Origin of the sequence: Methylobacterium terricola (genome assembly GCF_006151805.1) — a bacterium.
Taxonomy (GTDB): Bacteria; Pseudomonadota; Alphaproteobacteria; order Rhizobiales; family Beijerinckiaceae; genus Methylobacterium; species Methylobacterium terricola.
Map to the genome: position 1 here is coordinate 109,645 of NZ_VDDA01000011.1, position 54,998 is coordinate 164,642.

Sequence of the window (54,998 nt, forward strand, 5' to 3'; positions counted from 1 at the left end):
CGGCGGTCACCGAAGCCCGGCGCCTTCACGGCCGCGACCTTCAGGCCGCCGCGCAGCTTGTTGACCACCAGGGTGGCCAGGGCCTCGCCCTCGATGTCCTCGGCGACGATGACCAGCGGCTTGCCGGTCTGGACGACGGCCTCGAGCACCGGCAGCATCGCCTGGAGCGACGACAGCTTCTTCTCGTGGATGAGGATGTAGGGGTCCTCAAGCTCGGCGATCATCTTCTCCGCATTCGTGATGAAGTACGGGGAGAGGTAGCCGCGGTCGAACTGCATGCCCTCGACGACGTCGAGCTCGGTCTCGGCGGTCTTCGCCTCCTCGACCGTGATCACGCCCTCGTTGCCGACCTTCTGCATGGCATGGGCGATCATCTCGCCGATGTCCTTGTCGCCGTTGGCCGAGATCGTGCCGACCTGGGCGATCTCCTCCGAGGCCGACACCTTCTTGGCGCGGCTCTGGATGTCCTTCACGGCAGCCTGAGTGGCGAGGTCGATGCCGCGCTTCAGGTCCATCGGGTTCATGCCGGCGGCGACGTACTTGGCGCCCTCGCGGACGATCGCCTGGGCCAGCACGGTGGCGGTGGTGGTGCCGTCACCCGCGATGTCGTTGGTCTTCGAGGCCACTTCGCGCACCATCTGGGCGCCCATGTTCTCGAACTTGTCGGCGAGCTCGATCTCCTTGGCGACGGTCACGCCGTCCTTGGTGATCCGCGGGGCGCCGAAGCTCTTCTCGATCACGACGTTGCGGCCCTTCGGGCCGAGCGTGACCTTCACCGCATCCGCCAGGATGTCGACGCCGCGCAGCATCTTCTCGCGGGCGTCGGAGGCGAAACGAACGTCTTTCGCTGCCATGGTGATTCCTCTTTCGTGAATCGGTGTTGCGGGGCAAACCCTCCGGCGTCAGCTCCCGGTATGGGGCGCCGCCGTCAGGCTTCAGGACTGATCAGGGGGTGACGATTTACGCCAGCACGCCCATGATGTCGGACTCCTTCATGATGAGGAGGTCCTTGCCGTCGATCTTGACCTCGGTGCCCGACCACTTGCCGAACAGGACGCGGTCGCCGGCCTTGACGTCGAGGGGGTTCAGCTTGCCGGACTCGTCGCGGGCGCCGGGGCCGACGGCGACGATCTCGCCCTCTTGCGGCTTCTCCTTGGCGGTGTCCGGGATGATGATGCCGCCCTTGGTCTTCTCCTCGCTCTCGATGCGACGGACGACGACACGGTCGTGCAGCGGACGGAATTGCATGTGCTGCCCTCTTGCTTCGCAGAACGCATTGCGGTTGGTGCTGGCGCCGAAGCCGCCTTCCAACCCGGGCATTAGCACTCTCGTGAGGTGAGTGCTAAGGCTGGCGAGGAGATAATCGGGCCGCGCGGACGAGTCAAGGCGCTGGCCTGTGGCAAACGGGAAACAATCCAGGCCGAGCCGGCAGAGGCTCGAGGGGGCCTCACGGTCATGATCACACTGCACGGCGCCGAGGGCGTCGTCGCCGAGGGGCAGGCCTGCGCGGCGCTCCCGGCCCACGGCACCTGGCTCGACCTCGACGATCCGAGCGAGGCCGAGACGGCGCTCGCCGAGGCGGTCACCGGCCTCGCCGTCCCGTCGCGAGCGGCCCTGAGCGAGGTGCAGAATTCCCGCCGGCTCAACCGGCGCCGGGACGCGTTCTACCTCAGCACCCCGATGGTGGCGTTCCGCGACGACGACCTGACGTTGCGCCCGCTCGGCTTCGTGCTGACGCCGGAGCGTCTCCTGACCATCCGGTTCCAGCCCCTCGCCGCCTTCGACACCGTCAAGGCGCGGCAGGCCGAACGCGACGGGCCGGCCTCCAGCGTCGAGACCTTCCTGGCGCTCATCGAGGAGCTGGTCGACCGCATGGCCGACACCCTGGAGACGACGAGCGACGAGCTCGATTCGCTCTCGACCCGGATCTTCACCTTCGACACCAGCGCCAACGGCAAGGCGCGCCGCGACGCCGCCGCCCCCAAGCGCCGCGACCTCGCCTTGCGGCGCCTGCTGCGCGCCATCGGCCGGCGCGGCAAGGCCCTGGCGAAGCTGCGCGCCTCGCTGCTCGGCCTCGGCCGCATCCTGCCCTACGTCGCCGGCGAGGCCGAGGGCTGGCTGAAGCCCGAGGAGAAGGCCCGCTTCGAGAGCCTGCGCCTCGACGTCTCCTCCCTCGACGAGTTCGAGACCCGGCTCTCCGAGACCGTGCAGTTCCTCCTCGACGCCACCCTCGGCCTGATCAACATGGAGCAGAACAACACCTTCCGGGTCCTCACCGTGGTCTCGGTGGTCGGCATCCCGCCGACCCTGATGGCGTCGGTCTACGGCATGAACTTCAAGCACATGCCGGAGCTGGACTGGGCCTGGGGGTATCCCTACGGCCTGGCGGTGATCGTCGCGAGCGCGCTGGTGCCGGCGGTGTACTTCAAGCTGAAGGGGTGGTTCTAAGGATTTTTCTAGTCGGCGGTCGTCAGCCGGTCAGCATCCATCTCGATATGTTCAGGGTCGTCCCGGGGCCGCGAAGCGGAGCGCGGGATCCAGAGCCGTCGGTCATTCGGCGAGAGGCAAACAGCGTTCCGCTTCGTCCTGCATCATCTGCGCGTCGGAATTCCGGGCGCCGCTCAGCGGCCCGGGAATGACCAAGAGGGTCGTCGTTTCTTTGGTTGGCCTCAATGCCCCGAGCCTCACCGCCGCGCCGCCAGCGCCGACCCGGCGAGGATCAGCCCCGCGCCGGCCAGCGTCGCCACCCCCGGCACCTCCCCGAAAGCGACGTAGCCGAGGCCGATCGCCCACAGGAGCGCGGTGTATTCCATCGCAGCCAGCCGCGACGCCTCGGCCTTCGCATAGGCGCGGCTGAGCACCAGGTGGCCGGCGACCCCGAGCACGCCGACGAGGACGAGGAGCGCCCAGTCCGGCGCCGCGACCGGGGTCCAGGTCCAGGCCGCGGGGGCGGCCAGCATCGCGGCGGGTCCGGCATTCTGGATCGCCACGATGGTGACCACCGGGTCGTGGCGGGCGCGGGCGCGCAGCAGCACCATCGACAGGGCGTAGGTCAGCGCCGAGGCCAGGATGGCGGCGATGCCCCAGGCCGAGCCTGCCGCCCGCGGCGCCTCGGTTCCGACCTGCCCCGCGACCACGATCCCGACGCCGAGGAAGCCGACCGCCAGCCCGGCCCAGACCGGCGGGCGCACCCGCTCGCGCAGGAGCAGGGCGGCGAACAGCGCGATGAAGATCGGGCTCAGGAACGAGAGCGCCAGCGCCTCGGCGAGCGGCAGCACCGACAGGCCGTGGAAGAAGCAGAGCGCGGTTCCCACCACCAGCACCGCCCTGAGGCCGTTCGTGCGCCAGGTCTCGGCGGAGGGCCAGCCGGGACGCAAGGCCCCGAGCACGGCCAGCATCACGACCGTGCCGACGAGGTAGCGCGCGAAGGCGATGCCGGTGACGCCGTAGCGGTCGGACAGGCCCTTGATGGTGGCGTCCATCAGGGAGAGGAGCCCGATGCCGAGGGCGGCAAGCAGGATCGCGGAGGCGGGGGAGGTGGGGCGGGGGTGCATGGGGCGGGGGTGCATGGGGCAGGCGGATGGCCCGCCCGCGCCCGTGGCGCAAGGCCCGATGCACCATGCCGCTTAGGCGTTTCCTAAGGGGTCGGACCCATCCTGGCGCCCGATCCGCGAGAGGCGGCCAGGGAGTCGGTCATGAAGGTCATCCTCGTCGCCGACCACGCCTACATCAATGGCGGGCAGGCCAAGGTTTCGCTGGAGAGCGCGATCGGGCTCGCCCGCCGCGGCCACGAGGTCGTGCTGTTCGCCGCCGTCGGGCCGGCCGATCCGCGCCTGGCGGAAGCCGGCGTGCGGGTCGTGCTCCTCGGCCAGACCGACGTGACGCAGGCGCGCTCTCTCGCCCGGTTCGGGGTGCAGTGGCTGTGGAACGCCGCCGCCGCCGCGCAGCTGCGCGACCTCATCGCCGCCTCCGACCCGCGCGACACGGTGGTGCACGTCCATGCCTGGGCGAAGGCCCTGTCGCCCTCGATCGGGCCGGTCCTGCGGGGGAGCGCCGCGCCGGTGGTCTATACCGCGCACGAATACTATCTCGCCTGCCCGAATGGCGGCTTCTACGATTACCCCGTCGCCGCGGCCTGCCACCGGGTCCCGAACGGGCCGGCCTGCCTGACCCACAATTGCGATTCGCGCACCTATCCGCGCAAGCTGATGCGGGTCGCCCGCCACGCCCTGATGCGCCGCACCGGCCTCGTCGAGGGCATCGACGCGATGATCACCATCAGCCGGCTCCAGCGCGATGCCCTCGCACCCTATCTGCCGGCGAGGATGCGCTTCTACGACGTGCCGAACCCGGTCGATGCCGCGCCGCTCGGCCACAGGGCGGGGGCGCCCGGCGACTTCGTCTTCGTCGGCCGCCTCTCGCCCGAGAAGGGACCGGGTTTGTTCGGCGACGCGGCGCGGCTCGCCGGGGCGCGGGCGGTCTTCGCCGGCGACGGGCCGATGCGGGCGGAGCTGGAGGCGCGCTTCCCCGAGGCCTCCTTCCTCGGCTGGCAGAGCCCGGATCAGGTCAAGGCGGTGCTGCGCGCCGCCCGCGCCCTGGTCTTCCCGTCGGTCTGGTACGAGGGCCAGCCCCTGACGGTGCTCGAATCGCTGGCCCTCGGGACGCCGGTCCTCGTCAGCGACGTCTGCGCCGGCCGCGAGGCGGTGCGTCACGGCGAGAGCGGCTTGTGGTTCCGCTCCAACGACCCCCGGTCGCTGGCCGACGCCATGGCGCATCTCGCCAACGACGCGACGGCGATGCGGATGGGGCGGGCCGCCTACGACCTGTTCTGGGCCGACCCCCTGACCATGGATCGGCACCTCGACGGGCTGGAGCGGGTATACCGGGACGTCTCGGGGCAGGGGGAGCAGGCGCGGCCGCTGGCGCGGGTCGGCTGATTCCCTCGTCCGCCGCCGCGTCATCGTCACGACGGCGGTCTTGCACGCGCGTGAACCACCCCGGACACGACGGGTCCGGCTCTTCGCTTCGAACGGGCACCCCCTGAAATGGCGGTCATCGCGGCCTTCGTGGTCAATGCGGCCCTCAACCTCGCCCTCGGCCTGCTCATCGCCCAGGTCCTGGGTCCGGCGGATTTCGGCCGCTTCGCCCTCGGCACCGCCGGGGCGGTGGCGCTCAACACCCTGGTGTTCGAGTGGCTGCGCCTCTCCGCCACCCGGTTCTATTCCGAGCGCGTCCGGCACGCGGAGCCGTGGATCCGCGGGATGCTCGACCGCGCCTACCTCGCGACCGCCCTGGGGCTCGTCGGCGCCGCCATCCTGGCCTTGGCCGGCCGGTCGCGTCTCGGCGACCCGGCCCTCCTCGCCGCGGCGGCCGCGGCGGCGGCGATCGGCCTCGGCCTGTTCGACTACGCGGCGGCGCTCGCCCGGGCGCGCTTCGATGGCGGGCTCTACCTGCGCCTCGTCCTGATCAAGAACGGCCTGACCCTGCCGCTGATGGTCGGCACCGCCCTGGCGACGAAGGACGCCGCCGCCGTCATGCTGGCCGGCGGCCTGAGCCAGTTCCTCGCCGCGGCCCTCGTCCGGCGCGCCTTCGCGGATCCGCCGATCGCGCACGACACCGCCCGCCGCCGCGACTCCCTGCGATTGTTCATGGGCTACGGCCTGCCGATCGTCGCCGCCAACCTCGTCTACCAGCTGATGCCCTTCGCCAACCGCTGGGCGATCGCCGCCGGGGCGGGCTTCGCCGAGGCCGGCTACTTCTCGCTCGCCGCCGATATCGGCGGGCGGATCTTCAGCACGCTGGGCGCCGCCCTCGATCTTCTGCTGTTCCAGATCGCGGTGCTGGCCGCCGAGACCCACGGCCACGAGGCCGGGGAGGAGCAGGTCGCCCGCAACGGTGCGGTGGTGCTGGCCCTGATCCTGCCGAGCGCCGCCGGATTCTGGGCCGTGGCTCCGGCGCTCGAGGCGATCGCGGTGCCGGAGGCCTATCGCGGCCATTTCGTGCACTACACGCTGCTGCTGCTGCCGGGCCTCGTCGCCCTGGCGCTGATGAACTTCGCCCTCAACCCGATCTTCCAGATCCGCCGCCGCACCTCCCCGCTGATCGCCGCCGGGGTGATCGGGGCGCTCGTCAACCTCGTCGCGGCGCTGGCCCTCGCCGGCTCCTTCGGTCCCTCGGGCATCGCGGCGGCGCAGTCGCTGGGCTTCCTCGCCGCCCTGCTGTTCCTCGCCTGGCGCGCGCTCACCGGGCCGCAGCGCCTGCGGCTGCCGTGGCGCGACCTGACCGCCGTGGCGCTCGCCACGGCGGTGATGACCGCGGCGGTCCTGCCCCTGCGCGGGCTCGACCCCTGGCTCGCGCTGCCGGCCTGCATGGCGGCCGGCGGACTCGTCTACGGCGCGCTGGTCTGGTGGTTCGATATCGCGGGCTTGCGGAGCGCGGTGATGGCGCGGTTCGGGCGGGGCGTTCCGGCGGCGCAGGGACGTGCGGCATCACCCTGACCTGACGCCGCCGCTCCCGCTTGCAACCGGCCGCGGATGCCCGCAAAGATCCGCGCCCGATCCCCGCGCATCCGGCGCGGCCTTATCCCGGCGAGCGAGCCCCCGATGAGCATCTACCAGCCCCGGAGCGAGGCGGAGGCCGCCGGCCTGATCGGCGAGGCGGCGGCGCGGGGCGAACGGCTGCGGCTCGTCGGCGGCGGCACCCGGGCCGGGATCGGCCGCCCCGCGCAGGACGAGGCGACCCTGTCGGCGGCGGGGCTCACCGGCATCACCCTGTACGAGCCGGCCGAGCTCGTCATCGCGGCCCGGGCCGGCACGCCGCTCGCAGAGGTCGAGGCGCGGCTCGCCGAGGGCGGCCAGATGCTGCCCTTCGAGCCGATGGACCACCGCGCCCTCATGGGCTCCACCGGCGCGCCGACCATCGGGGCGGTCGCCGCCGGCAACGTCTCGGGGCCGCGGCGCATCGCCGGCGGGGCCGCCCGCGACAGCCTGATCGGCGTGCGCTTCGTCAACGGGCGGGGCGAGACGGTGAAGTCCGGCGGCCGGGTGATGAAGAACGTCACCGGCCTCGACCTCGTGAAGCTGATGGCCGGGTCCTGGGGCACGCTGGGCTTCCTCACCGAGGTCACCTTCAAGGTGCTGCCGGTGCCGGAGCGGACCGCGACCCTGGTGCTGGCCGGCCTCGACGAGGCCCGCGCCGTCGAGGCGATGAGCCTGGCGCTGGGCTCGCCGTTCGAGATCACCGGCGCCGCCCACCTGCCGGAGGGGATCGACGGCCCCGCCCGCACGCTCCTGCGCATCGAGGGCTTCACGGCCTCGGTCGATTACCGCCTGGGCGAGCTGACCCGGCTGCTGCGCCGCTTCGGCAAGCCCGAGATCCAGGAGGGTGAGACCGCGGGCAAGCTCTGGCTCTCGGTCCGCGACGTCCTGCCCTTCGCCGGCAGCGACGAGGCGGTGTGGCGTCTCTCGACCGCGCCGGGCCGCGGCCCGGCCGTGACCGCGGCGATCGCTGCCGCCCGGCCGGCGCGCTGGTTCTACGATTGGGGCGGCGGCCTCGTCTGGCTCGCCACCCCGGCGACCGGCGATGCGGGCGCGCAGGCCGTGCGGGCGGCCGTCGCCGGCGGCGGCCATGCCACCCTGGTGCGCGCCCCGGATTCCGTGCGGGCGGCGGTGCCGGTCTTCGAGCCCCTGTCCGAGCCGCTGATGCGGATCACCGCCGGCCTCAAGGCGGCGCACGATCCTGCCGGCCTGTTCAACCCGGGGCGGATGTACGCCGGCATCTGATCACCGCAACCGTCTGGGAGACAAGACCGTGAGCGTCATCTCGCATGTCTGCGTCGGCACGGCCGATCTCGCGCGCGCCGTCGCCTTCTACGCCCCGATCTTCGAGGAACTCGGCCTGCGGCTCCGCTTCCACGAACCGGAGAACGGCTGGGCCGGCTGGATGCCGCGGGACGCCGACCGGCCGCTGCTGATCGTCGGGCGGCCGTGGAACGGGCAGGCGCCCCACCCGGGCAACGGGCCGATGACGGCGCTGACCGCCCGGTCGCGGGCGAGCGTCGACCGCTGCCATGCGCTGGCGCTTGCGGCCGGCGGCACCTGCGAGGGTCCTCCCGGCTTACGGCCGCACTATCATCCTGACTATTACGGCGCCTATGTCCGTGATCCCGACGGCAACAAGCTCTGCGTGGTGTGTCATGAAGCCGAAGGCGATGCCTGAGAGACCGGCCGGGTTCCCGGCGTGACGCCCTCCGAGCGCTCCCCCGCGGTGTTCCGTCTCGCCCACCTCACCGATCCGCATGTCGGCCCGCTGCCGCGCCCGCGCCTGCGCCAGCTGATGAGCAAGCGCGCCACCGGCTGGGTCAACTGGAGCCGCGGCCGCAAGCTCACTCACGACATGGAGATCCTGGCCGCCCTGGTGGCCGATCTGCGCGCCGCAAGCCCCGATCACATCGCCTGCACGGGCGATCTCTGCAACATCGGCCTGCCGAGCGAGTGGGAGACCGCCCGCGTCTTCATGGAGGGACTCGGCGAGCCCGGCTTCGTCAGCTTCGTGCCCGGCAACCACGACGCCTACGTGCGCGGCTCGCTCAAAGGTCTGCTCGACGCGGTCGGCCCCTGGACCCGGGACGATGCCGGGCGCGACAAGGCGTTTCCCTACCTGCGCCGCCGGGGACCGCTCGCCCTCGTCGGGCTGTCCTCGGCGATCCCGACCGCGCCCTTCGTGGCGACGGGTCGGCTCGGCTCCGACCAGATCCGCGCCGCCGAGCAGATGCTGAAGGACCTCGCCGCCGAGCCCGAGCGGCCGTGCCGGGTGGTGATGATCCACCATCCGCCGCATGTCGGCGGCGCCAAGGCCGGGCGCCATCTCACCGACGCCCACGCCTTCGAGGCGATGATCGGCCGCGTCGGCGCCGACCTCGTGCTGCATGGCCACAACCATGTCGGCTCGGTCGCCTTCCTGATGGCGCCGGGTGGACGGCGGGTGCCGGTGATCGGCGCGCCCTCGGCCTCGGCCCGCGGCGGCGCGCTCAAGCACTGCGCCGGCTACCACCTCTACGAGATCGAACGCACCGCCACCGGCTACGCGCTCACCGCCACCCTGCGCGGCCTGCTGCCGGAGGGGGGATTGGGCGATCTCGGCACCCTGACGCTCAAGGCGTGAGATTGCCGGCGCAAGATCCCCGGCCTGGTCCCTAAGGTCTAACCCGCGCCGCAACATTTCAGGCGAGCGGACGTTCACCCGCCGACGCGCCGCCCCGCTGGGGCGCGCCGATGGTGCGGCAGGGGAGGCGGCTCGGCCGCCCGCGGCGGGGCTTCGCGTCCCCGGCCCCGAGGAGCGAGGTCACGCGGATGGCGGACGAAGCAGGCGACGTGAGGGCGCAGGTCGCGAACGCGCGCGCCGAGGATGTCGGCCGGGGCGTCGCCCGGGTCGGCGCGGCGGTTCTCCAGGGCCTCGGCCTGCAGGAGGGCCAGCCGATCGAGATCATCGGCAAGCGCCACACCACGGCGCTCGCCATCGCGCTCGGCCAGGAGGACGAGGGTCTCAGCATCATCCGCCTCGACGGTCTCCAGCGCGTCAATGCCGGCGTCGGCTCCGGCGACCACGTCGAGATCCGCAAGGCCGAGGTGCGGCCGGCGACCCGGGTGGTGCTGGCCCCGGCCCAGAAGAACCTGCGCCTGCAAGGCTCCGGCGAGGCCCTGCGCCGCACCTTCTACCGCCGGCCGCTCGTGTCGGGCGACGTGATCTCGACCTCGGTGCCCTCGCGCTTTGCCCGCGATCAGGTGCCGGAGGAGCTGCGCCAGATGTTCAGCCTGCCGGCCTACGGGTTGCAGGAAATCCGCCTCGTCGTGGTCTCGACGCAGCCGGCCCGCGGCATCGTCCAGGTCACCGCCGAGACCGAGGTCGAGCTGCGCCCGCTCTACGAGGAGCCGAAGGAGGTCCGCCGCGCCGACGTCACCTACGACGACATCGGGGGGCTGGGCACGACCGTCGACCAGGTGCGGGAGATGGTCGAGCTCCCCTTGCGCCACCCCGAGCTGTTCCAGCGCCTCGGCATCGACCCGCCGAAGGGCGTGCTGCTCTACGGGCCTCCCGGCACCGGCAAGACCCTGCTGGCCCGGGCGGTCGCCAACGAGACCGAGGCGCAGTTCTTCCACATCGCCGGCCCCGAGATCATGGGCAGCCAGTACGGCGAGTCCGAGCAGCGCCTTCGCCAGATCTTCTCCGAGGCGCAGCGCAACGCCCCGGCGATCATCTTCATCGACGAGATCGACTCGATCGCCCCGAAGCGCGAGGAGGTCCGCGGCGAGGTCGAGCGGCGCATCGTCGCGCAATTGCTGACCCTGATGGACGGGCTCGAGCCGCGCCAGAACATCGTGGTGATCGGCGCCACCAACCGGCGCGACGCGATCGACGAGGCCCTGCGCCGGCCCGGCCGCTTCGACCGCGAGATCATCATCGGCGTGCCCGACGAGCCCGGCCGGCGCGAGGTGCTGACCATCCACACCCGCGGCATGCCGCTCGGCGACAATGTCGACCTCGACGAGATCGCCCGCACCACCTACGGCTTCGTCGGCGCCGACCTCTCGGCGCTGGCCCGCGAGGCAGCGATGGACGCGCTCCGCCGCGTGCTGCCGCAGATCAACCTCAAGGAGGGGATCCCGCCCGAGATCCTGGAGGCGCTCCAGGTCTGCCGCGAGGACTTTTTGAACGCCTTGAAGCGGGTGCAGCCCTCGGCGCTGCGCGAGATCATGATCCAGGTCCCGAACGTCACCTGGGACGATATCGGGGGCCTCGGCGAGGTGCAGACCAAGCTGCGGGAGGGCGTCGAGCTGCCCTTGCGCAACCCGGAGGCGTTCCGCCGCATCGGCATCCGCCCGGCCAAGGGCTTCCTGCTGTTCGGGCCGCCCGGCACCGGCAAGACCCTGCTCGCCAAGGCGGTGGCGCGGGAGGCGCAGGCCAATTTCGTCGCCACCAAGTCCTCCGACCTGCTCTCGAAATGGTACGGCGAATCCGAGCAGCAGGTCTCGCGCCTGTTCGCCCGCGCCCGCCAGGTCGCCCCGACGGTGATCTTCATCGACGAGATCGATTCGCTCGCTCCCGTCCGCGGCGGCGGCCTCGGCGAGCCGGCCGTGACCGAGCGGGTGGTCAACACCATCCTCGCCGAGATGGACGGGCTGGAGGAGCTGCAGGGCGTGGTGGTGGTGGCCGCCACCAACCGGCCGAACCTCGTCGATCCGGCGTTGCTGCGCCCCGGCCGGTTCGACGAACTGGTCTACGTGCCGGTGCCGACCATCGCGGGGCGCCGCCACATCCTGGGCATCCACACCCGGTCGATGCCGCTTGCCGACGACGTCGACCTCGATGCGCTGGCCGAGCGCACGACCCGCTTCACCGGCGCCGATCTCGAGGATCTGACGCGTCGCGCCGGCCTGATGTCCCTGCGCGAGAACCTGGCGAGCGAGCGGGTGACGCAGGCCCATTTCGACGCGGCCCTGCACGAGACCCGGGCTTCGGTGACGCCCGAGATGGAGCAGGATTACGAGACCATGCTGCGGACCCTCAAGCAGGAGGGGCCGCAGCGCCAGCCGATCGGTTTCATGCCGCTCCGGCACGCCGCGGAATAGTCCGGTTCGTCGCCGGGCGGCCTGTGGCGCGAAAGCACCATGGGCTGCCCCGCGATTGTTTCCGCCCTGTTTTCGCCACAGCCCGGCGGCCAACCCGTTCGACGTTTCTTCGAACGGGAGGGGATGATGACCCGTCTGACCGCGCCGCGGCGCCTGCTGAAGCCGCTCCTGACGGCCGCGACCCTGCTGACCCTGGCAGCGCCGGCCCAGGCCCTCGGCCTGCTCGACCGCGGGCCGATCGCCGACTTCCTGACGGTGTTCCGCCAGCAGGGCGTGCCGCGCCAGACCATCGGCTGGAACAGCCCCTACAAGCCCGGCACGGTGGTGATCTCGACCAGCCAGCGCCGGCTCTACTACATCCTGCCGAACCAGGAGGCGGTGCAGTACGGCGTCGGCGTCGGCCGCGAGGGCTTCTCCTGGGCCGGCACCAAGACCGTGACGATGAAGAAGGAATGGCCGGCCTGGCGTCCCCCTGAGCAGATGATCAAGCGCCGCCCCGACCTGCCGCGCTACATGGCCGGCGGCAACGACAACCCCCTCGGCGCGCGCGCGCTCTATCTCGGCTCGTCGCTCTACCGCATCCACGGCTCGAACGAGCCGGAGACGATCGGCGCTGCGGTGTCCTCGGGCTGCATCCGGATGACCAACCGGGATGTGATCGATCTGTATGATCGCGTGAAGGTGGGAACGAAGGTGGTGGTACTGCCGTAGGGGTCTTCGGCAAGATCAGTTTTTACCTGAACGCGAAGCGGCTGTGTTAGCGTGTGTGCTGATATTTTGAGCCGCTTCGCAGCAATTCTTGTGCTGGATCCCGGATCTCCTTCCGCTTACGCTGCAGTCGTCCGGGAAAGGGCGGCGCGCGCATGGCAAAGGGTGGTGTCGTCTATATGCTGGCGAGCGGGCGTAACGGTACGCTCTATCTCGGATCGACGGTAGATCTGAGTCGGAGGATCTACGAGCATCAGCAGGCTCACACACCCGGTTTTACGACTCGTTATCATGTAAACCAACTGGTCTGATACGAGCGCTACGACTTGATCACCGACGCACGCCATCGCGAATATTCGCTTAAAAAGTGGCGTAGCGCTTGGAAGCTGGCGCTGGTCGAGGCCATGAACCCGGGCTGGCGTGATCTCTCAGCCGACCTCAACAATTGAAGCAAGATACTTTTTTCACCCACCCCTTTCCCGGACGACTGCAGCGAAGCGGAAGGAGATCCGGGATCCAGCACAAGACGTGCCGCGAAGCGGCTCGAACGATCAGCGCAACCGCCGACAAAGCCGCTTCGCCCCAAGTGTGAAACGCCGTGGCCTAAACCGCCACGACCTTCCCCGGATTCATGATGTTGTCCGGATCGATTGCCCGCTTGAGCACCCGCATCAGATTCAACGCCTCCGGCCCGTGCTCCATCTCCATGAAGCGCATCTTCTTCTGGCCGATGCCGTGCTCGCCGGTGCAGGTACCCTCCATGGCGATGGCGCGGGCGACCAGGCGCTCGATGAAGCCGGTGACCCGGGCGATCTCGTCGGGGTCGTCCATCATGACGAGCGGCGAGGTGTGGAAGTTGCCGTCGCCGACATGGCCCGCGATCGGGGCCGTGATGCCGCTCGCGACGATGTCGCGCTTGGTCTCGTCGACGCACTCGGCGAGCCGCGAGATCGGCACGCAGACGTCGGTGGCGATGACGCGTGCCCCCGGGCGCATGCCGACCGCCGCCCAGTAGACGTCGTGCCGCGCCTGCCAGAGCCGGGTGCGGTCCTCCGCCTTGGTCGCCCACTCGTAGGGACCGCCGTCGAACTCCGCCGCGATCTCGCCGAAGCGCTCGGCCTGCTCGCGCACGCTGGCGTCAGAACCGTGGAACTCGACCAGAAGCAGCGGTGTCTCGGGCAGGGTCAGCTTCGAATAGGCGTTGCAGGCCGCGACCTGGACCTCGTCGAGGAGCTCGATGCGCGCCACCGGCAGGCCGGACTGGATCGTCACGATGACGGCGTCGCAGGCCGCCTTGATGCTCGGGAACGGGCAGACGCCGGCCGAGATCGCCTCCGGGATGCCGGCGAGCTTGAGGGTCAGCTCGGTGATGATGCCGAAGGTGCCCTCCGAGCCGACCATCAGCCGGGTCAGGTCGTAGCCGGCCGAGGTCTTGCGGGCCCGCGGGCTGGTGCGCACGATGTCGCCGTTCGGCATCACGGCGGTGAGCGACAGGACGTTGTCCTTCATCGTGCCGTAGCGCACCGCGTTGGTGCCGGACGCCCGGGTCGCCGCCATGCCGCCGAGCGAGGCGTCGGCGCCCGGATCGATCGGGAAGAACAGGCCCTGGTCGCGCAGGTGCTCGTTCACCGCCTTGCGGGTCACGCCGGGCTGGACCACGCAGTCCAGATCCTCGGCATGGACCGCCAGGACCTTGTTCATCCCGCCCATGTCGATCGAGATGCCGCCGAACGGCGCGTTGACGTGGCCCTCGAGCGAGGTGCCGGTGCCGAAGGCGACGACCGGCATCTTGTGCGCGGCGCAGACCCGCACGATCGCCTGCACCTCCTCTGTGCTCCCGGCATAGACCACCGCGTCGGGCGGCTGGTTGGCGACCCAGGTCAGGGTGCTGCCATGCTGCTCGCGCACCGCCTGCGAGGTGACGACGCGGTTGCCGAACTGCGCCGTCAGCTCGCGGATCACCGCGTCGACGGTCTCAGGCGACGGGCGCTCGCGCGACGGGGCGGGGCTCTGGGCGTTCATGGGGATCTCGACCTCCCGGACGGTTTCTGGCGGACGGCCGATGCATGGTGTCCCGGGCCCGGCCTTTTGCCGGTCATCCTATCATCCGGCATCGCTCGGGCATATCCGGGCCGCCGGTCACGGAGAAGTGCGCTGCGGGTGGGCCACCTTGACCCAAGTGCAACGCATCCGGGGGTGCATCGCCGGGTCAGGCGTGCTACGCCGCTCGGCGCCCTTGTCATCCCGCCTGCGCCTGATCGGGAGCCTCGCAATGGCTGACGACCGTCCCGCATCGGTCTTCTTCTTCGCGCCGTTCGTCTCGTCGACGATGGTGATCGAGCCCGGCTGGATCGATTATAACGGGCACCTGAACATGGCGTATTATCACGTCCTGTTCGACCGGGCGGTGGACGAGGCGTTCGGCGTCGTCGGCCTCGGGCCCGACTACATGGAATCCGGGCGCGGAACGACCTTCGCGGCCGAGGTTCATGTGCGCTATCGCCGCGAGCTCGTGCTCGAAGACCCGGTGCGGGTGACGCTCCAGCTCATCGGGTTCGACGAGAAGCGGATCCACTTCTATTCCGAGATCCGCCACGCCACCGAGGGCTGGGTCGCCGCGACCTCCGAGAACCTTTCGCTCCACGTCGATCCGGCGACCCGTCGCGTGGCGCCGTTCCCCGACGACATCCAGGCCAATCTCGGCGTCATGCTCGGCTCGCACGCCCGGCTGCCGCGGCCCGAGGATCTCGGCCGGGTGATCGGCATCCCCGCCCGCGGCCATCCGAGACCCGACATGGCCTTCGCGGTCGCCGGCGCCCGGGTCCGCCACTAGGACCCGGGGCGCCCGCGGACGCTCAGCGCCGCGGCACGACGATCGGCGCCGAGGGCGGCGCGATGCTCTGCTGGCGCTGGATCTGGCCCTGAAGCTGATTGGTCTCGAAGCGGTTCTGCTGCTGGTAGCTGCGCGATTCGGCGCCGGCCTCGAGCGAGCGGTTAATCCCTTCGACCCGCTGCTGGGACCGGTTGACCGGCACTTGGTTCTGCGCGAGCGCCGGGAGCGGTGCCGCAGCGAGCGTCACGCTCAGGATCAGGAGGGTGTGGGCGCGCATCGGGTGTCCTTTGCCGTGTGCGAGGATCCGTTCGTGTGTGGGACGACGCCCGCGCCTCCGCAAGGTTCCGGGGCCGGACGCGCGACGCATGCGCCCGCCACCCTCGACGCCGTTCGCGTTTTGGTCCAGTGATGCGGGCATGACTCGCGAACTCCCCGCCGGGACCGCCCCCAGCTCGATCTCCGCCCGCGCCCGCGCCGCGGTCGTGCCGCAGGAGGGGTCCTACCTCGCCGGACTCAACCCCGAGCAGCGCCGCGCCGTCGAGGCGACGGACGGGCCGGTGCTGGTGCTCGCCGGGGCCGGCACCGGCAAGACCCGGGTGCTCACCACCCGCATCGCCCACCTGATCGCCACCGGCCGCGCCCGGCCCTTCGACATCCTGGCGGTGACCTTCACCAACAAGGCCGCCCGGGAGATGAAGGAGCGCATCGGGACGCTGATCGGCCCGGCCGGGGAGGGCATGCCGTGGCTCGGCACCTTCCACGCCATCGGCACCAAGATCCTGCGCCGCCACGCCGAGCTCGTCGGCCTGCGCTCCGATTTCACCATTCTCGGCACCGACGACCAGTTGCGGCTCCTCAAGCAGGTGATCGCGGCGGCCGACCTCGACGAGAAGCGCTGGCCGGCCCGCAGCCTCGCCGGCACCATCGACGGCTGGAAGAACCGCGGCCTGTCGCCCGAGCAGGTTCCGGCCGGCGAGGCCGGCGCCTTCGGCTTCGGCAAGGGTGGTACGCTCTACGCCGCCTATCAGGAGCGGCTGAAGGCGCTCAACGCCGTCGATTTCGGCGACCTGCTGCTGCTGTGCCTGAAGCTGTGGCGCGAGAACCCGGACGTGCTGACCAACTACCAGCAGCGCTTCCGCTACATCCTGGTCGACGAGTACCAGGACACCAACGTCGCCCAGTACCTCTGGCTGCGCCTGCTCGCGCAGGGCCACCGCAACGTCGCCTGTGTCGGCGACGACGACCAGTCGATCTATGGTTGGCGCGGCGCCGAGGTCGACAACATCCTGCGCTTCGAGCACGACTTCCCCGGCGCCCTGGTGGTGCGGCTCGAGAACAACTACCGCTCGACCGGCCATATCCTGGCCGCGGCCTCCGTGCTGATCGCCCATAACGAGGGCCGGCTCGGCAAGACCCTGCGCACCGACAGCCCGCAGGGCGAGAAGGTGACGGTCACCGGCGCCTGGGATTCGGAGGAGGAGGCCCGCCTCGTCTGCGAGGAGATCGAGAGCCTGCAGGCCAAGGGCCACAAGCTCTCGGAGATCGCCGTGCTGGTGCGGATCTCGGCCCAGATGCGCGAGGTCGAGGACCGCTTCGTCCAGCTCGGCCTGCCCTACCGCGTCGTCGGCGGCCCGCGCTTCTACGAGCGGGCCGAGATCCGCGACGCGCTGGCCTATCTCCGCATCGTCGCCAACGGCTCCGACGACCTCGCCTTCGAGCGGATCTTCAACACGCCGAAGCGGGGCTTGGGCGACGCGACGCTCCAGGCGCTCCACGGCCTCGCCCGCCGCGCCAAGGTGCCGCTGCTCCAAGCCGCCCGGATGATGAGCGAGACCGAGGAGCTGAAGCCCAAGCCCCGCTCGACCGTCCGCGCCCTGTGCCAGAGCTTCTCCCGCTGGGCCAAGCTCCTGGAGGACCAGCCGCATACGGAGGTGGCGCAGACGATCCTGGAGGAATCCGGCTATACCGAGATGTGGCAGAAGGAGCGCACCGCCGACGCCGCCGGCCGGCTGGAGAACCTCAAGGAGCTGGTGCGCTCGATGGAGGAGTTTCCCGATCTCGCGAGCTTCCTCGAGCACGTGTCGCTCGTCATGGATGCCAACGAGGCCGAGGGCGGCGACCGGGTCAGCCTGATGACGCTGCACGCCGCCAAGGGCCTGGAATTCGACACCGTGTTCCTGCCCGGCTGGGAGAACGGCCTGATGCCGAACCAGCGCGCCCTCGACGAGAGCGGGCGCGCCGGGCTGGAGGAGGAGCGGCGGCTGGCCCATGTCGGCCTGACCCGGGCGCGCAAGCGGGCGAAGATCTCCTTCGCGGTCAACCGCCGCATCCATGGAATGTGGTCCTCGACCGTGCCGAGCCGCTTCATCGACGAATTGCCCGAGGACAGCGTCGCGGTGCTCGACGCCCCGGCGAGCTTCTCGCAGGGCCCGTCGCGCTTCGACCGGCAGGCGCCGGCCTTCGGCTCGTCCTATGCGACCCCGGGCTGGCAGCGGGCGCAGGCCCAGACCGCAGGCCAGGACCGTTACGGGCAGGACCGCTTCGGCGGCGGGGGAGGGCGGACGAATGCGCCCGGGCGGCGCGGGCCGCAGCAGATCGAGGGCACGCTGGTGGCCAAGTCCACCGGCACGCCCTCGGCCTACGAGGCCGGCGCGCGCATCTTCCACACCAAATTCGGACCGGGCTCGGTGGCCGCGGTCGATGGCAACAAGCTCACCGTTGACTTCGACAAGGCCGGCCGGAAGATGGTCCTCGACAGCTTCGTCCAGCCGGGCTCGGGCTGAGGCCGTCCCGCGCGGGGCCCCCCGCGCCAGACCGGGAGTGCCGATCAGGTGGCGACCTCCTCCGGCAAGCGGGTCCTCGGCAAGCGGGTCCTCGCGGCTCGCGCCGGCCTGACCCCTCCCTCCTCGGTCGTAGCCCCTGCCACCTCTGTGTGGTTTTCGTCACGCTCCGTCGTGCTGTTGCGCCCCCGCCGGTTTCGGTTGGGCATGGTGCGGCGCGACAATTGCTCGTTCATCATCGGCTGCTTACCCTGCTGGGAGAAACGGGCGGACTTGTCCACCGCCTGCGTCAACCCCGACCGGAACCGTTGCAGCCCGTGAGGCTTTGAGTCGTTACAAGAACACAGGAGTTCAGGGACACCAGAGGGCACACGATAATCGGCACCGCAAGTCCAGTGGGAGTGTTGATCCGTGAAGAGACGACGCGCACGACTTGAACTGGTTGATGACCGCCCGATCCGAGTGCATCGCACGCGTTTCGAGGAAGAGCGCAACCCGCCACCGATCCAGCCGATGACGGCCCGTCAGGCCGAGTATCTGGACGCCCTCGGGTCCCACCCGCAAGTGATCGTTCTCGGCCCCGCCGGTACCGGCAAGACCTACATCGCCGGAACCCGTGCCGCCGATCTGCTCCGCCAGCGCCGTGTGGCCAAGGTGGTCATCACCCGGCCGAACGTGCCCTCCGGCCGCTCGCTCGGCTTCTTCCCCGGCAGCATCGAGGAGAAGATCGCCCCCTGGGTCGCTCCTCTCACCGAAACGATGAAGGAGCGCATGGGCGAAGGTGCTTTCGAGATCGCCGTCAAGGCCGGCGACATCGAGGTCGTGCCCTTCGAGGTGATGCGCGGTCGCACCTTCAAGAACTGTCTGGTGATCCTCGACGAGGCCCAGAACACCACCCCCGCCGAGATCAAGATGTTCCTGACCCGGATCGGCGACGATACGCAGGTCATCATCAACGGTGACGTGTCTCAGACCGACCTGCGCGAGACTTCGGGGCTGCGCACCGTGATCCATCTGGTCAAGAGCCGGATGATGCCGATCCCGATCGTCGAGTTCGGCCTGGACGACATCGTGCGCTCCGGCATCTGCGCCGAGTGGGTCCGGGCCTTCGAGGAAGCGCGGGTGTGAGAGTGACAGGCCTGCCCGGCGGGATGGCGCCGGGCAGGTCGTGAGCAACGTCACGCGGCCCGCCTTCAGAATCAGGCGCTTATCGCCTCGACGTCACCCGAGCCTCATCGGGGGCGAGACCGCGAGAAGTCGGAAAGCCGGCGCCTTCGCCTCCGCCGACTGGCCTTCCGTCTCGTTGACCATTGCGCATTTCCGGTCCCCGGGCGCCGCCGCGAAGTGCCGGAATGGCGTGCGGGAGTGATGCACCGTCGCAAGCCCAGGGCATCGTCTGAAATCTGCCGCCGCGCGAGCAACCATCCCGCCTCCCGACGTTTCCTAGGGTCTGCCGCCCCGCGCACATCCAGGACGCATCATGTCCCATCTCCTCGTCATCGGCGCCAGCCAGGGCATCGGCCTGGAGACGGTCAAGGCGGCGCTTGCCGCCGGGCACCGGGTGCGCGCCTTTGCCCGTTCGGCCGGCAGGATCGCGTTGTCCGACCCGAACCTGGAGCGCTTCCCCGGCGACGCCCTGTCGGCCCCCGACGTGGCGGGGGCACTGGAGGGGATCGACGCCGTGGTGCAGGCCCTCGGCGTGCCGTTCCGCGACCTGCTCGGGCCGGTGCGGCTGTTCTCGGATGCCACCAATGTCCTCGTCCCGGCGATGGAGCAGGCGGGGGTGCGCCGGCTGGTGGCGGTCACGGGTTTCGGCACCGGCGACAGCCGGCAGGCGATCGGCCCGTTGCAGCGGTTGCCGTTCCGCCTCGTCTTCGGCCGCGCCTACGACGACAAGGACGCGCAGGAGATGCGGATCCGCCGTTCGTCCCTCGACTGGACCTTCGTCCGCCCCGGCGTTCTCACAGGCGGACCGGCGACCGGGCGCTACCAGGTGCTCGACCGACCGTCCTCGTGGACGAACGGGCTCGTTGCCCGGGCCGACGTGGCGCAGTTCATCGTCCGGGACGTCGAATCGCGCGACCATGTCGGGCGTGCCGTCGTCCTCATCAGCCATGCTCTCCCGCTCTGATGGACAAGCTCCTTTTCTACGCCGTGACGCTCCTCGAATCGGGGCTGGGGGTGTTCGGGGTGCGCCGCTTCTACGATCAGCCGCGCTATGCGGTGGTCGAACGGCTCGACCGCGGCGTCGAGATCCGCGCCTATGCCCCGCGCGTGGCGGTCGAGACCGACGCCCGCGGCCAGGGCGACGGCGCGGCCTTCGGGCGGCTGTTCCGCTACATCACTGGCGCGAACCGGGCCGGCAACCGCATCGCGATGACCGCACCGGTGGAGGTCGCTGGGCGGCGCATCGCCATGACGGTGCCGGTCGAGCAGGGGGATGGCGGCACGATGCGGTTCTTCCTGCCGCAGGACGTGGCGGCGGCGGGCGCGCCGGAACCGACCGAGGCCGGGGTGCGGCTGGTAACAGTCCCGGAGGAGCGGATCGCCGTGCTGCGATTCTCCGGCCGCGTCACGCCGGAGGCGCGGGGCCAGCAGGAGCTGATCCTGACCCAGGTGCTGCGGGAAGCCGGCCGGGCCACGGCGGCCGTGCCGTTCTTCATGGGCTACGACCCGCCTTTCACGATCCCCTTCCGGCGCCGGAACGAGGTGGCTTTACGGCTGTCCGTTTCGTGATCGGTCACGGCGCCGGAGGCGTGCGCCCGGTCCAGCCATGCGGAGCCGTCGCCGCTCGCGAAGGGCGGGCGTCACTTCGCAACCGCTGGCGTCTCCCCCATCCGTCGCTTCGCCTTGACCATCCAAACGGAGGGGCGGCCCTCGTGTTGCGCCCGTGCATTCGCGCGGCGGGCGGCCACGACGTCCCGTGCGGCCTCGACGGACGGATCCGTCTGGCCGGAGGCCGCCTCGGCCACCGGCGCAAGGGCGAGCAGAAGGACGCCGCATCCGATCATTTGGACTATTTTTGGCATGATTGACCTCCATCGGGTGTGGGACAGGTCCGGCGGGACCCGAAACGTCAGACGATCAATCCGATGCTCAGCTTTCGGAGTTATTGTCATGGGCTTGCACAACACTTGAGCGAAACCGGCTGGCGCATCGCGAAGCCAAGGTCCGGGCGATCCGTCGGCAATCGTAGGGCGCGTGGTCGCTCCGTCGTCGTGACGTGCCGGTAGGCCGTCAATATCGCCGGCCCTTGCAGGAACTCGGCTTGCCGCCGCCGGGACGTCTGCCGCTGATCAGGTCGCCGGCGAAGATGACCGTACCGCTAGGCGAGATAGTTTATCCACCAGCCCCGGAATTACCGAGTTTGCCGCTGCAAAGATCGGTCATCGCGGGCGGGCAGACAGGCTTCGGCCTCGTCATCGGCTTGGCCTCCGCCAGCCTGCACGCGATCGATACCAGGGCGATTGCGCTGAGTATCGTCAGCGGACCGTGATGGATCATCATCTCCCCCCATGCGAGATCAGAGTATCGTCGCGCCTTACCCAAATGCATCCAGCGGCGGATTTGAGTTTGCACTCTGGTATGGATTTGGATACCAATATCCGGCGGGTGTCAATCCCGAGGAAGCCGGGAAGCGCTTGGTCATCATGGCTGCCCTTGCGACCAGCGTCCTGTCGATCCTCGGCGATACCGCTGCCTATGCGGGGATATGCACCGGATGTCCCCCGCCTCGATGCGGCAAGCGACGGTGCTGAACGCGAGTCAATTGATGATCGGGGCAGTGGAAACGATGTTCGCGGGTCGTCGCTTTGATCGATGATCGATCCCGGCGCCGAAGCGAGCATGCGGGCGATGGCGGCCAGCGAGAGCTGGCGCGACGCTTCCGCGTCGGCGGCCCTTCGGAATCATGGGCGTGCGTCCACCGTCCGAGGGGTGGCGGGCAGGGACGAGAGGCGGTCCGGCACGGCCGCCCGGCCGATCACACGCGGCCGGGGTGGAGGATCACGGGCGGTCCGCCCGCGCCACCGCACGCTTGATCACCTGCTGCACCTCGACATTCGACAGGAACAGGTCGTGGTTGATGATGCCGCTGCCGTAATCGGACGCATCGGCGACGCGCACGCCGAGCGCCTCCAGCCGGCCGCGGTCGGCGGCGCCGGCCCGGATGACGCCGCCCGCGATGGTGCTGGAGAGTTCGAGCGCCCGGTCGTTGGTCGAGGAGATCACGGTGATCTTCTGGGCCGCCGTGCCGAGGCGCTCGATGCCGTTGGTGAACAGGTCGATGTCGATGTCGGGGGCGGCGAGCACGATGGCGCCGATCCGGTTCAGCGCCGTCTCGCCGGCATCGGCCCGCAGCATCCGCAGGGTCTCGAGCGTGAGCAGCGTGCCCATCGAGTGGGCAACGATGTGGATGCGCCCGCCCTGCGCGGCGGCGAGGGCCCGCAGCAGATCCTCGAAGGCGTCGCGCGACCACAGGGCGCTCTCGCGGTCGTAGCCGTAATCGAAGGTCTTGCCCGCCGACGGCCAGGTGAACAGGCCGGAGACGCCGCGGAAGCGGATCCCGTCGGAGAGCTGCGCCGCGCTCACCGCCGCGGTCTCGAACGATTCGCGGTAGCCATGGACGTAGAGCAGCACGTCGCGGCCGAGCGCGGCCTCCGCGAAGGCGGTGGCGGCCTCCGGGCCCGTGACCACCCGGGGGGCGCCGGCGATGCGCCAATCCCCGGTGACCACCGAGGAGACCTTGCCGATCAGCGAGCGGTCCGGCGGGGCGAGGCGCACCGTGGCGAAGGAGAGCCCACGGCCGCGCTGGTCGGTGAAGTAGGGCGGGCGGCCGGCGGGGTCGGCGGGACGACGGGTGGTGGCGACGAGCAGGACCGGGCTGACATCGAGGGCCGATTGCTTCTCCGGCGCCGCGTCGCCCAACAGCCCGTCACCGAAGCAGCCGCCGAGCGACAGGCTCGCGAAGGCGGAGAGGCCGAGGCGGGCGAAGCCCCGGCGTGTCGGCGCGGCGTTCAGCGTCATGTCGTCCCACTCAGGTACCGGCCGCCTGGGTTCCAGGCGTGCCGCCTTATGCCCGCGCTTTCAGGCCGGGGATGCGGCATGATCGTGGCCGTGCCGCGTCGCGCCTGGGCAAACCGGCGCCTGTTGCCCGCAGGTCACGCGCGTCCGCCCTTGGTCCACAGGGCAAGCCCTCGACGGGCGGGCGGTGAGGCGGCAGAAAGGCGGCATGACCGTTCCGGCCCCCGATCTCGCCCAGCTTCTGTCCGGCAACCGCGCCGCCCTCGCCCGCGCCATCACGCTGGTCGAGTCGAAGCGGGCCGATCACCGCGCCGCCGCCCGCGCCCTGCTCGACGCCGCCCTGCCGCATGCCGGGAAGGCGGTGCGGGTCGGCATCACCGGCGTGCCGGGGGTGGGGAAATCCACCACCATCGACGCCCTTGGGGCTGCCCTGACGGCAAGGGGCCACAAGGTCGCGGTGCTGGCGGTCGATCCGAGCTCGTCGCGCACCGGCGGCTCGATCCTCGGCGACAAGACCCGGATGGCGCGGCTCGCGGTCGATCCGAACGCCTTCATCCGGCCCTCGCCCTCCTCCGGCACCCTCGGCGGCGTCGCGGCCAAGACCCGCGAGACCATGCTGCTCTGCGAGGCGGCCGGGTTCGACGTGGTGCTGGTCGAGACGGTGGGCGTCGGCCAGTCCGAGACCGCGGTCGCCGACCTCACCGACTTCTTCCTGGTGCTGATGCTGCCCGGCGCCGGCGACGAGCTGCAGGGCATCAAGAAGGGCATCCTCGAACTCGCCGACATGATCGCGGTCAACAAGGCCGACGGCGAGGAGGGGATGCGCCGCGCCATGGCGGCCGCCGCCGAGTACCGCGCCGCGCTCCACATCCTGACCCCGGCGAGCGCCACCTGGTCGCCGCCGGTCACCACCATCTCGGGACTGGCCGGCCAGGGGCTCGACGGCCTGTGGGAGGCGATCCTCGACCACCGCCGCAAGCTCGCCGCGACCGGGGAGATCGCCGCCAAGCGGCGGAGCCAGGACGTGAAGTGGATGTGGGCGCTGGTCCACGAGCGCCTGCACCAGCGCCTGACCGGCAGCGCCGAGGTGCGCTCGACGACGGCCGAGGCCGAGCGGCGGGTGGCGGCGGGCGAGCGCTCCCCGGCTGCCGGAGCGGACCTGATCACGGAGCTGATCGGGCTTTAGGGGAGCGCCCGATCACCCGACACTCCACTCCACGATCCCGGATGCGGGCGGATCCAAGGGTCACCGTACGCCAACCCCGTTCCCGGACGACCGCAGCGAAGCGGAAGGAGATCCGGGGAAAGGGGGGATTGTCGGACCTGCGCCTAACTCAGGCGGGAACCTCCGCATCCCCGTCCACCGGCTCCGGCAGCGCCATCACCCGCGGCGGATGGCCCGTGCTCTCCAGGAACCGGATCAGGTCGCCGGGCGCGACCGCCGTGGTGGCGCCGTTGTGGAGCGGGTGGAAGTTGACCGGGTCGTGCGCCATCAGCCCGGCATCGAGCACCACGCTGACGGTGCCGTCGCGGTCGTTGAGGAGGCCGAACGGCGTCACCGAGCCCGGGCGCACGCCGAGGCGGTCGTAGAGCAAGTCGGGCGAGCCGAAGGACAGCCGGCCGGTGGCGCCGAGCGGCCCGTGCAGGCGCTTGAGGTCGATCCGCGCCTCGGCTTCCGCGACCACCAGGAACAGGCGGCCGCGCTTGTCCTTGAGGAAAAGGTTCTTCGAGTGCCCGCCCGGCATCCCGGCCTTGAGGTCGCGCGATTCCGCCACCGTATGCACGGGGGCGTGCGCGACGGTGGCGTGGGCGATTCCGAGTCGGTCGAGGACGGCGAACAGGTCCTCGGGCGTCGCCGGGCTCATGCCGCCAGGTGGCGTCCCAGCGCCGCCGGATCGACGTTGCCGCCCGACAGGATCACGCCGACGCGTTTCCCCGCCACCGGCACCGCGCCCTCGAAGGCGGCGGCCGCGGCAAGGCAGCCGGTCGGCTCGACCACGAGCTTCATCCGCTCGACGAAGAACCGCATCGCCGCGACGAGCTGCGCATCCGTCGCCGTCACGATGCCGGCGGCCTCGCGCTGGATGATCGGGAAGGTGTGCTGCCCCAGATGCGTCGTCAGCGCGCCGTCGGCGATCGAGACCGGCACCGGGATCCGCACCACCTCGCCCTTCGCCAGCGATTGCTGGCCGTCATTGCCGGCCTCGGGCTCGACGCCCCAGATCTCGACCTCCGGGGACAGGGCCCGGGCCGCGAGGCAGGAGCCGGCCAAGAGCCCGCCGCCGCCCAGGCAGACGAGAAGCACGTCGAGGGGGCCGACCTCCTCGATCAGCTCCTTCACCGCCGTGCCCTGGCCGGCGATCACGTCCGGATGGTCGTAAGGAGGGATCATCGAGAGGCCGCGGGCCTCGGCGAGCTGCCGGCTCACCGCCTCGCGGTCCTCCTTGTAGCGGTCATACGACACGATCTCGGCGCCGTAGCCGCGGGTCGCCGCGACCTTGATGGCGGGAGCGTCGTGCGGCATCACGATGACGGTCGGCACGTTCTGAAGCGCACCCGCATAGGCGATGGCCTGGGCGTGGTTGCCGGACGAGAAGGCCAGCACCCCGCGCCTGCGCTGCTCGGGCGAGAGCGCCGCGATGGCGTTGCAGGCGCCGCGGAACTTGAAGGCGCCGGCGCGCTGCAGCGGTTCGGCCTTGAAGAACAGGCTCGCCCCGGTCAGCCGGTCGGCGGTGCGCGAGGTCAGGACCGGGGTGCGGTGGGCGATGCCGTCGATCCGGCCGGCGGCGGCCTCGACATCGGCGTAGGACAGGCTCATCAGCGGTTCTCGAAGTTCGGTTTGCGCTTCTCGACGAAGGCCGTCATGCCTTCCTTCTGGTCGTGGGTGGCGAACAACCCGTAGAAGACCCGGCGCTCGTAGCGGATGCCCTCGGTCAGGGTCGTCTCGAAGGCGCGGTCGATGCTCTCCTTGGCCACCATCACGGCGGGGAGCGACATCGACGCGATGGTCTCGGCCGCCTTGAAGGCCTCGTCGAGGAGCTCGGCCGCCGGCACGATGCGGGCGACGAGGCCGGAGCGCTCGGCCTCGGCCGCATCCATCATCCGGCCGGTGAGGCACAGCTCCATCGCCTTCGCCTTGCCGACCGCGCGGGTCAGGCGCTGGGTGCCGCCGGCGCCCGGGATGACGCCGAGCTTGATCTCGGGCTGGCCGAACTTGGCGGTGTCGGCGGCCAGGATGAAGTCGCACATCAGCGCCAGCTCGCAGCCGCCGCCGAGCGCATAGCCCGCCACCGCGGCGATGATCGGCTTGCGGCGCCGGCCGACCTTGTCCCACTCGCCGAACGGGTCGGCCATGTAGAATTCCGGATGGGTGCGGTCCTGCATCTCGCGGATGTCGGCGCCGGCCGCGAAGGCCTTCTCCGAGCCGGTGATGACGATGCAGCCGATGCCGTCGTCGCGCTCGTATCCGTCGAGGGCGTGGTTCAGCTCGGCGATCAGCGCGTTGCACAGGGCGTTCAGCGCCGCCGGGCGGTGCAGGGTGACGATCGCCACCCGCCCGCGCGTCTCGACCCGGATGTTCTCGTACTCCACGGCGCTCCTCCCGCTCGTCCCACCTGCTTGGCTAGGGGAGGGCGGGGCGGGGCGCAAGCGTGTCGGCGCGGGGGCGGGGCTGCCGGGGGATCACGCGGGCGGCGGCGGGTCCGGCGCCTCGACCACGTCCTGACGCTGGAGTTGCAGGGCCACGAACCAGCAGAGCGACGCCCAGGCGGCGCCGATGCACCAGCCGGCGAGCACGTCGCTCGGCCAGTGCACCCCGAGATAGACCCGGCTCACCCCGACCAGCAGCGTGGTGACGACGCCGAGCCCCATCACGAAGGCCTTGACCTTGCGCGACCGCTCGACCCGGGCGAGCAGGATCGCCAGGGTCAGGTAGGCGATCGCCGACAGCATGGCATGGCCGCTCGGGAAGCTCGCCGTGAAGGTCTCCATGCCGTGCGGCACCAGCTCCGGCCGCGGGCGGTGGAAGAACAGCTTCAGGCCGGTGGACAGCAGCTCGCCGCCGCCGATCGCCACCACGACGAACAGCGCTGCGCGCCGCCGCGCCGTGATGGCGAGGTACAGGACCACGCAAGCCGTGACGTAGACGATGCCGAACACGCTGCCGAAAGCGGTGATGTCCCGCATCGTCTCCGGCAGCCAGGACGGGCCGATCGGCTGGGCGAGGTCGCCGGGTACGCGGAGCGCCAGCAGCAGCCGGTCGTCGAAGCCGAAGGAGCCGCCCTCGCGGATCTCGTCGGCGAGCCGGAAGAAGCCGAAGCCGAACAGGCTGACGGCCAGCAGCGAGGCGAGCGGCCCGATCTCGTTGAGGCGCAGGCGCCGCCACACCGCCGAGGCGTGGCTCTGGAACGGGATCGGCACCATCACGCGCCTCCGAACGGGAAACGGCCGCGGGCCTCCCACGGCCCGCCGAGATAGCGCCAGAGCAGCAGCCCGGTGCCGGTGATCTCGCGGGGCACGAACGTCGCCTCCAACTCGCGGTGCAGCGCCCGCGCCTCCTCCGGCGCGGCCTTGTTCTGCACCGTGACGTGGGGCCGGTAGCCCTGCCGGTCCTGCGGCGTCAGCCAGGGCGCGAAGGCGGCGGCGAGCCGCCCGCGCAAGGCCGACAGGCGCGGCGCCTCGAGCGCGTAGGCGACGCCGCGGCCGATGAAGCGCAGGCCGGCGACCTTGACGGCGACGGGGCTCTCGGCGCGGACCTCCGCGGCGAGGGTCTCGACGACACCGCGCTCCTCCTCGCCGGGCAGGTGGTGGAACAGCGTGACGTGGGCCGGAATCCTGTTGAGGGCCGGCGGGAAATAGCGGCGGCGCTGGCCGTCGAACTCCGCGAAGGCGGCCTCGTCGAGTTCCAGGGTGAGGATCAGGGGGGCTTGCGACATTCTCACCGCGAAATGGCGCAGGCCGCCGCAAAGGCCAGGGCCGGCGGCGCTGTTCAGCTCGCGTCCTTCCCGTTACATGGCGCGGATGCGCGACAGCACCGACGACATGGTCCATCTCGGCCGGGACGGATGGCTCTTCCTGACCGGCGGCACCAACCGGGTGCGGCAGCAATACCGGGCGAGCCTGCCGGTCGCCTGGCGGCTGTGGCGCTGGCGCCGGCTGATCGAGGCCCGCACCGCCCGCGCCGCGGCTCTGGGCCTGCGCGCCTTCCACGTCGTCGTGCCGGAGAAGCTGAGCATCTACGACGACCGCCTCAACGGGCTCGCGCTGGATCCGGCGCTCTCGCCGGCCCGCCGCCTCGGCGCGCGCCTCGCCCTCTCGCCGGCGGCCCGGGCATGGATCGACCTCGTCGGCCCGTTGCGGGCGGCGCGCGACGCCGAGCCGCCGCTATACCTGCGCACCGACACCCATTGGAGCCAGGACGGCTGCCGGCTGGCCTATGGCGAGATCATGCGAGCGCTCGGCGCCGTGCCGCCGTCCGACCTCGCCGCGCGACCGTTCCACGACCACGACGGCGTGCGCGACCTCGGCGCCAAGCTCGATCCGCCGTGGCGCGAGACGATGCGGGTCTACGCGGTCCAGCGCGATGCGGTGCGGGTCCATGCCAACCCGCTGGTCGTGGGCCACGAGGCGCGCGGCACCGCCGCCGACCTGCATGTCGGCGCCCACGTGGTGTTCCGCAACGACAGCCCCGCCGCCGATCCGCGGACCTTGATGCTGTTCGGCGATTCCTGCTCGCATTTCCACCCGATCTTCCTGACCGGGCTGCTCGCCGAGAGCTTTCGCGAGCTGCACTTCGTCTGGTCGGCGAGCCTCGACTGGGGCTACGTCGAGCGGGTACGGCCGCACCTGCTGCTGGTCGAGGTGGCGGAGCGCTTCCTCGCCCGGGTGCCGACCGACCGGTTCGACGTCGAGGCGGAAGGGGCACGTCGCCTCCCGCCGCTGGGCGGCGCTGCCGCGATCTGAACGCCGGCCGTTGCAGCGCCGGACGGCCGCCCCACCTTCGGGTGTGACGGTTGAGGAGGGTGCGATGGGGCTTCTGGTCGACGGCGTCTGGCACGACCAATGGTACGACACCAAGGAGACCGGCGGGCGCTTCGTGCGCAAGGACGCGGCCTTCCGCCATTGGGTGACGGCCGACGGCGCAGCGGGTCCGAGCGGGGAGGGTGGGTTCCCGGCCCAAGCCGGGCGCTATCACCTCTACGTCTCGCTCGCCTGCCCCTGGGCGCACCGCACCCTGATCGTGCGGGCCCTCAAGGGGCTGGAGGACGCGATCACCGTCTCGGTGGTCGACCCGCATATGGGCCACGAGGGCTGGGTGTTCGGCGACAGCCCGGGCGCCGGCCCGGACACGGTCACCGGGGCGACCCGGCTCTACGAGGTCTATCTCAAGGCCGACCCGCACTATACCGGCCGGGTCACCGTGCCGGTGCTGTGGGACAAGCTCCGCGGCACCATCGTGTCGAACGAATCGGCCGAAATCATCCGGATGCTCAACGGCGCCTTCGGGGATCGTGGCCCGGACCTCTACCCGGACGACCTGGCCGCGGAGATCGACGCCCTGAACGCCCGGGTCTACCCCCCCACGCTGGAAATGCAACGCACCCCTCACTCAGCCCCAGCCCTCGCCGCCTGAGCATACGTACTCCCCATCGGGGTGACCCCCGAATCTCCGATCACCAGTCTTGGTGATTCGTGGAGGAGTACCGATGAGCCCCGAGACCGCCGAAGCTGCCCGCCAGTTGATTGAGGAAGCCGCCGAGGCGTACGAAGCCGGCGACATGCAGGCCGCCGCCGTTGTGCTCGACGAGTTGATGGCGTTGCTGAAGAGGGAAGCTGACCGGATCAAGGTGCTCAACTGACGCGGGTGTCACTAAATACCCTCATGAGCACTAATGAAGTAAAACCTGTCTTCTACTGCCCGCGCGACGTGGCCGTTCTACTCAACGTATCCCAGCGTACCGTGTACAAGCTGATCAAGGCTGGCCGGCTGCCGCACATCCGCATTGGGAACATGATCCGCGTCAACCTCGCGGATGTTCGGGCGCTGAGCTACGAGCACAACGCCGACCGATGATCAAGTACGTGCATGGTGACACCGTCCACGTTGAGGGCGTTGTCGAAGTGGATGCGTTGGACAGCCTGACCGTGCTGTTCAAGTCCGGGAACGGGCTGGAGAACAGAGTCCGGGTTCCGAAGTCGAGCGTCAAGCATCACGAGCGCGGCCCGCTCCGAGCCGGCGAGAAGGTCTTTAAGAAGATCAAGACCGGCCGGGTTGAGGGCGAGGTGATCCACCGACTGGGTGATGAAGCCTGGGTTCGGTGGGGCGATGACGCCCACACCGTCGAATCAGTTTCAGCCCTCAGCCGTTAAGGACCGGGCCCGAGAAGCCCGAAGGCGTCGTACGTTTGCTCCGGTGCCTTCGGGGGCGGGGTCACCCACGGCTGGGAGGCAGCCGGCGGGTCCACCCAGGGCTGAGCCTTGGCCGGCGGGTCCACCCAGCCGGAGGCTGATGCGCCGAACTCGGGCGGACGGGCCGGCGGCAGTGGGGCCTGGGTCATCGGGGCCATGGGGGCCGGAGCCATCAGGGCCGGAGCCGGTGCGGCACCGTCGAACTGGAAACGGTGTCCGGGGTTCAAAGCCTCCGGCACCGCCTTGGCGAATGCCTGAGCGTGCGGGTAGCGGTTCTGCACCTCGTAATCGGCGTTCTTCGGTACCTCGTAGCGCTTCGTCCACACGCTGGTCCCATCGAGCATGGTGTTGCCCTTCTGCAACCCCTTCAGGACGTAGTTCCACTTCCCATCCAACTCGCTGCCCATGTGGGCGACCTGGGCCGCCGGGTCAGACCAGTCCTTGCCCATGCCCTTCGCGGTGTTGAACAGGGAATCGGCCCGGCCCCGGTTCCACTGGCCGAAGCCGTAGCTGTGGTTACCCGGGCCGGCATCGTTGCGGTTGATCGTCGTCGGGTCGAGGGCGTGCGAACTCTCCCCCATCAGGCTGCCGATCGCGCCGACCGCGACCTGGGGCTTCACGCCCCGATCGATCAGGGCGTTGTAAATTTGCTTGTGGAGAAGCCACTTGTCCGGCGGGACCGGGGGAGCCACGGACCCGGTCGTGGCCGGGTCAGCCAGGAGGCCGAGGTTCTGACCGGCCATCACCGATCCCCCGGGCCGAGTAGACCATCCACGCCGTTGCCAGCCGCGCGCCCGACTTGAGACGGAGCCCGGAACTGGTACGGGCGATCCCAGGCTGAGCCGTACTTGGTGGCGATCGAATTCAGGTGGCGATCAATCACCGGGTCGAGCCGGTTCATCAGGGCGGTGTTGATCCGGTCGCCGACGACCTTGCGGCCCTCTTCGCGTCCCAATGCCGCACCCAGCATCGCGCCCGCCATGCCATGCGGGGAACCGACGAGTGCGCCGATGGTCGCCGGATTGCTGGCCACCGCCGCGCCGGTCTTCAGGGCCTCGAACATTCGCTCTTCGCTGGGGGCGATCTGACCCGGCAGAGCCCGGCCCCCTTCCATGGTCGGTTCGACCCGGCGAGTGAGGGTGTCGGACTTCAGCGCCTTGAGCACCGGGCGATCCCCGATCAGCCGAGCCACGTCGTCGAGGGCGCGCCCACCGAGTCGTTCGACCGCTGGGTTCGCCACCGCGCCGAGAGCACCGCCCATCGCACCGGCCACGGCTGCCTTCTTCGCATCCTTGGAATCGGCGTACTCGGACAGCGCACCAGCACCAGCCCCGTACGCGCCGGCCGAAGCCGCACGACCGATCGCAGGCGCAATGGTCTCCAGAGCCGGAGCCAGACGCTTGACGCCGTTCACCACCACCGGGGCCACCAGACCCGCATCGGTGCCGCCGGTGACGACGGCCGACGCGAGCGGGCCGACGAGACCCGCAGCCGTTCCGGCCATCGAGGCGTTCGGATGCTGCTTCGACAGGGCCTCGTCGATCGCCTTCTGGCGCGCGTACGCCTCGTCAAAGGTCGGGGCCTTGCCCTGGTAGTAGTCTAACGCGGCGTAGGCGTTGCGGGGCAGGTTGAACAACGCGGTGTTCAGGGCCTCACGCGAGAACGCCTTGACCGAGTTCGGAATCAGACCTTCCTGAGCCAGGATCTCGTCCGTGTTGACCCGCGGTGCGGCAGCCGCAGCCGGGGCCTGAGCCGCCGGCCGCTGCATCATGAAGCTGATCTCGTCATCCACTGAGGGAGCCGCCGGAGCCGTGGTGGCCCCGGGCGTCGTACCCATCATGAAGGCGAGTTCGTCGGGGGTGACTTCGGCCATTAGCGTGCGTCCCTCGGGTTCATGACCTCGTGGCGCAGGTACTGGCCATTCCGATCCGTGTAGACCCGACGCATCTCGCCGTTCGGCATGGTCACGGTCTGGTGATAGCGGCCCGGATCTGAGACAGCCGGGAAGTTCGCGTCGATCCGCGTCCGCTCAGCCTGGGGAAGCTGAGAGGCGAACGTTGAGCGACGATCGTTGTAATCCTTGATCTTCGCCGCAGAGACCCGCTCGTTCTCCTGAAAGATTCGCAGCATCTGCTGTTCGGTGAGAGCGCCCGGGTTGGCACCCGCCATCTCGGCCGCCGCGCGAAGATCGGCATCGGTCGGGTTCGCACCCAGACCCTTGACCATGCTCTTCGCCAACTGACGACCCACTGACTGGAGCGCCGAGGTGCGGGCCGCCTGATCGCCGGAGCCCACCAGATTGTCGAAGCCGAACTGAGCCAGCAGCGCATCGGCCCGGCTCTTCGCCAGCGCCATCTGGCTGCCCGAGTACACACCGCCATTGATCAGTTCGCGCGCCGCGTTGATGGCTTCGATCGTATCGTTGGCCGCCTTGGCTTCCTTCTGACCGTCCACCAGAGCCGTGCGGCCCGCGGTGTAATCGCCCTGAGCGTTCTGAATCCCCTGCTGGCGGAACGCGTCCTCAGCCGCCTTCTGCCGATCGCGGGCAAAGTCCAACTGCTTCTGCGACTCGGTGAAGCCAGCGTCGATCGAACCCTTGTGCAGAGCCGCCGTATCGGTCTGAGCCTGGGTCGGCATATGTCCGACCGAATGCATCTGGCCGTACTGGTCCATCTGGGTGATGTAGCCAGCGCCGTTGTCGGACGGCGGGGTGTAGACGTTCTTCAGCGAGAAATCCCACAGCATCTTCTCAGCCGACTTGCGGTCGGTCATCGCGGTGATGCCGATCAGCCGGCGCTGGTCCGGGCTGAGCCGATCAATCAGAGCCTGCTGCGCCGCAGGGCTGCCCTGCTGCGCGGCGACGACGTTCGCAGCCTGCCGCGTGTCGATGACCGGAGCGGACGGGGCGACCGGGCCGTTCGGGGTGATCACGGAATCTGTCGAGGGCGTCGGGGCCGGAGCAGCCGAAGCCGCCAGAGCCGCGGTCGGGGCCGAAGCCGCCGATGAAACAGGTGAGCTGACCGGTGCCAGTCCGGGTGAGCTGGCCGTTGCAGCCGGGGCCGGCGACGAGCCGGAGCCCTTGGTGATCCAGTCCTGAAACGCCTGAGAGGCCGCGGCTTCGCGCTGCTGGGCCGCCACTTCCATGGCCAGCTTCTGCTGTTCGAGGCTGAGCTTCGCCCGCGCCAGCGCCGTCTGGTTGGCGCTGTGCTTGGTGTCGAGGATCGGCTTGATATCGTTCCCGGTCTCGTACGCCTTGATCATGTTCTCGCCGAGCCGCGAGCCGTCGATGCCGCGGCCCGAGCCGGCCATCAGCGCGATCGACATGTTCTGAAGCGCATCCCAGCGCTTCGCCCGGATGATCTCCGGATCGATGCCCTGTTCGGCGTAGAAGCGAAGCTCCGGGTCAGATCCGCTGTAGGCCACCGCGCCCGAAGACGCGGGAGCGGGAGCCGAGGTGGCGTACTGCGGCGTTGCACTTGCGGTCGATCCCGGGTCCTGACCCAGGATGCCCATCAGAATGTTCGTGTCCATGCGATATTTACACCTTAACCAAGGATGCCACGGGGGCGGATAATCGGAATGAGACGGTCGCGCGTCTTGTAAATGTCGGGGGTCGCAACGTCGGGATTGTGCAGCGTCGGCTGGGTCGAAACCGGCGGGGCGTAGTGCAGCGGACCACGGGCACCGAGAGCCCCCAGGCCAACGATTCCCTTCAGCGCCTTCTGCGCCGCGTCCTGCCAATCACCGTTGCCCTTGCCCTGAGCGGCACCAGCCGCCCCACCAGGGCCACCCGGAGCGCCGCCAGCGGCCGAACCACCAGCCGCACCACCTGCGCCACCCACGGCACCACCAGCGCCGCCTGCGACGCCTCCAGCACCGCCAGCACCACCACCGCCGAATCCACCTGCACCGCCGCCGAATCCGCCGCCGGGAGTGGAATCGTCGGCCACCGTGCTGATGCCGAGCAAGCCGCCGTTCGGATCGATCGGAGCGCCCGTCGTCGAGGTGCCCACCCCGCCGTTGAAGTCCCAGTTCTGGGTTCCGAGCGTCGGGGCCGTGGTGTCTGCCAGGGCATTGACCGTCGAAGCCGGGCTCGCCGCCGACAGCGTCTCGTCGCCACCCATCGGGACAGCGCCTTCGCTGTCGAAGTTCTGGCCGGTGGTCTGCGCCGCACCCAGGATCGGGGTCGCCGGGGCCGCCGGCATGTTCGGGCCGTTGATCCCGAAGGCACCCGCCGAGGGCGCACCCAGGGTCGGGACCATCGTGTCACCCGCCGCCATGCGGCCAGCCGCCATCGTCGCGCCGGAGGGAGCCGCCGCGGCCGGAGCCGGGGTCGAACCACCGAGGATGCCCGCAGGGGCTTCCGTCACACCGCCGAGACCGAACGAGCCACGTCCCGCGCCACCAAGACCCGGAACGCCCGGAGCCACCTCCCCGCCGGCCGGAAGGCTACGGGGCGAGGCCATGTACGGCAGGGTCGGGGCCGGAGCCGCCGGAGCCGAGGCCGGGGTGATTGAGCCGGTGCCGGTGTCAGCGCCCGTGGGGACGATGCCCTTGCCGAAGCCCTTGCCGCCGTAGCCCAGCAGGCCGCCCGCGCTCGCGCTGGACGCCAGCGGCTGAATCCCGGTCGGGGCTGTGACCTGACGGGTGCCGGTACCTGAATCAGCCGGAGCCGCCAGACCAAGCTGACGGGACACCGCCGCATCGACGAGCGGGTGATAGAGCGAGCCCTTCTCACCGTGTTCCTGGGTGATCAGCGCGCGCTGGAAGCTGGCAAACACCTTGGGATCAGAGAAATCGAGCTTCGCGTTGGGATCGACGCCCATCGTCTTCGCGATGTTTGCCGCCGCACCCGGACCGGCAGGAGTCGGGGTCCAGCCGTTCTTATTGTTGATCAGGTCATAAACCGTGTTCATGCCGGACGTGGTCTTCGACTGGATCAGTCGGGACATCGCCTGCATACCGGCCTGCGGCGAGTTGAAGACGATCTGGGGCGTTCCCTCGTCGGTGTTCACCGAAGGGCCGACCATCCCAGGATAGTTTCGCTTCTGCCAGTCGGAGCCGGAGAACTTCAGATTGCCCGGATTGTTGTTGCGCATACCAGCCGGGAACGACGAGACATCGTTCGTCTTCAGGAACTGCTCAGGCGTCATCCGGCCGGGCGTGCCCACGGGGACACCCGACAGGCGCGGGTCGTTCGACAGCTTCGGGTCGTAGTTCGCGGCAAGCTGCGGGATCGTGCGCGGATCGGGGCGCACGCCGTTGCGGTGATCGGCGGCGATCTTCTGGAACCAGTCCGGGGTCTGGTTCAGGCTCGTGGCGTGCGTGTCCGGGCCCCAGGCGACGGGGGTGGTCTGCCGCCAATCCGCGTGAAACTTGTCGCCAGTCTTGTTGTACGTCCCCAGGCCGCCAGCACCGTGAACCCGCAGGAAGTTGACCGCCTGAGCCTTGGTCACGTCGGACGTACCCGGGGCCCATTTGAAGTCGAAGGCGTCCTGATGCATGTGGCGCGAATCACCGGCACCGCCATGGTTCTTGTTGTAATTCGGGTCGCGATAGCCAGAGGTGATCGTTGCCTCGGGAAACCGCTTCTGGAATTCGTTCAGAATGTTGCGAACCCGCGGAAGCAGGTTATCCGTATCGACGTGAGACTGTACAGCCATCTTACTTGCCCTTGGGTCCGAGGAAATTGGTGCCCTTCTTCGGGGCCTTCAGCTTGACGGTCGGAGCCTTCGCGGCGAGCGATGACTTCGGCTTTGCGGGCGGCTTGGCATTCGGACCAGACAGGAACGAGCCGGACACCGCCTGAGACACGCGGGCATCGACCATCTTCGGGCCGCCGGGGGTCTTGGCCACCGCGCCGGGCATGGTCTTTTCCAAGTCCTGAGCGGTCGGGCCGATGCGCGACGGGGTGCCGGCCGGGTCGGACTTGTAGTTCCAGGCCGAGACGCGGGTCCCCGTGGCCGGATCGGTGCCGAGCCGGACGATGTCGCGCTTCTCGTTCTCATCCGAGAGCAGGCCGAACATCGGCAGGAAGCTGGAGAGCAGCGAGCCCGCGCCACCGAGGATCTGACCCAGGCCGTTCGAACCCTGCTGGCCGCCGGTCTGCGTCGAGGTGCCGGTCGTGGTCGAGCCGTACGGCGTCACACCCAGGCCGTACTGGAGAATGTTCAACTGATCGATCGGGTACTGGCGCTGATCCGCGTACCGCTGATAGTCCTGATTGAGCAGATCCTGGCCGTACGCGCGCTGCGAATCGCCGATCGACTGGAGCGCTGCGGCCTGCTGAAGGTTCGCCTGCTGCGCCTGCTGTCCGACCGACGCGCCCTGCGCCGCCGCCAGCGCACGAAGACGCTGGGCTTCGAGGCCGTTCGACTGGTTCGACTGATCGGCCTGAAACTGGCGGTTCTGATCCTGACCGATCGCCGCCTGAGCCTGCTGGAAGTTCTGGTTCTGAAGCTGAGCAGTCAACTGCCCCATGTTCAGGGCTGACTGGGCCTGCGCCGCGCCTTCCTGAATCGCCTGACGCGAGCCGCCGTATGCGCCGGCCTGGGTCGCCGCCGTGCCGATGTTGTTCAGGTTCTGCGCGAGGGTCTGGGCCTCGTTCTTCTGCGCCGCCTGAATCACGCTCTGAGTGTACGGCGACATGTACTGACCGAGATTCGCGTCAGTGAACTTGCCCGCGCCGATCTGCTGGCCGCCGTAACCCTGAACCGAATTCAGCGTATTGCCAGCGGTCTGCATCGACGGCATCGCAAGATTGCCGCCGGAGCGCACGGTGTCATAGGCCGCGAACTGATCCTGATTTTGTCCCGCTACGGTGTTGCCCGTATAGGGATGGGCGAGATTGGCCGAGACCTGCTGCGCCTGAGCGTAATTGTTCTTGCCAGCCTCTTCGACCCAGGCCGGAAGCTCTACCTTCTGAACCGTAGTAGTGGTCGCCGGCGTATCATTGCCCTTCTTAGACATGAATTAAAGTTCCTTTGACATAATGACGCCGACTGTTGACCAGCCGTAGTTCTTCAAAATCCTTTGCCAGCCGAGACGACCATCCATGACGAATTCAACCGCGCCATGAGCCCGGCCCCATTCGTCGATCTGATCCGACATCGCCATGGTGTCTTCGAGGTCGCCGAAAATGTAGCGACCCTGCATGATCACCTTTCCCCGCTTATTGGTGGAGAACGAGGTGATGCAGAAACCTGAACCGTTCTGGTGCCAGTGGTACTGGCCAGCTTTGACCTTCGCCACGACATCTTCGATCTCATCGAAGTTGCGGGCCACGTCGAGCGCATCCTGAAGGCGCGCTCGCATCTGTTCTTCTGTAAGACTCACCCGCTATTTAGCGGGTTCAGCCCTGTACGTAGGTCTTGACGATCTCGCCGTCATGGATCTCAAGCATGTACAGCTTGCCCGTCTTCTTATCCCGCACCGGGATGCCATCGTTGCCCTGGGTGGCGGACAGCGTGTTGTCGAGGTGGGCGAGGATCTGTTCGTTGTGGGCGCGCGCCACCAGCGGGTCGTACGCCTTCGGCGGCTCCGGCAGGGTGCGCTGAACCGCCAGCGGGCGCTTGACCAGCGGTGGCTCAGCGACCGGCACCGTGGCGACCGGACGCCCGGGGACGAAGCTCGGCTTCACCGTGACGAAGCCCGACGCCACGAAGGTGTCGGGGTCTTCGGTCACGTCGAGCCGGGTCAGGGTCTGGAGCGCCAGGAAGGAGTCGGGGGCTTCGGTCGCGTTGAGATCCCCCAGGGTGGCCGGCGCATCGGTCGCCCCGAAACTGTCGGGGCCTTCGACCGCGGCGAGCACCCCCACCACCGGGGGCCTATCGGACGCGATGAAGATGTCCGAATCTTCCATCGCGTCGAGCACGTTTGAATCAGCCATGAATCAGTCCTTAGCGGCGTGACCCGCGCTGTTTGATGTCGAACTCAGGCTCGCCGAAAGTCCAGCGGCCATCCTTGGCCTGCTCGACTTGGATCTCAACCTGACGCGCGGTGAAACGGGTATCAATGATCCCGTCCGGCCGGCTGTTGTACGGGCCCTTGATCTGCTCAACGTCGTTCGAGTTGATCTTGGTCTTGAAGTGCCACGTCGTCGCCTCATACCCCGACTCGTCGTCCGGGATGACGCCGTTCACCGTCACCAGCGAGCCATCGGGGCCCGGGGTGATCGCGCCCGAGGTGGCATAGATCCGACCGACGCCCGGCGAGGTGAAGGCGGTCTGGCCCGTCACTTCGTGCCGGTAGAGCGAGCCATCGGGGCCCGCCAGGATCGGGTCGTGGTTGACCAGTACCGGGATGCCAGCGGTGCGCCCCAGCTTGCCGATCGACCACCACTCCTCCCCTTCCGAGTAGCAGTACGTGACGTACGAATCCGGGTCACCGCGGTCCTCAACCGGATCGGGCTCCGGCGGGAGGGCCTGGACGGACACCGAGGACAGCGTCTGCGGGGCCGATACCGTGGCCGGCGTTTTCAGCGCGGCACGGGCGAAGGTCTTCGCGGTCGCGAGCCCCGCCGGCTCACGGATCGCCGGGAAGGTGAAGGCGCGTGTCTCCCCGGCAGACCAGTTCGTGGTCGAGGTGGACTGAACATAGACCGTCTCGTACCAGCCGGTGGCTTCGTCCTTCTTCTGCACCTCGAACCGACGCGGCATCCGGTCCGGATTGCTGGTGGCGGTGAGAGCGATTTCCTTGATCAGCACAGGAGTCGGGAAGACGTATTCGAGGTAGTAGGGGAAGCCATTCAGCGTGTCGTTGCTGTTGCGGATGATCTGGAACCGGTACCCGGCGTAGCTCGACGTGGTGCTGGTGCTCGACGTGGAGGTGGTCGAGGTGGATGTCGCCCGGCCGACGAAGAACGTCTGGGTTGAGCCCTGCGTCCAGGCCGCACAGGTGATCGCCGCAGCCTGACCCCAATTCACGCCGTCGTCCGAGAACTCGAATCGAGCCGTGGTCGGGGCCTGCGGGTAGTACTGATCGTCGCGCGCCGTGATGGCGATCTCGTCGATTTGAACCGGGGTCGAGCCGTAGTCGTACTGAACCCAGACCGGGTAGTCGCCGCCGTTGGCCGTTGCCCACACCGTGGTCGGATCATTGTCGATCAGGTTCGCGGCGCTGAACTGCGGGGCGTAGTAGGATGATTCGGAGGTTGCGGACGGAATCACCGCGGGGCCACCGGCGCTGGCGCGCATCTGCAAGCCACCGAGGCCGCCGGCCACGTAGCCCGCAGAGTTGCCGAGCATGGACAGCCGCCAGAAGCGGTGCGCGCCGATCGGGAGCGAGTTCGCGCCCGGGGTCTTGAAGCTCAGGATGACGAGGTTCGTAGCGCGGGTCGCATCCGCCCCGAAGGTCGCGCTGATCGTGCGCGAGCCCGAGCCGGAGAGCGTGGTGTAGAAGGTCGCCGCGGCGCGAGTTCCGATCCCGTCGTCATCGGTGCTCGTGTCCGGGGTGCAGGTCGGACCCGCCGTCGCGCCGGTGATCGTGGGCAGCGCCGAGGAAGCCCCGGACTGCGCCACCATGCCGATGACCAGTTCCGAATCGAAGGTGGGAAACAGCGTCTGCGTGACGGACGGCCCGACCCGCTCGACGGCCAGAACCGACAGGTCGAGGTCGGCCCACGATACGCCCTCAAGCTCATAGATCGCGGAGGAACCCTCAGCGCGGTAGCTCTGCGCCCCCTGGAAGACGGTCTGCGTCGCGTCGTTCGCGTCCACCACCCGATAGGCCACGCCGATGCCGTCCTGATCGCGCGCGTCGATCAGGTTGACCAGCGTCCAGCCGGAAGTCACCCCTACCTGATTGATGTAGTGGTTATAGATGTTGACCAGCAAGTTACCGGCCTTCGGCGGGTTGGCGAATTTCACGCCCGTATAGATGTCGTTCTCGACGGCCACCTGTACCACGCGGGCAGTGGCCGGCGTCGTCGGAGTGGACGGAGCACCCGCGACCGACTCGAACACGTTGAGCGGGTCCACGAAGTCGTACGCCGTGGTGCAGAATCCAGTTGCGCCGCCGGTCAGAGCCCCGGAAATTCCCGGGGTTGTGCGAAGGTCGATCTTCTGAAGCTCGACGGTGCGGAGATCCTGATAGCCGCCGTCGTAGTACTCGTGATCGATCGTATCGACCGGCTGATTGGTCTGCGGATCGTAGAGTTGCGGCGCGTAATCCTGAGCATTGCCCGAGGTGATCTTGATCAGGTAGTGCCGTGACGGCTTCGAGAGGAAGTCTTCATCGTTGATGCGGTTCGGCCACAGCGTGTTGTGCTCGGAATTCAGCATGTATCCGGACGCGATGGTGCTCTCCGGGGAGATCCAGACCGTCTTCCACTCATCCGTCGTCGCATCGTAGTGCTGAAGGTCGAACTGACGCGGGGCACGCCGCAGTTCAGAACCTTTCTCGGTGTAGACGTTCGAGCCATCGAGGCTCTTAGACGACCCGATCGCACTGGTGCGCGGCTGGAAGTCGGCGGAGAAATTGTACTGGACGTACCACGGGGCCGGACCGGTGAAGATGAACCCCTTGTAGAAGTTGTAGGCCGGTGCCTCGATGTAGAGGTCTGTGGTGAAGCCGGACGTATTCGCGGTCGAGCCCGTCGTATCCGCGCTCGTACCGCTGTTCCCATCCGTGTAGTTCGTCGGGTAGAGATTCGCGAACTGAATCGAGCACGTGGCCGGCGGCGTGGGCGAGATGATCTCAGCCCGCGGCCCGGTGGCAGCGTTGATCTTGATCCGCCAGCGGTCACCGAGATCCGGCTCCGGCGGGGTATCCTTGAACACGTCGATGAAGCACCATGAAGACGCGGTCTGCCCGAAGCTGTCCTTCACCGTGTAGAGGAAGGAGTCGCGGTAATCCCCGCCAAACGGATTGGTCGGCGGCGTGTAGAGAACAGTCTTGTACTCGTAATCAACCTCGACGGAACCCTGGTTCGGCTGAGCGATATCGATAATCTCCAGGCCGATGCCATCATCATTGCCAAGGATATCAACGAACGGAATATTGATAGGAACATACATTAGAGGATCGGCCCTTCGCCACCGCCAAAATTGACTAGGTTATAATAATTCGGCCGCGGACGAAGCGGCGGCGGATTAGGAGTTGTGATGTAGACTTCGGCTGAAGAAGTCTGTCCGCTGTTGTTCGCGATTGTGTACGGGAAGCTGTCCTGACGCGTCTCGGGAAGTTCGAAGACGTGCTCTTCGATGAACACGTAAGGAAAGCCCGTCCACGTGATGTTGACCGGGTACGGCCCGGGGACGAACTGGTCGGAGATCTGCGGCGCGCCCTGGTTGACGCTGAAGCTGAAATTCCCTGCCACCTTGGTCCAGCCGCTGACCGTTGGGCCTTCGTTGTCACGGGGGCAGACGGACGAGAAATCGACCAGGGAGGACTTCGTCAGCGGGTTGCGCTGGTAGCTGAAGCTGGTGCTGGCATCGGCCAGGACGACCGCGAATCGCTTGACGAACGTGTCCTTCGTCATCCCCTGCGGGATGGCGATGGTCGTCAGATTGCCGGTCCAGAGCGACGGGGCAACGGTGATCGACCCAGGCACGAAGTACGGGTAGTCGAACACGCCGGCCTGATGACCCGCGAGGTAGTCGGCCGTGAGGGTCCGGCTCCACAGGCGGGCCCGTGCCACACCATCCACGCTGATATCCTGTTCCAGGGTCCACCCGTCCTCGATGGTGCCCACCGTGGCGTACGGGGTCAGGCCCGTGGTCAGGACTGAGATCCACGCGAGATCGCCCGGCTTGCAGTAGCTCAGCGATAGGCCGGTGCCCTGGGCAAGGGTCGATGCGCCGGCGTAGACCGGATCGGCCGGCGGCGGGGTGTAGAGGTACGAGCCGTCCGGGGCGGTCGCGATCCAGCCGCCGTTCGCGGTGTTCGAAGGCGCGCCGTTCGTCACATCGTCCTGGGTCAGCGGCGTGGTGCCGATCGACGCCACGTGAATCTGTGAGCCGATGTCGTTCCCCAGGATGGCGGAAGCCGCCATCGGGAACGCGCCGTTGACCAGCGTCACGTCGGTGAAGGTGTTGTCGATGGCCTTGATCGGCGACGGGGCGTCCACCTTGGTCTTCGACTTGTAATACCAAGTCACCTCGTCGAACACGTTGTTGACGACGGCGTGGGTGCGAAGACGGGCCCACTTCGGGTCCATGTCCTCCAGCAGGTAATCCATCACCGTGCAAGGAATGTCGCGGACGACGCCGTTCGAGTAGCGCTTGAATCCGGAACGGGTCATCCACATCGCGTCACCGTTGAAGGTGGCGACCGCGTACGGGCAGATCAGCGAGGTGTTCTCAGAGATCTTCTGGAAGCCGTGGACCAACTGGCCACCGATGAACTTCATCAGGAAGACTTCGGACTGGCTGAAGATCAGCGAGCCGTCGCGTACACTGCGGATGGTCGAGAGCGCCGAGGTCGCGTCGAGATCCAGATTACCCGCGGTGTTCGAGAGCGAGGCGTAATCCCAGTCCGTGAAGTCCTCGCGCGAGCACCACGCGACGCGCCGGCTGTTGCCGTCCGCGCCGATCGCGATGACGAATCGCTCAGGGCTGACGAGGAAGCTGCGGTTGGCCCGCGGTACCGGCGGTGCGCCATCTTTCGCCTTCACCTCTTGGAAGCGCTGCACCGGGCCCTTGCGGGGATCGAACACCAGCAAGCGGCCGTCCGTCTCGGACATGCCCATCAGCAGGGTGCCGAAATTGTCCAGGGTGATCAGGTTGCAGGTGAGGAAGTCGTCCGGCTCGGGCTCATCCCGGCCCGTGCCGAAATCCCCATCGCCGAACAAGCCGACGCCGAATCCGCCGACCGCCGAGGTGGTCTCATCCGGGATGAACCGGTCCGGCGTGATGTCGATAAGCTGCGTCTCCCACAGGCTGTAGAAGCCGGCGTCGCAGCCGATCGCCACGTGGCGCGCCTCGTTGGTCGAGAGCCAGCCATAGATGGTCCGGGCCGTGGAGGTCAGAAGGGGGACATCGATCTTCGTCCAGCCGCCGATCGGAGCCATGACGCCTTCGCGCCACCGCACCAGGGAGGTGTCGTACCAGCGGTTCGGCGTCGATTTGCTGGTGGCCCCGCGGACGACTCCGGGCGGGATCTGGATAGGCGTCTTGAACTGCATGGCTGTATTTAGCCGTGCCGTGTCAGGCGACCGGGGAGGTGAAACGGAGCTGTCGACCGGCTGTGCGCCGGCCAGCTCGCCCGTTACCGGAGGACCAGTTCCACGTCGAAGTTGACGAAGAAGTACGTCTCGTCGCCGCACTTCGCGACGGTCTTCTTCACGATCCGGTACGGGCCGGGCGGCATGAACTTGGGCAGGACGAAGATCTCGTCGGCCACCCAGGTGCCTTTATCGAGCCAGTTGTTGAAGGTGGTCCAGTGATGGACTGCGTTGCTGTCCTTGCCGATCAGCAGGTTGGCCACCCGCATCTCACAGCGTTCGGTCCGGATGTACTCGTTGTGGACGTAAATCAGGTCGCCGCGGCGGGCGGTCGTGATCGGTTTCGCCTTGTTGCCGGCGTGGATGTAGGGTTTGCCCACGACCTGATGGACATAGGCGTCGCGCTTCTCCACCTGCTCCTGATGATGCGTGTTCAGCCACTGGGTCCCGGCGAGAACGAACGCGACGAGACCCAGGGTCCAGAGTACGGAGCGACTGTTCTTGAGAATCCTCTTGATCATGGTTTCAGGCCCGGAATTGTAATACCAAGTTTCTGTGCCACGTAGGTCAGCACAGCAACGCCGACCGCGCTCAAGGTCCGCCAGATGATCTGCTGAACCTTCTCTTCCATCACGTCCACGCGCTTCTTCAGGGCCGCCAAGTCGTCAGCATCAGCCTTGCTCGTCTTGAGCGCTGCGATTTCCGCCGTGTTGCCGTCGATCTTGTCCTTCAGCATCGGAATGGCCTGCATGGCCATACGAATGGTCTTGAGATCGTGCTTGATCTCGTTCTCGATGCTCTCAAGTCGCCGGTTGGACTCTTTGGTTGACTCCTCAATGCGTGCGACACTGATCTTGACATCGCCAAGCTCGGCATTCATCTCGCGAAGTTCTGTACGGAGATTGGCTTCGTCGGGCATCGACGTTACTTCTTCATCGTCGAGGTGATCTTCTCGGCCGTCCGTGCCACGCCGTAGCCACCCACCAGGGTCAGCATCGCGTCCAGATACGGCTGGGGAAATTGAGCCATAGCCTGGGTGACCGACTGCGCCACGTGGGTGCCGGCGAGCGCATCGAACGCGCTGGCGAGGATCGTGAATCCGAAGCTCGTCACCAGCCCGAGACAGATCAGCGGGCGCATATTCGCGGTGAGCCACGATTCCGAAGCCGCGTCCGCCGCCATGACCTTCGACATCGCCTCGTATCGGGCGGAATCCGCTTCCGACAGGGTCTTGATCAGTTCGGCCTGCGCGTCGGCCGCGGCCTTCGGATCGGGGATGAACTTCTGAATCAGCGGAATCAGGGAGGGGAGTAGTGCCAGGAGAGCGCCCATTCATGCCTTTCCGCGGATGCGATGAATCAGTTGAGCAAAGAAGCCGGGCCCGGAACTTGCCGGAGCCGGGGTTTGGACCGGCTCCTCGACAGGTTTGTTGTTAACAGGTGTGTTGAAAAGCTTTGCCTCGTCGGCCCGACGACGGGTCAGGCCAGCCAGTACTTTGCCGCCGGCCTTGTTCCACTTCGGAAATTCGGCAGCCGCGGCCTTGAAGTCGCCGGCATTGACCTTCTTTAGCAAGGTCGAAGACTTCAGATTGCCCTCACCCAGATTGTAGGCGAAGCTGACCAGGGCCGCGAATTGGTTCTCGTTGAGAGGAACTGTGACGTTCTTCTCTACCGCCTTCTCGAACTTGACGAGATCGCGGCTGAACAGGTCTTCGGCCTGAGCCAGGGTGATGGTCATCCCCTTGGTCACGCCAAGGGTCGTTCCCCAGCCGATGGTCCAAACACCGGCGGGGCACTTGTAGGCGGTGAGCTTCAGTCCTTCGAAGGACTTGATCAGATCCTTGCCGGTTTCATTGGTACGCATCCCATATTTAGTGGGATGTTACTTCCAGTTGGCCGCTCCGATACCCGGACCACCGCCATTCATCCCGCCGTAATGCGAGGAATGATTTCCGCCGTTGCCGATGAAGATCTTCCACGTCTGGCCGGGCTGGGGCGCGTCGGCGTCGGTCTTTCTCCAGACCTTCATCACGTGGGCACCGGGCGCACCCGCGCCGCCCATCGACATGCTGTTGCCGAGGTAGGGAGCCGGATCGCCGCCACGGCCGCCCTCAGTGGTGTTGACGCGATCCTTGGCGGTCTGGTTGCGGACGGAGGCCACCGCGGGCGTGCCGACAGCCGGCGGAACCGGAGAAGGGGGTATGCCCCTGAGAGCGAGCCAGCCGTTGGCGCGGCCCCAGCCCGCGCCTGCGCCACCGCCGCCGGCCGTGAGCCACGCGTTGGTGACGGTCGGGGACGGGGTGTACAGGGCGGAACCACCCTGGCTCGCCGCGATACTGACCGGCTGGCTCAGGACGATATCCCCATCAGGCCCAACCACGTACGAGCCTTGACCGGGCACGCCGTCGAATCCCTGGGCATCGTAGCGCGATCCGATCACGGTTCCGTCGTACGTGCTCTCACCCGAGGACCCACCGCCGCCGAAGATATCGAAGTTGAACTCTTCGTTGTACGACGGAATGACGAAGGTGTAGAGGCCGGGCTTGTCCCACTTCTTCTGGCCGGGCTGAAAGTTGTCCGAGGTCGCCCCGTAGAAGTCGCTGAAATTGATCTTGCCGCTCTTCGGGATCTTGGCGTTGGCCGGGATGTCCGGGACGTACTTGCCGCCCCGGTAGTACTCGGTGATGCTCGTCGGCGCTTCGCCACCGAACACCGCCTGGATCATCGAGAGGCTGATCGGGCCGGAGGTGGGAAGCGAGGCCATTAGCGCTTCCCTTCCAGGGCCTCGACGCGCCCCGCCAGTTCCTGCACCGCGGCGATCAGCGGGGCCACCAAGTTGGCGTAGGCCACCGACTTGATCCCGTGGTCGTTCTCACGGACCAGTTCGGGGATGACCTTCTCCAGTTCCTGAGCGATCACGCCGAGGGAGCGAGATTCGTCCTCGATACGGGTGAATCGGACCGGGCGGATGGCCTTGACCAGATCCAGGCCGTCTTCGATCGTGAACACCATCTTCTTCAGGCGCTCATCCGACATCGCGGTTTCGTCGCCCGACGTGGTCCAGTTGCCGCCGGCATCGAGCGAGGCCCGGGATGCGCCACCGCTGAAGAAGGCGTAGGTCTTGGACTGGCGGTTGAAGGTCAGGCTCGAATCGTTGTCGAACTGGACGATCACGTTGAAGCCGGAGACGGTCAGGTACGACTGATCGTCGAGGCGGAACGACGGGCCGCGCACCTCACCCAGCAGCGTGCCGCCGGTGATCGGCAGGTACGAACCGTCGCCCTTCACCAGCACCGGCTGACCCTTGTACTTCAGGCCGGTCGTATCGACGGTCAGAAGCTCTGTGTTGCCGTCGTGGGTGCGGATGTGGAAGTTGTCGCCGGCCACGTCGAGATAGTGGCGCTGAACGTTGGCCTGGGTGTCGAGGGCGTCGAATTCGTGCGTCCCGCCGGAGAAGATCAGGCCCTGAGAGTTGGTGGCGAAGGTCAGAGACCCGGTCATCGCGTCGCCGGCCTTCTTCACCGCCGCCAGGGAGACCGTGTCCACGTCCTTCAGCTTGGTGTCGATCAGGTCGAGCGCATCGTTGTGCAGCGTGCCCCAGCGGTTGCGGGCTCCGCCCACCTCGGGCTTCGGGAAGTTAAAGTTCGAAGTGTATGAATCGGCCACTGAAAATCCTCACAAATTAATAACGGTCCCAAGTCCCGGTCATCTTCGGCAGATCAGCCCAGGGATCATCAGGGTAAACAGGCATCGGAACCCAACTGTCATTATCAATGACGTACGGCGTCCAGTTGACGTATTTAGTGGATGCTGTGGCGCTGAAACTGTCGGGCGATTCGACCGCCGTCATGACGCCGAAGGTGGTCGTGAATCCGTCGCCCGCGAATGAATCCGGCTGTTCGGTGACCACCATCGTGCCGATGGTCGTGAGGGTGACGCCGGCCCCGATCGCCACGAAGGTGTCGGGGGCTTCGGTCGCCGCGAGATCGCCGGTGACCGTGGTGGTACCGATCGCCGCGAAGGTGTCGGGCTGCTCAGTCGCCGAGAGGGTGCCGGGGACGGTGATGGTGGCCGAGGCCAGGAAGGAGTCGGGGGCCTCGGTGGCCGCCAGGATGCCGGTGGTCGCCAGCGTGATGCCGGCCCCAACCGCCTGGAAGGAATCCGGCGCTTCGGTCGCTGAGAGCGATCCCGCGGTGCTGGTGATCCCGGTTGCCAGGAAGGAGTCGGGGGCCTCTGTGGCCGCCAGGGTGCCCGTGGTGACCACAGTCGCCGCAGAGCCTGCGGCCAGGAACGTGTCGGGCTGTTCGGTCGCCGAGAGGGTCCCTGAGACGACCACAGCCGCCGAGGACCCGGTCGCCAGGAACGTGTCGGGCTGTTCGACAGCCGCCATCGCCCCGGTGACCACCTGAGCGGTGGATCTTCCGGATGACGCGAGCGGCGCTGAGGCGAGGGGGTAGGACGCGAGGATCACGTCCTATTTATCGGGGCGTCGGCTTACTTCAGGACGTTCTCAAACCGCAGCATCTGCGTGACGGCCAGGGCCCGGTCAGAGCGCGACAGGCTCGGGTCGAGGCTGTCCAGCGTGGCCAGGATCGCATCGGCGATGTCCTGATCCGTGATCACCCACCAGTCGTAGGTCACCGAGTACGTCCCATCCCCGTTCGGGGTTGCGACGATGTTCGAGCGGTCGGGGTTCGCGTTCAAGTCGTCGATGTCGGCCTGAGTGGCATTCTCAGCGACGGACGGGAAGATATAACCGATCATGAGTTCCTTTACGGGTACGAGAATGCCGCGGCCGGGGGAGTGAAGTTCGCAGTATAGCGGGGAGCCAGGGTCAGCCGAACTTCGTCAATGTAGCCCTTGAAGAAGCAACTGGTCTGCTGGCCGACCCACTGGCCCACCTTCAGGCCGTAGGTTGCGCCGAAATCGACGGTGCCCGTATACGTGGTGAATGCTTCGGCGACGCCATTGACATAGATGGCGCAGTTGCTGGTTCCCATGCCATTGCGAACGACGGCGATGTGCCGCCAGACGCCGTCATTGACCACCGTTGATCCGGCGAATGGCGTGCCGGCGTTCTGAAACTTGACGGTGAGCCTGTTCGGAGCCGAGGTATATCCGGGCTGGGCATAGATCGAGATGCAGTTCGTCGCGTCGGTGGACAGGTTGGTTCCCGCCGCACCGACTGCGGTGCAGAAGAGCACCATGTTGTTGCCCTGTCCGTTGGCCGCAGAGAAGGAATTCAGCCAGAACTCGAACGTGAAATCACCCGTAACGAGAGGGCTGGCCGAGGCTGGGACACGAATATCCGTCGTGGTGCTCATCGACGCACCGTTGAAATACAGAGAGCCGGTTCCATACTTCGCGGTCGTGACCTGAGCGCCGCCGTTGGCGTTCGGGTTGGTGGCCGTCAGGTTGCGGGCGTTCGCCGATGTATCAGCATAGTTCCCGTCGAGATGGTACAGGTACTGAACCTTGTCGGATAACGAATCTGTCTGGGTGACGCGCGTGACGAAGATCGTGAATGTGCGGTCGCTGCTGTACTGGCCCGTCGTCGCCCTCAACGTGAAGGTATAGGTCGTATCCGCCGCAGGGTTGGTGACTCCTCCCGCGATGGTGCTTCCCGAGAGTGACAGGCCAGCCGGCAGCGAGCCCGAGACAAGCGAATACGTGATCGGCGCATTGGCCGGCGAGGACGCTGAAATGGTCTGGCTGTAGTTCGAAGCGCCGCTCGCGTCAGGCAGCGTGCTGGTAACCCAGGCCGGGAAGGCCGGGGTGAGGTTAGAACTGGCGTACTTCTTCGGCATTAGATGAACATCTCGTATGAGATCGTCACGCCCGTGCTCACATTGTCGGAGCGGCGGACGCCAATCTGGTTGGCGTTGCTCAGGCCGATGATCGTGCGGTTGGTGTACTTCGGAATCGTCATGTACGCGCCCGCGCCGTTGCGCTGGTATTCGATATCCGATGAAGTGTTGTTGCAGATCTCGACGACCTTGCAGATGGTCGAAGCGAGGACCACGGGCGTTGCGCCGCCGTTGAGCGTCGCAGAACCAATGATCGCCGTGGCATAGTCGGGGTTCTGAACGACGACGTTGCAGTCTACCTTATTGGTGACGGTGACCGGCAGCGGGTTCGTGTTCGACACCGGATTTGTCCCCAACCCCGAAGGGGTGGAGAAAAAGATCTGGCTTCCGAGGGGGTTCGACGCGTTAACCGGCTGACTGTTCTGGTAGAGGTTGACGACCATCGAAGGCGACCACTGCACCTTCACGCCCGCGGACGCATCGATACCGGACTGGGTAATCGAGACCGGCAGCGGGTTCGAGTTCGACACCGCCTGACCGGAGGTCTTCAGCGTGCCGTCGAAGGGGTTGGACAGTGCCACGGTGCCAGTGACGGCCAGGGAGGACGGGAAGGCCACGTCCACCGGGAGCCGGTTGGTGCTCGACACCGCCTGACCAGCGAGCTTCAGAACGCCGTCGTAGGGGTTGGACAGAGCCACCGTGCCCGAGATCGCCGGCAAGCTGGTGACGCCAACCGAGCCAGAGACGGCCAGCGAGGCGTTCTTGACGGTGACTTCCAGCGGGACGCCATTGGGCATCCCTAGCGGGGTCGTGCCGTCGCTGGTGCTGAGGTAGGTCGGGAGGGCGGTGAAACCGGCCCCGTAGACGTTTCCATTCGGATCGCCCAGGACCACCGGGAACGGGTTGGCGGACGTTGCGGCCGAGCCGCCATCGTACCCAACCACATTAATGGCACCGCCCTGCGCGAGCGTGTAGCCGTTGAATGCCTTGATATCGATCGCGCCGCTGAATCCAGCGTTCTGCGCCAGAAGGGTCGAGTAGACCACGGCCGATGCCGAGGCGTTGATCAGTTGCCCGTTGTTCGAGGACTGGATCACCGTTCGGGCGATCGAAGGGCCCGAGGTGCTGTACGTTCCAGTGCCGATCTCCCAATCCGAGCCGTCTTCAAGCACGTAGGAAAGGGAATCGCCATTGAGGAATCCCCCCTCAGCGAAGGTCTGGAATCCGGCGGACGCAGCGCCAAGCACAAGAACGCCCGCCCCCGGTGCGGAGGCGAGCGTCTGCTTAACTCGATTGGCGATTTTGGGAAGATTGGCCATGGCATTATTTAGCGCATGGCCGGCGTACAAGTGAGCTGACCGGCGCCCAGCCGGTCAGCTCAACCGTTTCATTACGAGTGGGTGATCGTCGCGCTGTTGATAGTCAGAACTTGGTTCTGAACGAGGCTGACCGACGCCAGATTGATGTTGGCGCTGCTGGTACCGACCGTCAGGCCATCGACCACAACGTTGCCGGCGGAATCCTTGATCCGGCCGGTTGTGGCAGTGCCGGAGGCGGACACGGTCGTGGTCAGCGGGGTAGAGCCGAAGGTCAGGGTCGGGCCCGACACCGTGCCACACGGGTAAGCCAGAGTCTCAACAGCCAGAACGGTCGTGCCGGCGAGGATTTCGAGGGTACCCGCCGCGCCGCCCGCGTCGATCGCGCTCTTAACTGCGTTCATGCGGGTCGTCTTCAGGGTTGCGATATAATTTGCAGCCATAATTTCACCTTAACCAATCGTCTTCATAGGCGCGATCGGGGTCGAGCCGGAGTGAATGGACTCGTCGTACTCCTTATTGAGGGAGCCAATCGCGTCCTGAGTAAGCTGCTGCCACATCATCAGACGGGCGTCTTCCATGATGTAAGGGGCGCTGTGCTGGAGGGCAGCGTAGAAATACAGGTGGGGAGCCTTCTTCAGCAGCCACGTCGTGGAATTGGCCGTGACCAGATCCAGAACCGGCAGATCGGCGAAGTAGGTCATCTGCACGTCGCAGGTGAAGCCGTTCGGGAACGGGGAAAGCTCAATCTCCGAACCGACGATGGTGAAGTACATCGGGTGATTCGCCCACGTCCCGGCCTTGCGGGGATCGGAAATGGAATCTTCCGTCGCCATGAACAGGGTGCGGGGACGACCGCTACCGGTGTCGATGCGCACCGACTTCATCTCGCGGAAATCGGTCGGGAGGGTCACGAAACCATCCGAAGCCGTGATGTGCTGACGACGCACCATCTCGCGGACGCGGAGGTTCTGAGCGATGTGAGCTTCGGCCATTCGAATCCAGGCCGGAATGGTTGCGCTGAGGTCTTCGCGATTGATCTCTTCGGCAATCGCCTCGACGAGGCCGGGGCCTGAAAGAATGTCCATAAAAATAAGGGCTCCTGTATCTGGTCTATTTATTAGATGCCTTCGAGGCCGCTGATCCTCTTGATCGAGTCATCAGTGTGGAAAACTTTGTTCTGGGGGTCGTTGAACCACTGCGCCCACTTGCGCTTATCGGTGGCCCAGCCCTCGCGGAACGCCTGTTCCATCACGGGGTCCGGAATCTTCGCGACTTCGCGGTACGTGGCCTTGCGGTCCGAGCCCTGTTCCCGCCGAGCCTTGGCGTATTCGAGGTCGGCGCTGATGTCGTAGTGGGACAGCATCGTGAAGTTCTCGGCGTCGTGGACCACGACTTCCTTCACCTTGTTCCCGTCTGCGCCGTAAATGATGCGGTTGGACATGCTGGTATTTACGCAAAAAGGGGGCGCTGAGCGCCCCCTTCGTGTTAGTCAGTCCGAGATTACTTGGACGTGGTGAGGTCGAAGATCGCGGCGTGCGCGGCTTCGTTGGAGACCTGAACGCCCCAGCGAGCGTGAATCACCTTGGTGTCGGCGTCGCCGGTCTTGGCAACCGGGTAGGTGTCGAAGCCGCGGAAGAAGGCGGTCTTGACGTAGTTCGGATCGATGATCAGAACCGAGGACTGGTCGATGTTGCGCGACAGCGAGATCTTGATATCGCCGAAGTCGGACATCAGCAGGTTCACGCCACCGATGGCGAGTTCGCCAACCTTGGTCTCGTAACGGCCGTTCTGACGACCGGTGAACTTCGAGATGACGCGCTTCTGGAAGCCGCCAACCAGAGCCCAGTCGCACTTCGCGCCGTTCGTCCAGGCAAGCTGAAGAACGTCGTCGAAGAGGTCTTCCGTCAGCGGACGGGCCGTACCGGCCGTCACAGTGGCGGTCGAGGACGCGGCAGAAGCACCACCAGCACCACGCGACACGTTGGTCTTGAGGTAGTGGGCGAAGCCTTCGGTCTGCGAACCGACCGTGCCGTTGTCGTCCACGCGCGGCTGGGTCGAGCCGTAGGCGCGATCGATGTCGAGCTTCAGCGCCTTCGAGGCCAGAGCCATCTGGTGCGCCATCTCGCCTTCCGGCTTGCCGGCAGCGTCAGCGGCCTGCTGGTCACCCGAGACAGTCGCGTCGCGCTTGTTAAGCTGGGTCGTCGCCTGAATCCGGGTCGTGCCGGTCGGGGCCGAGTTGACGTTCACGTAGGCTTCGACCTGCGGAGCGTTGTTCGACGGATCGGGAAGCTTCTCAATCTGCCAGTCGAACGAAACGCCCTTTACGTTCTTCTTGCCGGCGAGCGAGAACAGCGGGGTCTCGGTCGGGTCGATGTTATAGATTACGCCTTCAAGCTGCTCGCGATTACCCTTCGCGATCTTGGTGGTGAAGGCATTAGAAACGGTGGCCATGATGAAAATCCTTAAACAAAGATCAGATTAGATGACGGAGAGCTTCAGCAGCATCGCTGAGGCTTCCAGATGACTTCAGACGCTTGTTCGCAGATTCGAAAGCGTTCGGTTTGCGCGGTGTCGCTGCAACTGACCCAACCGGAACACGCTTGGCTTCGCTCTTGACGGGCTCGGCCTTCGCATTCGCGGCCCTGTGGGCCTTCATCGCAACGTACAAGGCCGAAACAGCCCGGTGATCGGCGGCGTAATTAAGCTCTTCCTCCGAGAAGCCCATTACATCGCGCCCGAATTCACGAAGCTCTTTACGAGCCTTCTGCCATACCTTCTCGTTGCGGAATTCCGGGTGCTTCTGGAGGAGAAGATCCCGTTCCTGCGCAACCGTCGCCTGAAACTCTGCGGCCTGCTGGGCCTGAGCTTCGTAGGCAAGACGCTGCTGTTCCGTGTGAATCGCGGCCTGCTTGTCACGGAGTTCGTTGAACTCCAGCTTCGCAATCGCGTAGCCCTGCGGGTTGGTCTGCTTCAGGTACTCCCACTGTTCGGGGGTGGGTTCCTGGGCAGTCGCAGTGCTGACCTGACGGTTCAGGGCGTCCAGAAGGTACGCGTACTGCGCACGCTCTTGACGGATGGCTTCCTGTTCGGCGTGGAACGCCTTGCGCTCTTCGGCCAGGGCCATCGTTTTCTGCGAGAACACAGCATTCCGCTGGTATCCGTTACGAAGTTCCTTCAGAGCGACCTTCTCAGTCTTGCCGTCAATCTTGACGGTGACGAGAACTTCTTCGTCCAGATCCTCGCCGTCGCCGGCTTCGTCTGTGTCGGAATCACCCTCGGCATCGGACTCGTCCGACGCGTCGTCCTCGGGATCTTCCTGCGCCTCAACCTCATCGGTCTCGGCATCCGTTTCTAGTTCTTCACGATCATCGGCTGCCCCATTGGGGTCCGAGAGGATGCTTTCGAACGCTGCAACGGCGTCGAAAGGCTCATTGGCCTGTTCTGACATTATTATTTAATCTTCCGTGATGTTTTGGTGTTGAAATCCGCAATCTTTCCCGTGACCAGGGCAGCCTCAAGCTGCGCCAAAAACGCCTTCAGCGCTTCCTGGCGGTACTTGATATCCTGCAATGCGCTGAGGTCGGCGGCGGGGGTTTGATCCCAGAGGGCGCGATAGTGCTCGGAAAGGTCGAGCACCGCTTTCTGGAAGGCTTTGTGCTCAATCAGAGCTTTGGCGGACGCCGCATGATCATGCGGGGTCTCGTAGGTCAAATCTGTCGTCACGGGTCTATTTAGATCGACGGCAGGTAATCCCCGCCGCCGTGAAACGTGTGAGCTGCCCGGAGCCAGGCCGGTCGACAGCTCCGTTACAGCAGGCCGAAGCCGCCGAAGCCGCCGAAGTCGAATCCGCCGCTGAAACCCATGTCGGGAGCCGCCGGCATGGTCGGGGCGAGAAGCCCGGCCTGACCGATGTCGCCGAAATTGCCAGAACCGAACCCGAATGTGCTCATAGAACCCATCGGGTTGGCGAAGGCGTTCAACCCGCCCATGCTCGACGGGTCCACCATCGTGCCGGTCATGGCCGGCTGCGCCGGCTGCGCGAAGCTCGTCGCGGAATCACCGAGGCTGGGGTTGCCCTGGGGGGCGACCATCGGGCGGTGAAGCCCATTGTCCATGCCTGAGCCCGGGGTGAGGCCCGGCTGGGGCAGGTTCTGCGGCTGACCCTGTCCCAGGCCCTGTGAGAAGGGCGAGGGCGGCGTTGCGCTGGCGGTCTGGCCCTGGGACGGTCCGAACACGCCGTTGGCCTTCTGGAGGCCCTGGACGCCCTTGGTGAGGCCCTGGGCAAGCTGGGTCAGGCCCTGCATCGGGTTGGCCTGCGGCTGCTGGCCCGGCGG

The 54,998-nt window shown here is 67.4% G+C and carries 57 protein-coding genes and 1 pseudogene (2 of these 58 only partly in view); 21 read left to right on the top strand and 37 right to left on the bottom strand.

From position 1 onward, the window contains the following. On the bottom strand, positions 1-854 hold the 5' portion of the coding sequence (gene groL, locus FF100_RS21825; protein ID WP_139037848.1) for a chaperonin GroEL. It extends 787 nt beyond the left edge of the window; only the first 854 of its 1,641 coding nucleotides appear in the window; its start codon is at positions 852-854; the stop codon falls past the left edge of the window. A gap of 106 nt (positions 855-960) precedes the next feature. After that, the gene (gene groES / locus FF100_RS21830) at positions 961-1,248 is read right to left on the bottom strand and encodes a co-chaperone GroES (protein ID WP_048433003.1); all 288 of its coding nucleotides are present in this window, start codon (positions 1,246-1,248) and stop codon (positions 961-963) included. A gap of 207 nt (positions 1,249-1,455) precedes the next feature. On the opposite strand from groES, the gene FF100_RS21835 reads away from it, so the two are divergent. Beyond that, positions 1,456-2,448, top strand: a complete 993-nt coding sequence (locus FF100_RS21835) for a magnesium transporter CorA family protein (RefSeq protein ID WP_139037849.1) — start codon at positions 1,456-1,458, stop codon at positions 2,446-2,448. 236 nt (positions 2,449-2,684) lie between these two features. Here FF100_RS21835 and FF100_RS21840 read toward each other — a convergent pair whose 3' ends face one another. Continuing rightward, on the bottom strand, positions 2,685-3,554 hold the full coding sequence (locus tag FF100_RS21840; protein WP_246102213.1) for a DMT family transporter: 870 nt from the start codon (positions 3,552-3,554) through the stop codon (positions 2,685-2,687). 141 nt (positions 3,555-3,695) lie between these two features. Here FF100_RS21840 and FF100_RS21845 point away from each other — a divergent pair, with 141 nt between their 5' ends. From FF100_RS21845 to FF100_RS38670, 9 genes are all read left to right on the top strand, one after another. After that, on the top strand, positions 3,696-4,937 hold the full coding sequence (locus FF100_RS21845) for a glycosyltransferase family 4 protein (protein WP_139037851.1): 1,242 nt from the start codon (positions 3,696-3,698) through the stop codon (positions 4,935-4,937). A gap of 108 nt (positions 4,938-5,045) precedes the next feature. After that, positions 5,046-6,497: a polysaccharide biosynthesis C-terminal domain-containing protein gene (locus FF100_RS21850; RefSeq protein ID WP_139037852.1), complete on the top strand. Its 1,452-nt coding sequence runs from the start codon at positions 5,046-5,048 to the stop codon at positions 6,495-6,497. A gap of 105 nt (positions 6,498-6,602) precedes the next feature. Continuing rightward, positions 6,603-7,781 carry a glycolate oxidase subunit GlcE gene (gene glcE / locus FF100_RS21855; protein WP_139037853.1) on the top strand — a complete coding sequence of 393 codons (1,179 nt, stop codon included), beginning with the start codon at positions 6,603-6,605 and terminating at the stop codon, positions 7,779-7,781. Between the two features lie 28 nt (positions 7,782-7,809). Further along, on the top strand, positions 7,810-8,217 hold the full coding sequence (locus FF100_RS21860) for a VOC family protein (protein WP_139037854.1): 408 nt from the start codon (positions 7,810-7,812) through the stop codon (positions 8,215-8,217). A gap of 48 nt (positions 8,218-8,265) precedes the next feature. Further along, positions 8,266-9,162, top strand: a complete 897-nt coding sequence (locus FF100_RS21865; RefSeq protein WP_139037963.1) for a metallophosphoesterase family protein — start codon at positions 8,266-8,268, stop codon at positions 9,160-9,162. A 188-nt stretch (positions 9,163-9,350) separates the two neighbouring features. After that, positions 9,351-11,627 (top strand): CDC48 family AAA ATPase, encoded by a 2,277-nt coding sequence (locus FF100_RS21870; protein ID WP_139037855.1) that lies wholly within the window; start codon positions 9,351-9,353, stop codon positions 11,625-11,627. A 126-nt stretch (positions 11,628-11,753) separates the two neighbouring features. After that, positions 11,754-12,338, top strand: a complete 585-nt coding sequence (locus FF100_RS21875; RefSeq protein WP_425463338.1) for a L,D-transpeptidase — start codon at positions 11,754-11,756, stop codon at positions 12,336-12,338. A 176-nt stretch (positions 12,339-12,514) separates the two neighbouring features. Continuing rightward, complete coding sequence (locus tag FF100_RS38665; RefSeq protein ID WP_425463341.1) at positions 12,515-12,646, top strand: GIY-YIG nuclease family protein; 132 nt, start codon at positions 12,515-12,517, stop codon at positions 12,644-12,646. Between the two features lie 15 nt (positions 12,647-12,661). Continuing rightward, entirely contained in the window at positions 12,662-12,784 is a 123-nt protein-coding gene (locus tag FF100_RS38670; RefSeq protein WP_425463339.1) for a GIY-YIG nuclease family protein, read from the top strand. Between the two features lie 154 nt (positions 12,785-12,938). On the opposite strand, the gene FF100_RS21885 is transcribed toward FF100_RS38670, so the two are convergent. Then, positions 12,939-14,357 (bottom strand): FAD-binding oxidoreductase, encoded by a 1,419-nt coding sequence (locus tag FF100_RS21885; protein WP_139037857.1) that lies wholly within the window; start codon positions 14,355-14,357, stop codon positions 12,939-12,941. Between the two features lie 250 nt (positions 14,358-14,607). Between FF100_RS21885 and FF100_RS21890 the strand changes: the two genes are divergently transcribed. Next, on the top strand, positions 14,608-15,168 hold the full coding sequence (locus FF100_RS21890; protein ID WP_139037858.1) for a thioesterase family protein: 561 nt from the start codon (positions 14,608-14,610) through the stop codon (positions 15,166-15,168). Between the two features lie 22 nt (positions 15,169-15,190). On the opposite strand, the gene FF100_RS21895 is transcribed toward FF100_RS21890, so the two are convergent. Further along, positions 15,191-15,445, bottom strand: coding sequence for a hypothetical protein (locus tag FF100_RS21895; protein WP_139037859.1), 255 nt, complete (start codon positions 15,443-15,445; stop codon positions 15,191-15,193). Between the two features lie 139 nt (positions 15,446-15,584). Here FF100_RS21895 and FF100_RS21900 point away from each other — a divergent pair, with 139 nt between their 5' ends. The 4 genes from FF100_RS21900 to FF100_RS21915 all read left to right on the top strand — a co-directional run bounded on the left by FF100_RS21900 (position 15,585) and on the right by FF100_RS21915 (position 20,684). Further along, positions 15,585-17,951, top strand: a complete 2,367-nt coding sequence (locus tag FF100_RS21900; RefSeq protein WP_246102215.1) for an ATP-dependent helicase — start codon at positions 15,585-15,587, stop codon at positions 17,949-17,951. Positions 17,952-18,359: 408 nt separating this feature from the next. Further along, a complete protein-coding gene (locus FF100_RS21905; protein WP_060850282.1) occupies positions 18,360-19,076 on the top strand; it encodes a PhoH family protein in 717 nt (238 codons plus the stop codon). 352 nt (positions 19,077-19,428) lie between these two features. Further along, positions 19,429-20,079, top strand: a complete 651-nt coding sequence (locus FF100_RS21910) for an NAD(P)-dependent oxidoreductase (protein ID WP_139037861.1) — start codon at positions 19,429-19,431, stop codon at positions 20,077-20,079. Beyond that, positions 20,079-20,684: an SOUL family heme-binding protein gene (locus FF100_RS21915; protein ID WP_171070286.1), complete on the top strand. Its 606-nt coding sequence runs from the start codon at positions 20,079-20,081 to the stop codon at positions 20,682-20,684. The genes FF100_RS21910 and FF100_RS21915 overlap by 1 nt, the downstream gene beginning before the upstream one ends. A gap of 1,269 nt (positions 20,685-21,953) precedes the next feature. Here the strand turns inward: FF100_RS21915 and FF100_RS21920 are convergent. Beyond that, entirely contained in the window at positions 21,954-22,973 is a 1,020-nt protein-coding gene (locus tag FF100_RS21920; RefSeq protein WP_139037862.1) for an alpha/beta hydrolase, read from the bottom strand. Positions 22,974-23,178: 205 nt separating this feature from the next. On the opposite strand from FF100_RS21920, the gene meaB reads away from it, so the two are divergent. Next, positions 23,179-24,156: a methylmalonyl Co-A mutase-associated GTPase MeaB gene (gene meaB / locus FF100_RS21925; protein WP_139037863.1), complete on the top strand. Its 978-nt coding sequence runs from the start codon at positions 23,179-23,181 to the stop codon at positions 24,154-24,156. Positions 24,157-24,304: 148 nt separating this feature from the next. Here the strand turns inward: meaB and FF100_RS21930 are convergent, their stop codons facing one another. The 5 genes from FF100_RS21930 to FF100_RS21950 all read right to left on the bottom strand — a co-directional run bounded on the left by FF100_RS21930 (position 24,305) and on the right by FF100_RS21950 (position 27,904). Further along, on the bottom strand, positions 24,305-24,835 hold the full coding sequence (locus tag FF100_RS21930) for a prolyl-tRNA synthetase associated domain-containing protein (protein WP_139037864.1): 531 nt from the start codon (positions 24,833-24,835) through the stop codon (positions 24,305-24,307). Then, positions 24,832-25,788 carry a threo-3-hydroxy-L-aspartate ammonia-lyase gene (locus FF100_RS21935; RefSeq protein WP_139037865.1) on the bottom strand — a complete coding sequence of 319 codons (957 nt, stop codon included), beginning with the start codon at positions 25,786-25,788 and terminating at the stop codon, positions 24,832-24,834. The genes FF100_RS21930 and FF100_RS21935 overlap by 4 nt, the downstream gene beginning before the upstream one ends. Next, complete coding sequence (locus FF100_RS21940; RefSeq protein ID WP_139037866.1) at positions 25,788-26,561, bottom strand: enoyl-CoA hydratase; 774 nt, start codon at positions 26,559-26,561, stop codon at positions 25,788-25,790. The genes FF100_RS21935 and FF100_RS21940 overlap by 1 nt, the downstream gene beginning before the upstream one ends. A gap of 90 nt (positions 26,562-26,651) precedes the next feature. Beyond that, positions 26,652-27,392, bottom strand: coding sequence for a phosphatase PAP2 family protein (locus FF100_RS21945; protein WP_139037867.1), 741 nt, complete (start codon positions 27,390-27,392; stop codon positions 26,652-26,654). Continuing rightward, positions 27,392-27,904, bottom strand: coding sequence for a 2'-5' RNA ligase family protein (locus FF100_RS21950; RefSeq protein WP_139037868.1), 513 nt, complete (start codon positions 27,902-27,904; stop codon positions 27,392-27,394). The genes FF100_RS21945 and FF100_RS21950 overlap by 1 nt, the downstream gene beginning before the upstream one ends. Positions 27,905-27,989: 85 nt before the next feature. Between FF100_RS21950 and FF100_RS21955 the strand changes: the two genes are divergently transcribed. From FF100_RS21955 to FF100_RS21970, 5 genes and pseudogenes are all read left to right on the top strand, one after another. Beyond that, positions 27,990-28,931, top strand: coding sequence for an alginate O-acetyltransferase AlgX-related protein (locus FF100_RS21955; protein WP_139037869.1), 942 nt, complete (start codon positions 27,990-27,992; stop codon positions 28,929-28,931). Between the two features lie 64 nt (positions 28,932-28,995). Next, positions 28,996-29,544: pseudogene (locus FF100_RS21960) on the top strand (glutathione S-transferase family protein); the annotation flags it as partial. 130 nt (positions 29,545-29,674) lie between these two features. Then, the gene (locus tag FF100_RS37225) at positions 29,675-29,827 is read left to right on the top strand and encodes a hypothetical protein (protein WP_171070287.1); all 153 of its coding nucleotides are present in this window, start codon (positions 29,675-29,677) and stop codon (positions 29,825-29,827) included. Between the two features lie 23 nt (positions 29,828-29,850). Next, positions 29,851-30,042, top strand: coding sequence for a helix-turn-helix domain-containing protein (locus tag FF100_RS21965; RefSeq protein ID WP_139037870.1), 192 nt, complete (start codon positions 29,851-29,853; stop codon positions 30,040-30,042). Beyond that, positions 30,039-30,338 carry a hypothetical protein gene (locus FF100_RS21970; RefSeq protein ID WP_139037871.1) on the top strand — a complete coding sequence of 100 codons (300 nt, stop codon included), beginning with the start codon at positions 30,039-30,041 and terminating at the stop codon, positions 30,336-30,338. Before FF100_RS21965 ends, FF100_RS21970 begins: the two co-directional genes overlap by 4 nt. Here the strand turns inward: FF100_RS21970 and FF100_RS21975 are convergent. The 26 genes from FF100_RS21975 to FF100_RS22100 all read right to left on the bottom strand — a co-directional run. Then, a complete protein-coding gene (locus tag FF100_RS21975) occupies positions 30,335-31,120 on the bottom strand; it encodes a phage tail tip lysozyme (protein ID WP_139037872.1) in 786 nt (261 codons plus the stop codon). The two genes, FF100_RS21970 and FF100_RS21975, sit on opposite strands and share 4 nt — an antisense overlap. Then, positions 31,120-32,250, bottom strand: coding sequence for a hypothetical protein (locus tag FF100_RS21980; protein WP_139037873.1), 1,131 nt, complete (start codon positions 32,248-32,250; stop codon positions 31,120-31,122). Before FF100_RS21980 ends, FF100_RS21975 begins: the two co-directional genes overlap by 1 nt. Then, complete coding sequence (locus FF100_RS21985) at positions 32,250-33,908, bottom strand: hypothetical protein (protein ID WP_139037874.1); 1,659 nt, start codon at positions 33,906-33,908, stop codon at positions 32,250-32,252. The genes FF100_RS21980 and FF100_RS21985 overlap by 1 nt, the downstream gene beginning before the upstream one ends. A 14-nt stretch (positions 33,909-33,922) precedes the next feature. Further along, entirely contained in the window at positions 33,923-36,040 is a 2,118-nt protein-coding gene (locus tag FF100_RS21990) for a D-Ala-D-Ala carboxypeptidase family metallohydrolase (protein ID WP_139037875.1), read from the bottom strand. Position 36,041: 1 nt separating this feature from the next. Then, complete coding sequence (locus FF100_RS21995; protein ID WP_139037876.1) at positions 36,042-37,346, bottom strand: tail fiber domain-containing protein; 1,305 nt, start codon at positions 37,344-37,346, stop codon at positions 36,042-36,044. 3 nt (positions 37,347-37,349) lie between these two features. Further along, entirely contained in the window at positions 37,350-37,661 is a 312-nt protein-coding gene (locus FF100_RS22000) for a hypothetical protein (RefSeq protein ID WP_139037877.1), read from the bottom strand. A 67-nt stretch (positions 37,662-37,728) separates the two neighbouring features. Further along, positions 37,729-38,250: a hypothetical protein gene (locus FF100_RS22005; protein WP_171070288.1), complete on the bottom strand. Its 522-nt coding sequence runs from the start codon at positions 38,248-38,250 to the stop codon at positions 37,729-37,731. A gap of 25 nt (positions 38,251-38,275) precedes the next feature. After that, complete coding sequence (locus FF100_RS22010) at positions 38,276-41,392, bottom strand: discoidin domain-containing protein (protein WP_139037879.1); 3,117 nt, start codon at positions 41,390-41,392, stop codon at positions 38,276-38,278. Beyond that, on the bottom strand, positions 41,392-43,500 hold the full coding sequence (locus FF100_RS22015; RefSeq protein ID WP_139037881.1) for a hypothetical protein: 2,109 nt from the start codon (positions 43,498-43,500) through the stop codon (positions 41,392-41,394). The genes FF100_RS22010 and FF100_RS22015 overlap by 1 nt, the downstream gene beginning before the upstream one ends. Positions 43,501-43,583: 83 nt before the next feature. After that, positions 43,584-44,060 (bottom strand): hypothetical protein, encoded by a 477-nt coding sequence (locus FF100_RS22020; protein WP_139037882.1) that lies wholly within the window; start codon positions 44,058-44,060, stop codon positions 43,584-43,586. Then, on the bottom strand, positions 44,057-44,458 hold the full coding sequence (locus FF100_RS22025; protein ID WP_139037884.1) for a hypothetical protein: 402 nt from the start codon (positions 44,456-44,458) through the stop codon (positions 44,057-44,059). Before FF100_RS22025 ends, FF100_RS22020 begins: the two co-directional genes overlap by 4 nt. Before the next feature lie 5 nt (positions 44,459-44,463). Continuing rightward, entirely contained in the window at positions 44,464-44,871 is a 408-nt protein-coding gene (locus FF100_RS22030) for a 3TM-type holin (protein WP_139037886.1), read from the bottom strand. Next, entirely contained in the window at positions 44,872-45,402 is a 531-nt protein-coding gene (locus tag FF100_RS22035) for a lysozyme (protein WP_139037887.1), read from the bottom strand. An 18-nt stretch (positions 45,403-45,420) separates the two neighbouring features. Then, positions 45,421-46,302 carry a hypothetical protein gene (locus FF100_RS22040; RefSeq protein WP_139037889.1) on the bottom strand — a complete coding sequence of 294 codons (882 nt, stop codon included), beginning with the start codon at positions 46,300-46,302 and terminating at the stop codon, positions 45,421-45,423. After that, on the bottom strand, positions 46,302-47,204 hold the full coding sequence (locus FF100_RS22045; RefSeq protein ID WP_139037891.1) for a tail fiber domain-containing protein: 903 nt from the start codon (positions 47,202-47,204) through the stop codon (positions 46,302-46,304). The genes FF100_RS22040 and FF100_RS22045 overlap by 1 nt, the downstream gene beginning before the upstream one ends. 16 nt (positions 47,205-47,220) lie before the next feature. Then, entirely contained in the window at positions 47,221-48,009 is a 789-nt protein-coding gene (locus FF100_RS22050) for a hypothetical protein (RefSeq protein WP_139037892.1), read from the bottom strand. Between the two features lie 23 nt (positions 48,010-48,032). Beyond that, a complete protein-coding gene (locus tag FF100_RS22055; protein WP_139037894.1) occupies positions 48,033-48,302 on the bottom strand; it encodes a hypothetical protein in 270 nt (89 codons plus the stop codon). A gap of 8 nt (positions 48,303-48,310) precedes the next feature. Further along, the gene (locus FF100_RS22060) at positions 48,311-49,345 is read right to left on the bottom strand and encodes a LamG-like jellyroll fold domain-containing protein (protein ID WP_139037897.1); all 1,035 of its coding nucleotides are present in this window, start codon (positions 49,343-49,345) and stop codon (positions 48,311-48,313) included. Beyond that, positions 49,345-50,664, bottom strand: coding sequence for a hypothetical protein (locus FF100_RS22065; protein ID WP_139037900.1), 1,320 nt, complete (start codon positions 50,662-50,664; stop codon positions 49,345-49,347). The genes FF100_RS22060 and FF100_RS22065 overlap by 1 nt, the downstream gene beginning before the upstream one ends. Before the next feature lie 71 nt (positions 50,665-50,735). After that, positions 50,736-51,065, bottom strand: coding sequence for a hypothetical protein (locus tag FF100_RS22070; protein ID WP_139037902.1), 330 nt, complete (start codon positions 51,063-51,065; stop codon positions 50,736-50,738). A 48-nt stretch (positions 51,066-51,113) separates the two neighbouring features. Next, on the bottom strand, positions 51,114-51,749 hold the full coding sequence (locus FF100_RS22075) for a phage adaptor protein (RefSeq protein ID WP_139037904.1): 636 nt from the start codon (positions 51,747-51,749) through the stop codon (positions 51,114-51,116). Between the two features lie 32 nt (positions 51,750-51,781). After that, complete coding sequence (locus FF100_RS22080; protein ID WP_139037906.1) at positions 51,782-52,105, bottom strand: hypothetical protein; 324 nt, start codon at positions 52,103-52,105, stop codon at positions 51,782-51,784. Between the two features lie 59 nt (positions 52,106-52,164). Further along, entirely contained in the window at positions 52,165-53,115 is a 951-nt protein-coding gene (locus FF100_RS22085) for an SU10 major capsid protein (protein WP_139037909.1), read from the bottom strand. Between the two features lie 22 nt (positions 53,116-53,137). Beyond that, on the bottom strand, positions 53,138-54,112 hold the full coding sequence (locus FF100_RS22090; RefSeq protein ID WP_139037911.1) for a hypothetical protein: 975 nt from the start codon (positions 54,110-54,112) through the stop codon (positions 53,138-53,140). A gap of 2 nt (positions 54,113-54,114) precedes the next feature. Beyond that, positions 54,115-54,375, bottom strand: coding sequence for a hypothetical protein (locus FF100_RS22095; protein ID WP_139037913.1), 261 nt, complete (start codon positions 54,373-54,375; stop codon positions 54,115-54,117). A gap of 95 nt (positions 54,376-54,470) precedes the next feature. After that, a protein-coding gene (locus FF100_RS22100) for a hypothetical protein (protein WP_139037915.1) crosses the window boundary here: on the bottom strand, positions 54,471-54,998 show its 3' portion. It continues 189 nt past the right edge of the window; 528 of the gene's 717 nt are visible here — the last part of the coding sequence; its start codon lies beyond the right edge, outside the window — the gene reads right to left on this strand; it ends in the stop codon at positions 54,471-54,473.

What these genes read in the sequence shown, in the direction of transcription:
- FF100_RS22040 (WP_139037889.1), bottom strand. Translation starts at nt 46,302, where the DNA reads ATGGCCTCGCTTCCCACCTCCGGCCCGATCAGCCTCTCGATGATCCAG.
- FF100_RS21850 (WP_139037852.1), top strand. Translation starts at nt 5,046, where the DNA reads ATGGCGGTCATCGCGGCCTTCGTGGTCAATGCGGCCCTCAACCTCGCC.
- FF100_RS21895 (WP_139037859.1), bottom strand. Translation starts at nt 15,445, where the DNA reads ATGCGCGCCCACACCCTCCTGATCCTGAGCGTGACGCTCGCTGCGGCA.
- FF100_RS37225 (WP_171070287.1), top strand. Translation starts at nt 29,675, where the DNA reads ATGAGCCCCGAGACCGCCGAAGCTGCCCGCCAGTTGATTGAGGAAGCC.
- FF100_RS22060 (WP_139037897.1), bottom strand. Translation starts at nt 49,345, where the DNA reads ATGCCGAAGAAGTACGCCAGTTCTAACCTCACCCCGGCCTTCCCGGCC.
- FF100_RS22010 (WP_139037879.1), bottom strand. Translation starts at nt 41,392, where the DNA reads ATGTATGTTCCTATCAATATTCCGTTCGTTGATATCCTTGGCAATGAT.
- FF100_RS21835 (WP_139037849.1), top strand. Translation starts at nt 1,456, where the DNA reads ATGATCACACTGCACGGCGCCGAGGGCGTCGTCGCCGAGGGGCAGGCC.
- FF100_RS21890 (WP_139037858.1), top strand. Translation starts at nt 14,608, where the DNA reads ATGGCTGACGACCGTCCCGCATCGGTCTTCTTCTTCGCGCCGTTCGTC.
- FF100_RS21930 (WP_139037864.1), bottom strand. Translation starts at nt 24,835, where the DNA reads ATGAGCCCGGCGACGCCCGAGGACCTGTTCGCCGTCCTCGACCGACTC.
- FF100_RS21965 (WP_139037870.1), top strand. Translation starts at nt 29,851, where the DNA reads ATGAGCACTAATGAAGTAAAACCTGTCTTCTACTGCCCGCGCGACGTG.
- FF100_RS22030 (WP_139037886.1), bottom strand. Translation starts at nt 44,871, where the DNA reads ATGGGCGCTCTCCTGGCACTACTCCCCTCCCTGATTCCGCTGATTCAG.
- FF100_RS21980 (WP_139037873.1), bottom strand. Translation starts at nt 32,250, where the DNA reads ATGGCCGAAGTCACCCCCGACGAACTCGCCTTCATGATGGGTACGACG.
- FF100_RS21910 (WP_139037861.1), top strand. Translation starts at nt 19,429, where the DNA reads ATGTCCCATCTCCTCGTCATCGGCGCCAGCCAGGGCATCGGCCTGGAG.
- FF100_RS21955 (WP_139037869.1), top strand. Translation starts at nt 27,990, where the DNA reads ATGCGCGACAGCACCGACGACATGGTCCATCTCGGCCGGGACGGATGG.
- groES (WP_048433003.1), bottom strand. Translation starts at nt 1,248, where the DNA reads ATGCAATTCCGTCCGCTGCACGACCGTGTCGTCGTCCGTCGCATCGAG.
- FF100_RS21885 (WP_139037857.1), bottom strand. Translation starts at nt 14,357, where the DNA reads ATGAACGCCCAGAGCCCCGCCCCGTCGCGCGAGCGCCCGTCGCCTGAG.
- FF100_RS38665 (WP_425463341.1), top strand. Translation starts at nt 12,515, where the DNA reads ATGCTGGCGAGCGGGCGTAACGGTACGCTCTATCTCGGATCGACGGTA.
- FF100_RS21900 (WP_246102215.1), top strand. Translation starts at nt 15,585, where the DNA reads ATGACTCGCGAACTCCCCGCCGGGACCGCCCCCAGCTCGATCTCCGCC.
- FF100_RS21870 (WP_139037855.1), top strand. Translation starts at nt 9,351, where the DNA reads ATGGCGGACGAAGCAGGCGACGTGAGGGCGCAGGTCGCGAACGCGCGC.
- FF100_RS22075 (WP_139037904.1), bottom strand. Translation starts at nt 51,749, where the DNA reads ATGGACATTCTTTCAGGCCCCGGCCTCGTCGAGGCGATTGCCGAAGAG.
- FF100_RS22080 (WP_139037906.1), bottom strand. Translation starts at nt 52,105, where the DNA reads ATGTCCAACCGCATCATTTACGGCGCAGACGGGAACAAGGTGAAGGAA.
- FF100_RS22035 (WP_139037887.1), bottom strand. Translation starts at nt 45,402, where the DNA reads ATGCGTACCAATGAAACCGGCAAGGATCTGATCAAGTCCTTCGAAGGA.
- FF100_RS21915 (WP_171070286.1), top strand. Translation starts at nt 20,079, where the DNA reads ATGGACAAGCTCCTTTTCTACGCCGTGACGCTCCTCGAATCGGGGCTG.
- FF100_RS21985 (WP_139037874.1), bottom strand. Translation starts at nt 33,908, where the DNA reads ATGGACACGAACATTCTGATGGGCATCCTGGGTCAGGACCCGGGATCG.
- FF100_RS21995 (WP_139037876.1), bottom strand. Translation starts at nt 37,346, where the DNA reads ATGTCTAAGAAGGGCAATGATACGCCGGCGACCACTACTACGGTTCAG.
- FF100_RS21840 (WP_246102213.1), bottom strand. Translation starts at nt 3,554, where the DNA reads ATGCACCCCCGCCCCACCTCCCCCGCCTCCGCGATCCTGCTTGCCGCC.
- FF100_RS21875 (WP_425463338.1), top strand. Translation starts at nt 11,754, where the DNA reads ATGACCCGTCTGACCGCGCCGCGGCGCCTGCTGAAGCCGCTCCTGACG.
- FF100_RS22090 (WP_139037911.1), bottom strand. Translation starts at nt 54,112, where the DNA reads ATGTCAGAACAGGCCAATGAGCCTTTCGACGCCGTTGCAGCGTTCGAA.
- FF100_RS22055 (WP_139037894.1), bottom strand. Translation starts at nt 48,302, where the DNA reads ATGATCGGTTATATCTTCCCGTCCGTCGCTGAGAATGCCACTCAGGCC.
- FF100_RS21990 (WP_139037875.1), bottom strand. Translation starts at nt 36,040, where the DNA reads ATGGCTGTACAGTCTCACGTCGATACGGATAACCTGCTTCCGCGGGTT.
- FF100_RS22025 (WP_139037884.1), bottom strand. Translation starts at nt 44,458, where the DNA reads ATGCCCGACGAAGCCAATCTCCGTACAGAACTTCGCGAGATGAATGCC.
- meaB (WP_139037863.1), top strand. Translation starts at nt 23,179, where the DNA reads ATGACCGTTCCGGCCCCCGATCTCGCCCAGCTTCTGTCCGGCAACCGC.
- FF100_RS22070 (WP_139037902.1), bottom strand. Translation starts at nt 51,065, where the DNA reads ATGAACGCAGTTAAGAGCGCGATCGACGCGGGCGGCGCGGCGGGTACC.
- FF100_RS22015 (WP_139037881.1), bottom strand. Translation starts at nt 43,500, where the DNA reads ATGCAGTTCAAGACGCCTATCCAGATCCCGCCCGGAGTCGTCCGCGGG.
- glcE (WP_139037853.1), top strand. Translation starts at nt 6,603, where the DNA reads ATGAGCATCTACCAGCCCCGGAGCGAGGCGGAGGCCGCCGGCCTGATC.
- FF100_RS21950 (WP_139037868.1), bottom strand. Translation starts at nt 27,904, where the DNA reads ATGTCGCAAGCCCCCCTGATCCTCACCCTGGAACTCGACGAGGCCGCC.
- FF100_RS21845 (WP_139037851.1), top strand. Translation starts at nt 3,696, where the DNA reads ATGAAGGTCATCCTCGTCGCCGACCACGCCTACATCAATGGCGGGCAG.
- FF100_RS21935 (WP_139037865.1), bottom strand. Translation starts at nt 25,788, where the DNA reads ATGAGCCTGTCCTACGCCGATGTCGAGGCCGCCGCCGGCCGGATCGAC.
- FF100_RS21970 (WP_139037871.1), top strand. Translation starts at nt 30,039, where the DNA reads ATGATCAAGTACGTGCATGGTGACACCGTCCACGTTGAGGGCGTTGTC.
- FF100_RS22020 (WP_139037882.1), bottom strand. Translation starts at nt 44,060, where the DNA reads ATGATCAAGAGGATTCTCAAGAACAGTCGCTCCGTACTCTGGACCCTG.
- FF100_RS21920 (WP_139037862.1), bottom strand. Translation starts at nt 22,973, where the DNA reads ATGACGCTGAACGCCGCGCCGACACGCCGGGGCTTCGCCCGCCTCGGC.
- FF100_RS21945 (WP_139037867.1), bottom strand. Translation starts at nt 27,392, where the DNA reads ATGGTGCCGATCCCGTTCCAGAGCCACGCCTCGGCGGTGTGGCGGCGC.
- FF100_RS22085 (WP_139037909.1), bottom strand. Translation starts at nt 53,115, where the DNA reads ATGGCCACCGTTTCTAATGCCTTCACCACCAAGATCGCGAAGGGTAAT.
- FF100_RS22065 (WP_139037900.1), bottom strand. Translation starts at nt 50,664, where the DNA reads ATGGCCAATCTTCCCAAAATCGCCAATCGAGTTAAGCAGACGCTCGCC.
- FF100_RS21975 (WP_139037872.1), bottom strand. Translation starts at nt 31,120, where the DNA reads ATGGCCGGTCAGAACCTCGGCCTCCTGGCTGACCCGGCCACGACCGGG.